Genomic DNA, 57,671 nt, shown 5'->3' on the forward strand with positions numbered 1-57,671 from the left:
GGCCAGCATGTTCTTCCACACACATTCCTGACCTACGGCTGCCAGCGGAAGGTTGATGCCGTGCAAAGCCATCCAGTCGATTTCCTTTTCCCAACGGTTCCAGTCCCAGAATGCCATGGTATAAGAGTAGGTGCAGTAGTTGAAATCGTATCTCAGTGAGAGGTTGGTTTCCTTACGGAGCGGTGTGTCTACTTTCGGCAGACTTTCCGGCAGCTGGGCAGTCATCCCGTTCCACGACAGATGGATACCTGCGTAATATTTCAGGTACCAGTTGAGTCCGGTGGCAATGTTCACGTAATTGTTTCCCCGGATGACGACCTTGTTGCCTTTCTGGTCAAGCTCGAAAAAGTCGTTTCCACCTTTTTGCAATTGTATGATAAACTTGTGGGATGCTCCCGGACAGATTCTTTCCAAAAGTCCGTCAACAGGATTACTCCATAGACTGAATGGTATGCAAAGACATGCTAAAAGGAAAAGTAGAAGTCGTTTGATTTTCATAATATTCATTTTTAAGTGTTACAAAATTCATATTTTATACGTAATATAAGGGGGAAAATAGTCAAGAAAAGGGGGAAAATAGTACAATGTGAGGGGGAGGGCCTGAAATTGACCTATGTCAAGACACTCTCTGAGGCAAATATCGTATTTTTGCAATGTTTTTAGAGAGTTAACACGTGGAACAGACAATTCAACAGACGAACATCCGGAAGGGCTTGACGAAGCTTGTGATTCCTATCTTCATTGAGACTTTATTGATTATGATGCTGGGGGCAGTAGACACCATCATGCTGAGCCAGTACTCCGACGAGAGTGTGGCAGCGGTAGGTGTGGTGAACCAGATTGTGATGTTTGCTTTCCTCATTTTCGAGGTCATCAATATCGGTACGTCGGTGCTATGTTCACAGTATCTGGGTGCCGGATTGAAGAACAAGATGGTGCAGGTGGTAGGGGTGTCTCTGTTGCTGAATCTGGTGGTGGGTATTCTGGTCAGTGCCATTCTGCATTATGGGGCTACTACCTTGCTGGGCTGGATGGGACTGCGTCCGGAACTGTTGAAGTACGGTATTGGTTACATGGAGATTGTGGGAGCCTTTGCCTTCTTTCAGGCTATTTCGCTGACCATCTCCGCTTCGCTCCGTAGTGCGAACAAGGCCATCTATCCCATGCTGGTCACCGTGCTGGTCAATGTGATGAACATCATCGGAAACTATTCCCTGATTTTCGGTAAGTTCGGTCTTCCTGCCATGGGAGCGGAAGGAGCGGCTATTTCTACCTCCATTGCCCGAGGCGTCAGCATGATTGTGTTGTTTGTCATCCTGTTCAAGAAACATATTCCTTCTTTCCCGCTGGCCCTGTTCCGTCCTTTCCCGTGGAAAGAGTTGAAAAATCTGTTGAAGGTGGGATTACCTTCGGCGGGCGAGAACATGTCGTACAGCTTCTCGCAGGTGGTGATTACTTATCTGATTAATATTCTGGGAAACGATTCGCTGGCCACCCGTACCTATACGGTGAATACCACCATGTTTGTCTACCTGTTTGCCATCGCTATGGCACAGGGTGGGGCCATCAGTATCGGACATCTGGTGGGACAGAAGAAAATTCGCGCGGCCTATCTGTTAGGAAAATACGTGATGCGCCTGTCCATTCTGGTGTCCTTGGGGCTTTCGTGCATCTGGGCCATCTTCGGCCATACCATTTTCAGCCTGCTTACCGATAACGAGCACATCATCCGCTTGGGTGTGACCATTCTGATTGTCGATGTCATTGTGGAGATTGGACGTGCCGTAAATATCTATGCCACGAATGCCCTCCGTTCGGCTGGTGATGTGAATTTCCCGTTCTATGTCGGCCTGATTGTGCAGTGGACGGTCTCTGTTGGACTCAGCTATCTGTTCGGTATTCATTTGGGCTGGGGACTGGTCGGTATGTGGTGTGCTTTCCTGCTCGACGAGAATATCCGTGCCTTTATCTTTGTGAAACGATGGAACAGCCTGAAATGGGCGAAAAAAGGTTTTGTGAAGTAAAAGCTACATGTCCGATTGAATCAGGCAGAAATAGAACAGAATGATGCAGATGATGTCGATGGTAAGTGCGATGACCGACCAGCGCAGGAACCGCTTGTTCTTTTTAACAGCTCCGTACACAATACCCAGGATGGCGGAAAGAAAGACGCCCGCCACGATTCCGAACAAGCCTTGTATGGCTATACCCAGCAATACCAGGATACCCATGGTGATAAGAATGTTGTTTTTCATGTCGATTCAGGTTGAGTGAGAAAAGAGGGAGCACGAAGCCCCCTGTAGAATTTGTTTACAAACTGGCCTTGATGGCACGAATGATGGCCGACGTGAAACCGTCGTGTTCCAGCGAGTTGATGCCTTTGATGGTGATGCCCCCCGGAGTGGTTACCTTTTCTATTTCAGTAGCCGGATGTGCGTGCTCATTGTTCAGCAGCAGTTGGGCGGCTCCCTCCAGTGTCTGTGCCAGCATGGTCTGCGCGTCGTGGGGCTTGATGCCCAGTTCCACTCCAGCCTGCATGGCAGCCTGCACGTATTTCAGTACGTAGGCAATGCCACAGGAAGTCAGTGAGGTGGCAGCCGCAAACAGCTTTTCGTCAATCAGCATGGAACGCCCCATCTCGTTGAACAAGGCAGTCATGCCTGCCACCTGTTCTTCCGAAGCATTGCGTGCGGCAATCAGGGTCATGCTGGCTCCTTCCGAGATGGCCGTGTTCGGGATGACGCGGAAAATCGGCATTTCCGGGTCCACGAAGTGGGCCAGGTCTTCAATCGTCAGTCCGGCAGCTACGGATACCAGTGCCTGGGGTTGCCTCAGTCTCAAGGGTTTCAGCACTTCTTCCACCTTCCAGGGTTTTACAGCTACGATGACGATGTCGGCATCTTCGGCCGCTTCCTTGTTGGAATGAGTTACGTGGATGGCGGGAAATTCCGCTTTCAGCGCTTCCAGTTTTCCGGCACTGGGATTGGATACCGCTATCTGTTGTGCCTGAATATAATGTCCGTTGGCCAGACCACGGGCAATGGCACCTCCCATGTTTCCGGCTCCGATGATTGCTACTTTCATATTTTTCAAGTTTGAGTTGTTTATCTGCAAAGTTATAATTAAAAATGGGAGTCTGGCTATATAATGGTATTTATTTTGGCTGTTCGCGAGGGGGAGCGTAGCCATTTCTTTGTCCAGTAGGGAAAACTTTAGTGAAAAGTATGGTCATTATCTCATGAGAAGCTTTAACTTTGTCAGACTATCCCGAAAGCGGGTGCTTGCTTTTGCGGATGCATATTGAGATTGAAAACCTGAATGAATCTATCATGAAAACAAAGAAATGGATGGTAAGTGCCTGCCTGTTGCTGATGCAGGCAGGTGCATGGGGCAAGATTACGTTGCCTGACATTGTGAGTGACAATATGGTATTGCAGCAGCAGACCGAGGCTTGTTTGTGGGGAAAGGCGAATGCCAATGCCGAAGTAACCATCCGCCCGTCGTGGAACCGGGAAGTATATAAGGTAACCGCGGATGCGGAGGGAAAATGGGTGGCTAAAATCCAGACACCGACGGCCAGTTACCAGACCTATACGATTTCCATTTCCGATGGAGAGGAAGTGAAACTGAACAATGTGCTGGTGGGAGAAGTATGGTTCTGTTCGGGACAGTCGAACATGGAGATGCCTCTCCGTGGATTTTGGAATTGTCCGATCGCAGGAGCCAATGAAACCATTGCCACTGCCTCGAAGTGGAAAGGCATTCGGGTAGCTACTGTCGAAAAGAACGGACAATTGCAACCCGTTGAAGAGTGTAAGGGAAACTGGAAGGTGAGCAATCCGGAAAATGCGCCTGCCTTCAGTGCTACGGCTTTTAATTTTGCCATGATGATGAACCAGGTGCTGGATATTCCGGTGGGCATTATCAATTGCAGCTGGGGAGGTTCCATGGTGGAAGGCTGGTTGCCCCGTGAAATCGTGGCGCAGTACCCCGATATTGATTTGAAGAAGGATATCCGTAAGGAAGACGGACATGACTGGTGGCATTACCTGAGTCCGACGTTGATGTATAACGGTATGCTCAAGCCGTTGCAGAATTATACGATTAAAGGTTTCCTGTGGTATCAGGGTGAATCGAATGTCGGAAAGCACAAGACGTATGCTGAACGCATGAAAACCATGGTAGAACTCTGGCGCAAGGAATGGGGACTGGGAGAACTTCCGTTCTATTATGTGGAGATTGCTCCGTTCAATTCTACGGAGACCACAGGTTGTGCCTTGTTGCGTGAAGCACAGTTCAAGGCACAGGCGCTCATCTCGAACAGTGGCATGATTTCGACCAACGATTTGGTGGAACCTTATGAAATGAAAAATGTGCATCCGAAAAATAAGACCGATGTGGGAAAGCGTCTGGCTTATATGGCGCTGAGCAAGACGTATCATGTGCCGGGAATTGAGGCATACGGACCGGTGTATAAGTCGATGGAAGTGAAAGACGGAGCGGTAATTCTTTCATTTGACCATGCGGAGGAAGGATTTAACCGCTTGTCGGGGATGGAAGGTTTTGAAGTGGCTGGAAGCGACAAGGTGTTTTATCCGGCCAAAGCGGAAGTTTTCAATAACCTGCAGATAAAGGTGACCTGCGACAAAGTGGCACAGCCCGTAGCCGTGCGTTATTGTTTCCGTGACTTCCAGCCGGGTAACGTAGCCAATCTGCGTGAGCTTCCTTTGTATCCGTTCCGTACGGATGATTGGGAATAATTTGAAGGGACTTAAAACAAAAATCTCCTTATTCGTGTGGTTTCGGCAGAATAAGGAGATTTTTTTGTTTCTTATTTCATGACGTGTTGCAAACGGGTCAGGAAGTCATCGGCTTCCTGCATGCTCAGACAGAGCGGAGGAAGCAGACGAAGCACGTTGGTTCCACTGACTCCGGTAAATACTTTCTGTTCGAACAGGAGTTGCTTGCGGAGTTCCTTGATGGGCTCTTCAAATTCCAGTCCAATCATCAGACCACGTCCGCGTACTTCCTTGATGCCTTTGAACTTTTTCAGTTCTTCCAGCAGGTGGGTACCCACTTTAGCCGCATTCTCTACCAGATTCTCTTCCTTCATTACATCAAGTACGGCGACGGCGGCCGCACAAGCCAAGTGGTTGCCTCCGAAGGTGGTTCCCAGCTGTCCGTACACCGGGGTGAATTTAGGACTGATTAATACGGCGGCCATCGGGAAGCCGTTGCCGATACCTTTGGCTACGGTAATCATGTCCGGGCGGATACCGTTGTACTGGTGGGCGAAGAATTTACCACTTCGTCCGTAACCGGATTGGATTTCATCGAGAATCAATACTGTGTTGGTTTCGTCGCAGGCCTGGCGCATGGCTTTCATGAAATCGGTGTCGGGTACCTGAATACCGCCTACACCCTGAATGCCTTCGATGATTACTGCACAGACATCGCCCTTGGCCAGTTCGGCTTTCAAAGCTTCGGTATCGTTCAGCGGAAGGTAGGTGACATGACCGTTGTCATTGATAGGAGCAATGATTTTCGGGTTGTTGGTCACTTCTACCGCCAATGAAGTACGTCCGTGGAACGCTTTGGCGAAAGAGACGACACGGGTACGTCCGTTATAAAAAGAGGCCAGTTTCAAGGCATTTTCGTTGGCTTCTGCTCCGGAGTTAATCAGGAAAAGCTGGTAATCGTCGTAGCCGCTGATGGCTCCCAGACGGTCGGCTACTTCCTGCTGCAGTTTGTTGATGACGGAATTGGAATAGAATCCCAATGTGGCTACTTGTTTGCTGATGGCTTCCACGTAGTGAGGATGTGCGTGGCCGATGGAGATTACGGCATGGCCTCCGTAGAGGTCAAGGTATTCCTGGCCTTTGTCGTCCCATACGTGACAGCCTTTTCCCTTGACGATATTGACATCGAAGAGAGGATATACGTCGAATAATTTCATACTCATATTAAGATTAAGAATGAATAATTAACAGACGGAATCAACGGATTCTGTTTGGGCATTCATTTTTAATTATTCATTATTCATTATTCATTGATTTAGAACGCACTTGGCTTCAGTTTCAGTCCTACGGTTTCTTCCAGGTTGAACATCAGGTTCATGTTGTGTACTGCCTGACCGCTGGCTCCTTTCAGCAAGTTATCGATGCAGGAAACGATAAGCAGCTTGTCACCGTGCTTCTCCAGATGAATCAAACATTTGTTGGTGTTGACCACCTGCTTCAGGTCGATGTTCTTGTCCACGATGTGGGTGAAAGAATCTTCCGCATAGTATTCTTCGTACATCTTCACGATTTCTTCCAGTTCCACTTTCGTTTTCACTACGATGGTGGCGAAGATGCCGCGCGGGAAATCACCTCTATAAGGGATGAAGTCGATTTCAGAATGGAAGCTGTTCTGCAACTGTTTCAGCGACTGTTTGATTTCCGGTACATGCTGATGTGCGAACGGTTTGTAGATGCTGAGGTTGTTGTTGCGCCAGCTGAAGTGGCTGGTAGCTCCCGGTTTGACACCGGCTCCGGTACTTCCCGTAATGGCGTTGACCATGATGTCGTCGTTCAGCATCAGGTGTTTGGCCAGCGGCAACAGACCCAGCTGGATGCAAGTGGCAAAACAGCCCGGATTGGCCACGTGCTTGCTTTGGCAGATAGTCCGGCGGTTCAGTTCCGGCAGACCGTATACGAAGTCGTGGTCGTCCGACTTGATGCGGTAGTCCATGGAGAGGTCGATGATTTTCAAATCCTCTGGCACATTGTGGCTTTCCATGAACTTCTTTGTATCTCCGTGTGCCGTACAGAAGAACAGCACATCGATGGTATCGAGCGGAAGTTCATCGGTGAATACCAAGTCGGTTTCCCCATACAGTCCTTCGTGCACATCGGTAATCTTGTTGCCGGCATTGCTGGAACTGTTGATGAATTTGATTTCTACATCCGGGTGGTTGATGAGCAGGCGAATCAGTTCGCCTGCTGTATATCCTGCACCTCCTATAATTCCTACTTTAATCATATATTGGCCTCGTCTTTATGGTTTGCATAATACGCACGAAGCGGAGTGGAAAGCACTTTGATGAAACCTTTGGCATCTTCAGCCGTCCATCCTTTCTGCATTTCACCATATTCTCCGAACTTGTTCTTTACCAAGTCGTCTTTAGAGTCTACGCCCACGGTAGAGAAGCAGTACGGACGAAGTTCCAGAATGGCAGTTCCGTTCACGTTACGCTGTGATTCCTGCAGCATGGCTTCGATATCGCGCATCACAGGTTCCAGGTACTGGCTTTCATGCAGGAACATGCCATACCAGTTGGCTACCTGGTCTTTCCAGTACTGCTGCCATTTGCTCAAGGTATATTTTTCCAGGAATTTGTGGGCACCGATAATCAGCATCGGAGCGGCTGCTTCGAAACCTACACGTCCCTTGATACCGATGATAGTGTCGCCTACATGCATGTCACGTCCGATACCGTAAGCTGCACCGATTTCTTCCACTTTCTGGATAGCTTTGATTTTGTCGTCGAAGATGACACCGTTGACGGCATACAGCTCTCCTTTCTTGAATTCCAGTTTCAACAGTTCGCTGCCTTTCTTGCTCACCTGTTTCAGGTAAGCACTTTCCGGCAATCCCTGTGTAGAGTCCAGAATCTCGCCGCCGCAGATGGAAGTTCCCCAAATCCCCACGTTGTAAGAATATTTCAGTTTGGTGAAGTCAGCCTCAAATCCATGTTCTTTCAGGTAGTTGATTTCATAGTCACGGCTTAATGCCATATCACGTGTCAGAGTGATGATTTCCACACCCGGAGCCATTACCAGGAAGGTCATGTCGAAACGAACCTGATCGTTTCCGGCACCTGTAGAACCGTGTGCAATGGCGTGTGCACCGATTTCGTTGGCATAGCGGGCAATAGCCAGTGCTTGGAAGATTCGTTCAGAACTTACAGAGATAGGGTAGGTTCCGTTACGGAGTACGTTACCGAATATCATGTATTTCAGACTCTTTTCGTAGTATTCCTGGGTTACATCGATGGTGACATATTTCGTGGCTCCCAGTTTGTATGCATTTTCTTCGTTTTTCTTCAGCTGCTCGGGACTGAATCCGCCGGTGTTGGCACAAGCTGCATATACTTCATATCCTTTTTCTTTTGCCAGGTACATCACGGTGAAAGATGTATCCAATCCGCCGCTGAAAGCAACGACAACTTTTTTCTTTTCTTCCATGGTCTTTATTTTTTAGGGAGAAGTCTTCCGGAGTAGTTTGGGGAGAGGCTTCGTCGTCAGTTATTTTTGTATTTTAGAAATTGTTCACTTTGTCATCTGTGTGCAGGGCCGGGTCGTAGAGCATGGCGGTGCAGATACAGAACTTACGCTTCTTGGCCATCAGGATTTCGTGGTTGATGCAGCCTTCGCATCCCTTCCAGAATGATTCATCGTCTGTCAGTTCATTGAAGGTGACCGGCACATAGCCCAGTTCCGTGTTCATTTTCATCACGGCGGCTCCTGAAGTCAGACTGAAAATCTTGGCTTTCGGCCATCGCAGGCGGGCCAGGGTGAACGAAGCGTGTTTGATACGTTTGGCCAGTCCCAGACCTCTGTATTTCGGATGGACAATCAATCCGGAGGTAGCCACATATTGTTTGTTACCCCATGATTCGATGTAAGTAAATCCGGCAAAGTCGTCTCCGCATAAAGCGATGATGGCTTTCCCCTCCTTCATCTTGGTAGCTACATATTCGTGTGTACGTTCGGCAATACCCGTACCACGGACTTTAGCGGCTTCTCTAATCGTGTCCAATATTGTGTCAACATAAACCTCGTGTGAGGCGTCGGCTACCATTACATCAATTTGTTTAGTAGGTTCCATTCTTGTTCTTATCAGTTATAGTTGGTTTATATTCGGGATGATATTTGCAAGGGCATGCTTGACTTCCGTGCGGGTACAGTTTTCGCGTACTACTAACATGATAGTGTCATCGCCGGCAATAGTGCCGATGATTTCATGGAAGTTGTGCATGTCAATGTCGTATGCCAGGCTGCTGGCGTAACCGGGGCGAGTCTTGATTACGGCGATGTTGTTGGAGAACTCGATAGAGATGAAACCATTGTGACGCAGCATTTCGCTGGCTTTCTGCGGTTCGGTCATGCGCTTGTACATCGTGTTGTTGGGGAGTACATACACATAGTTTCCGTTCATACTGGCGGCTTTGGCCACTTTCAGCTGTTTTAAGTCGCGTGACAGGGTGGCTTGTGTCAATTGGAATCCTTCTTTCGTCAACTCTTGCAAGAGTTCGTCTTGACTTCCAATCTCCTTGCTGGAGATGATCATTTTAATGGAATCAAGTCTGCTATTCTTGTTCTTCATTGTATAATTATTCTTTTACGGCTGCAAAAATACGGATATATTTTGAATATCATGCATAAATTCTTACTTTTTTAGGGCGTTTCTCTGAAAAATGCATGAATATAATGAATAAATAACCAAAATGGAATTTGTTTTGTATCTTTGTGCAGTTTTATATAAAGGAAGATGACAATGGAAACCACAATCTTGCAAAAAGAGAAGGACCCGATGGGGACTGCGATATATGATTATTTCAAGACTGGGAAAGCCGGAAAGTTGAGGGTATTCTCTTCTCAGTTTGAAGAGGATGAGATTCCGGTGAAAGAATTGTTCCGCACGTATGCCCACATGCCTGTGCTGGAGCAGACGGCCTTGGAACTGGCGGAAGGAAAGATTCTGGATGTAGGTGCAGGTAGCGGATGTCATTCGCTGGCTTTGCAGGAAATGGGAAAGAAGTCGGTGGCTATCGACATTTCACCGCTTTCGGTGGAAGTGATGCAGGCCCGCGGAGTGGATGCACGGCTGGTGAATTTGTTCGACCCGCATTTTGTAGAGCGTTTTGATACCATCCTGATGCTGATGAACGGTTCGGGCATCATTGGTCGGGTGGAAAATTTCGGGACTTTCTTCCAACGGATAAAGCTGCTGCTGAATCCCGGAGGCTCCATCCTGATGGATTCCAGTGACCTGAGATACCTGTTTGAGGAAGAGGACGGGAGTTTCGTGGTGGATTTGGCGGCCGATTATTATGGACAGCTGGACTTCCGGATGCAATACAAACAAATAAAAGGGGAAGCATTCGACTGGCTGTATGTGGATTTCAATACGTTGAGTCTGTATGCCTCCCAATATGGCTTCAAGGCCGAACTTGTGAAGGAAGGCAGTCATTATGACTATTTGGCCAAACTCACCTTGTAGCTCTTTGTTTCTTCTTCAACCATAAATAATACCCGCTGAGTGGAAGTACGCCTCCGATAAAAGCTGCCAGGAAATAGAGTATCTTTGTATAGATACCTCCCCAGCTTCCGGTGTGGAAGGCATAGAACCAGCCTTTCAGTTTCTGTGCGCGAGGCACTTCCGCATAGGTTGTGGTTTCTGTAATCTCTCCGCTTTTCGGATTGAATTTCAGGGTATCCGTACGGCGTAATTGCTGTCCCTGGATAACTTGTATCTTTTTTTCTTCTATACGGAGCGAAGTGTAGCCGGTGTATTTTGCCTGTACTTCCTGGATTGCTTTGTCCCAAGCCGTATAATCGGTTTGTTTCTTTCCTCCTTTCTTGGCACGTGCATCGTTTTCCTTTTGTGGGAGAGAAGTCCCGTGAGTTTGGGCCTGCTTCGAAGTGTTTCCTCCAAAAAGCCCGTAAGCAAACGAGCGATACCAGCCAAACGACCAGGTGAGCCCGGTAAGTGCCATGATCAGCAGGAAGAGGGTAGAATAAAAGCCCAAAGCTACATGGCTGTCATACCAGAAACGGCACCATCCTTTGCGGCATGAAACCTTCAGCCGGTTATTTAACGCTTTTCGAGTTCGGGGCCACCAGATAACAAGGCCACTGACAAGAATCACGACCATCAGCAGGGTGGAGATGCCGACTATCATTTTCCCTACAGAGGAAGCTCCTTTCTGCGGTGGAGGGTTCAGCAGCCAGCGATGCAGTTTCCGCATGGTTTGAAAAAAATCGTTTCCTTCTATCCATCCGTTCACCTCTCCCGTGTACGGATTCACACTCAGACTTTTTCTGCCTGAGTTTTTGAAAGTCACCGTAGCTGCCTCATCGGCTTTTCCCGAATATTGCAGTGAGGTTAGCTTGAGTGAATCGGCGGTCTGCTCCTTTATGCGTGCAATCAGTTGTGAAGGTGGAAGAGCGGCAGCGTTCCCTTCCGGAACGCTTACCTTATATAAATGAGGCTTACATGCCTGAGTGATTTCCTTTTCGAATACCAGTGCAGCTCCCGAGAAACAAATAATGGAAAGAATAATTCCCACTGGAATAGAAAGCCAGAGGTGTATTTTCCCGAATAATTTTCTCATTTCTAAATGTTATTGTTGAGTTAATGCAATTTTACCTACTGTTGTAATTTCATCGGCTTCCACTTCCAGTCCTTTTACAGCTTCTCCTGTTTGAGGATTGATTTTATAGAATGTGGGAGTAGCACCTTCTTCGGTAGTTAGTACCGGAATATAAAAATACTGATTTTCCAGATAAGGAGAATTTCCGAAAGAAGAAATCAGGTTCATGTCAGGCAATCCTGTAATAGGAATCAGCTTCTTTTCGCTGGCTTTGAATATCACTAGCTCATTTTTAGGTGCATTGGTTCCCAGTGTGGCTACCTCTTCAATGCTGCATCCGTAATTATTGAGCAGGAAATAATCGCCACCTACGTGCCAGCAGCGGAACAACGGATGGCCGCTCGCACCGCTCATCGTTTCCAGGTTGCAATAATACTCATCGAAGGCAGTACTTCCGGCTGGGATGCGCACGACGCCTGAAGGAAGTGTACCTTGTACCTTTGCCTTTAAGTTGGCATCAGCTGCAGGCTGGGTAGCCGTACGTCCATATCCTCCTGAAAATACATACAAGTTACCGTCATCGTCGCTCCAAATGGTCTGATAGTACTGAGAACGCATGCGTCCGCAGGCAAAACCAATCTTGTCTGTTGTCGCAATAACCGGTTCTTCATCAAAGTTGCTGCCGCTGTAAATGGCAATATAAGCATTATCCGGATATTGGGTAGAAGGAATCTGTCCGGCAGTATATTTACCGCTTCCTGAGCCGCCGGTACCGGTTGCTACATAGTCTTGACTCAACACTTTGTCGGGCCAGGTGTTCACTCCATAGTGACTCATACCCATGGGAATAATAGAGGTGTAGAGCTTTCCGTTGGCTTCCACAAATCCGGCCATAGTTACCTTTTCACCATTTCCTAAAAAGTTCTCGGCCAAAATATCCTGTTGGTTGGTACTGGTAGTACCATCTTTCGCATTCAAGTAGTTAAATAAAAAACCTTGTGCCGCATTACCCTGACTGTCGGTCTGTTTGGTGTTGCCGGTCGATACGGTAATCACGTTGTCGCCCCAGGTGCCGTAAGTCGTGAAGCGGTTGAAGGTATAGCTGTATTTCTTCTGGGGTACGTTGTTCGCATCCAGGTAATAGCAGCCTCCGGTGCCTTGCGAACCGTCGTTGTATTTGATGCCGAAAAAGTAATTCTGGTCATAGAAAATCCAGTAGGAAATCTGTTCTTGAAACTCTTTTCCGTTGTTGAGCACCGAGATTTTTCCTTCATCCAGGCTTTCTGCCGTGAGCAGATAAGAGGTTCCTCCGGCAGTGACCGGAATGACATAATTCCCTTTGAAGTTGTTGTGGTTGTTGAAGGTGGGGTCATTGTTTTCTTTTTGACACCCTGCGAACAGGCCTCCCATGCAGAACATGCCTAGGCCCAGCATCCAGTTTTTTGTGGTCATATACTTGTATTTTTATTGTGATAGATGATAAATTAATTCCCAAAATATATCCGGAATTTGCCATAGAAGGCTCGTCCGGCTTTTTGCAGGCTGAAGTTGTCGTACAGCTTTTCATCTGTGAGGTTCCGGCATTCCAGTGAGAGATTATAGCGTCCGTTGCGGATGCTGTAGCTCAGAGACAGGTTGTGTGAAACCTGTTCCGGTACCCGGATTTTCGTAGAAGGATCACCGAACTTTTCCCAGTACAGGGGGAACTCATGCTGGTAGAAGCAATCCCATCCTAATGTCAGGGTATTTCCCTTGGCAAACAGGTCGTGCCAGTAGAAATTGGCATCGAGGTTGGCATAACGGTAGGGCAGGTTCGGAATGCGCTGCCCGTAGGTCAGAGCATTCTGTCCGCTGCTGGCCGCCCGTTTCTTTTCCTTGTCGCGGATGTCCAGGTTGTTGAAAGTGCCGCCCATGCTGAACCAGTTACTGTAGCTGTAGCGAAGGGAGATATTGAATCCCTTGGTTTCTACCCGGCCATGGTTGGTATAGCTACCGTAGCTGGTACCTCCTACGGTAGAAAGGTCACGCTTGATGTAATCCTGTGTGTGGCGGTAAATCAGTCCTCCTTCTGCATACAGTCCGTGTTTACCCCATTGCTTGCTGTAGCTGGCATTGAGGTTCACATTGTCACTGCGTTCCGGTTTCAGGTCGGCCTTTCCCGCTTCCAGGTCGCCGTCACCAAACAATTCCTGGGTGCTGGGCATGCGCAGTGCCTTCTCGTACGAGAGCTTCAGCTGGATATCTTTCCCCAGGAAATACGTGCCTGCCGCTCCATATCCGAAGGAACGGACACTTTGTGACACCCGGGTGTTGTTTCCTACGCTGTTGTCGCTTATCTGTACCGTACCCTCACTGTAGGAACTGTAATGTTTTCCGAAGGCCGACAGGTTCCATTTTTCCGAAGGCATCAGGCGGTAGGAGAGACCGGCAATGTTTTTCCGGTTTTTGGTAGGGTCGTCAAAGTCCTCCAGCACCGAGTTCTTTTCGATGAGGCTCCGTCCTGTACGGCGGAAGGTGCTGAACACGTTGTTGAACGTAAAAGAATGTATCTTGCCCAGTCGGTACACTGCCGTAAAGGTGGCATTCCAGTTGGTGTTGATTTGCTCACTGAACTGGTGGTTCTGTTCGCCGGCGGTCGAACGGGGGATGCGGTCGCCCAACCAGTTGTATTTGTACATTGCCGTATCCACGTTGGTGGTCAGGTTATGGTTGTAGTTGGCCGTCACCGTCACATCCAGTCCTTTGGTGAAAAGGTTGCTTTTGCGGTATTCCACTGAAGGTACGACCGAAAAGCCGTGACGGTGTTTCTGTCCGAACACGATTTCCTGGTACACGCCGTTTTGTATCTCTTTGTAGAAATGCGAATAGGCCACGTTGAACATCAATCGGTCGGCCCAGCTCTTGCCTGTCACGCCGATTTTTCCGATGACCGCTTCGTTGTGGAATGTATCATTGAATCGTTTTACACGCTGTATATTACTTTCATCGCTGACAGACGTATTGTTTTCGTGGTTGAACTCTTCCACCCAGTTATTGATATAGTAATTATTGTCTGAGTAATTCTGATACGCATTGATTTCGTATGTCAGTCCGTTTCTGAAACTCTGCCCGAAGTTTACATACGATTTATGTGTGTTGAACGAGCCATATGAGTACGACGCATCCAGAAACCAGTTGCGCTTCTGTTTGTTGGTTACAATGTTGATAACTCCACCTAATGCATCGGTACCGAACCCTACGGGTACCACACCTTTATATACCTCAATGCGCTCGGCAAAGTTGACCGGGATGTTATTCAGGTCGAAAGCTGTTCCTGCCCCTTCTTGTGGCACCCCGTCGATAAATACTTTTACATGCTTGCCGCTGAAGCCGTCGAGCATCAGCTGCATGTCCGAGCCCACACCTCCAGACTCGCGCAGTTTCATTCCCGGAAGCTTCTGCAACGCTTCACTCAAGTTTTTGGTAGAGTTCTGCAATTCACGCGTATCTACAGCTACGGCATTAAAGGCCGAGCGCTTGATACGTCCGACTCCGTTGGAAACGACTACGACTTCATCCAGCTCGGTGACTGACGGCTTCAAGATTACATTTTGTTTGCTACGTCCGTCTGCCAGGATTTCCACTTCTTTTTCTACAGTTTCAAACCCGATGGCGGAAACGGTCAGTGTGTATTTCCCGGCGGGTGCTTTCAGATGATACAAGCCTTTTTCGTTGGTTGTACAGCCATATTGCGTACCTTTTAGGTACACCGTGGCGAAGTCAATGACACTCTTGTCCGAAGAAAGAACTTTTCCAGATAGTAGTGAACGGCCTTGTGCAGAAAGAGATAAGACACAAGCACCCAATAATATAAAAAGTACACCCCACTTCAAATTTTCGCTTCCCCGCGAAAAAGATAAATTTCTCATTTACTGTAACTCGTATTTTTTGTTCAGGACTAATTTTCTGTGTGCAAAATTAAGGCGATTGTCCGGGTGGGGCAATCGCCAAATATGGGTAATTTAGACTATGTATAAATACCTATTTGTAGGTGTTGTGTAGTTTGTCCTATGAAATGTAACGGGTTACGGTTAGAGAATTTGGACTGTTACAGGATATGGAAGTGCTTCAATGCCTGCATGATACCTTCCTCATCCACTGAGGTGGTGATATAATCGGCCGCAGCTTGTATGTGAGGAGCCGCGTTTCCCATGGCAATTCCCATACCTACATGTTTCAGCATCGGAATGTCGTTGCCGCCATCGCCGAAAGCCATGGTATCTTTCAGGTCAATGCCGTAATAAGCCAATATCTGGTCGATACCGTGACTTTTACTGTTTCCCCGTGCAATGATGTCGGCAAAGAGCGGATGCCAGCGCATGGGTTCACAGTGAGTCAGCACCTTTCCAAATATTTCTTCGTCTTTCTCTTCGGGGAAATATCCCATGATTTGCAGGATTTCCTTGTCTCTGGCTGTTTCAATGGGGAGGATTTCCGGAATGCCGATGTGGATGAGTCGGGCAATCTCACGGACCGCCTCATTTTCGTGGGTCAGGAACCAGGTATTGTCGTGTACAAAAACGAACGGCATTTCCGGATGATTATGCTGGTACTGAATGAGTCGTTCAATGTCTTCCTGCGGCACACAGCCCTTGTAGATGTCCTCATGATTTGCCGTGAAGCAATGTGCTCCGTTCAGTGTGACATAACCGTCGAAATCCAGGTCACCCACGGCATCCATCATCAATGTCTTTGGACGGCCGGTGGCAATGAATACCTTAATACCTTTTTCTCTCAAAAGTCGCAGGGCTTCGCGGGTAGACTCCGGCACGGTGTGAGTCTGGAAAGAAACTAATGTTCCATCAATATCAAAGAATATCGCTTTTACCATTTTTCGTGTATTAAAAGTCCGTGCAAAGATAAGGAATAAACGACAGAGGAGGTACACAAGTCGTTCTATAATCGCGGATGGATGCCTATTTTCTTTTTCCAAATCTCCGGTGCGATAATGCATAAGGGGATGGCTGTTTTCTACGTTTTCCGTGGCGGAACCCTATGTTTCCTGCCCGTAAACCCTACGTTTCTGCTTTGGAAAACCTACGTTTCCCAGTGCGGAAACGTAAAGAAATCAGAGAAAGATTGGCATTTACGGGCTTGCGTTTTTCCCAATCGGTGGGCAGGCGGAAGACAGCCTTTCACTCGAATATCCTTTTAGGATGATAAATTGTGTTGTTTATCCGATGTATTTATTACATTTGCTGCGGAAAATAATTAAAATAATATATGTTTGAAAGCAATGGCGGAAAATATGCTGTTGCGAAGATAGAAGACAAATCATGGAAAACAGAAGTTATCAATATAAACGGATTGCCGTAAAGATAGGCAGTAATGTGCTGACCCGTCGGGACGGGACATTGGATGTGACCCATATGTCGGCTTTGGTCGACCAGGTGGCCGAACTGCATAAGGTCGGAGTGGAAGTGGTATTGGTGTCATCCGGAGCGGTGGCTTCCGGAAGAAGCGAACTGAAACCCTTGAAAAAGCTGGACAGTGTGGACCAGCGGCAACTCTTTTCTGCCGTGGGACAGGCCAAACTGATTAACCGGTATTACGAACTGTTCCGCGAACACGGCATTACCGTGGGGCAGGTGCTGACCACCAAGGAGAGTTTTTCTACCCGCCGCCACTACCTGAACCAGCGCAACTGCATGCGGGTGATGCTGGAAAACGGGGTGATTCCCATTGTGAACGAGAATGACACGATTTCCGTCACCGAACTGATGTTTACCGACAACGACGAGCTTTCGGGCATGATTGCCTCGATGATGGACATGCAGGCACTGATTATTCTCAGTAACATCGACGGCATCTACAACGGCTCTCCTTCGCAGCCGGGTACTTCGGTCATTCGTACCGTGGAGCGGGGGAAAGACCTTTCCGACTACATCCAGACCGAGAAATCCGGTTTCGGCAGAGGAGGCATGCTCACCAAGAGTACCATTGCTCGCAAGGTGGCCGATGAAGGCATTACGGTAATTATAGCCAACGGAAAGAAAGAGAATATCCTGCTCGATTTGTTGTGCCGTCCTGAAACGACGGTGTGTACGCGTTTCCTCCCCGCTCCGGCAGAGGTGTCGAGCGTCAAGAAATGGATTGCCCACAGTGAAGGTTTTGCTAAAGGTGAGTTGCACCTGAACCGGCAGGCGGTGGAGGCCGTCAGGGGCAGCAAGGCGACCAGTATCCTTCCGGTAGGGGTGACGCGGGTGGCCGGTGATTTTGAGAAAGACGACATCGTGCGTATTATGGACGAACAGGGACAGCAAATCGGGGTAGGCCGTGTGTCGGCCGATTCTGCCGAGGCTGTATTGCTGGTCGGCCGTCACGGACAGAAGCCGCTGGTACACTATGATTACCTTTATCTGGAGTGAGGTTGAATCGTCCTCATTCCATGGAAACGGTCTTGTGCTCGGCGATAGACTGGATGGATAACGGAGTGACCGAAGTCCAGAGTGCCAGGTCGCGCAGGTCGGCCGGGTAAGCGAGTTCCTGTTTCAGGTCCGCTTCCAGTGCCTTGAGCATGATGTAGTCCATGCCCTCGTGGTGTGTGTCCAGACGGAGCGCTTCTTCTCCCCAGCGTTTCCAGTACGTATGTGCATATTGTTGCAGGTAAGGTGTATCCGGCTCCCAGGTTTCGTGTGGACTCCTGCCTTCCAGGTAGATGCGTCGCAGTTCCCCCTGCCAGATACCCTTGGTGCCTTGTACCTCCAGGTCGAGGCTTCGTGGACGCGGCAAGGTCGTGTCGTGGGTGAGCGAGATGAGTACGCCGGAAGCCGTTTCCAGCTGTGTCAAGACGATGTCTCCTTGAGCAACTGCCAACTGTTCGTCTCCTCCCAGTTCCCGGATACGCTGGTGCAGTCCGGCTGCTTTAGAAGAAAAGGAAGTCAGGCAAACCAGCCGGTCTTTGCGGGGAATGCCAGCGATGAGGCAGAGTGGAGCCAGCCCGTGGGTAGGATAGAGGTCCCCGTTTTCTTGCAGGTAAAACTTGCTTCGCCAGATGCTCTCTGTCTTTTTCCGGTTGCCCATATTTCCCTTGTCGTCCAGCAGGAGGTTGCGCAGGTCGTGACGGTAGCCGCCGCGCAGGTGTACGATTTCCCCCAATGCCCCTTCCCGGACCAGGTTATACATGGCCAGTACCTCTTGCCGGAAAAGCGTGTTCTCCAGTGGAAACACCTTCTTTCCACAGGCATCGGCAGCCTCCAGTAGAGGCTGGTATTCGTGCAGGTAGAGTCCTCCTTTGATTTCAAGCGCCACATGGCAACCGGCTTTCAGGCAATACAAGGCATGCGTCACATGCAGTTGCCAGGGTGAGGCGATGAACACCAGTTGCGGGGCATGCGTGGCAATCATCCGTTGATAATCGTCGCCTCCCCGGTGGTAGCAAGGCACGCCATACACCTCTTCCCGTGCTTCCGGGTCGGCAATGGCGGTAATCTGGAAATAAGGAATGTGACGGCAGAGAGCCAGCAGTTGCTTGCCGCGGTATCCCATGCCGATATAAGCGATTTTGAGCGTTTCCATTGATTGAAAGGTTTTAAGTAGGGTGAATACGGGTCAGTGTCTGGATTCCAGAAACTGGATGAGCAGTTCGCGAGGCAGGGAGTAGGTGTTTCCGTGCGCTTGCACGTACTTCAGCAGGGCCACTCCTTCTTGTTGCAGGCGGGCTTTGGGTACGATGTCTTTCGTGTCTTCCGCCATTTTCAGCATCATCATGGCAGCCAGTTCTATTTTTTCGATTCCGTCTTTGTCTTCGTGGTATTGGTCAAGCAGCTCTTTACATTCCATTTGTGCCAATTGTTCGGGTGTCACTCCCAGTATTTGCCGGGCCGTGCTTTCATATTCTTCCCAGTCCGTTTGGCTGATGCGTTTCCGGCGGAGCAGCAGGTTCGCGATGGCGGCGAAGATTTCCTGAATCATGCGTATGATATAATCTTGTCGAATCATGGTTTTTAGGTTTTCGTTTGCAAAGTTCGAAATATTTTTCTTGCTTTTTCATAATCTTTCGTAATTTTGAGCGAAGAACTAAAAAATCGAACTATGGACGAGCAAATAAGACAAATAGGGGAACGCATCCGTGGGTTGCGCGATGCCTTGGAACTGAGTGTGGAAGAAATGGCCGACCGCTGCGGACTGCGGGTAGAACAGTATCGTGAGATTGAGTCGGGAGAGTTTGACATTGCCGTCAGCACTTTGCAGCAGATTGCGCGGAAATTTGACATTCCGTTGGATGTGCTGATGTTTGGGGAAGAGCCCAAGATGAATTCTTATTTTCTGACCCGCTGGGGAACCGGCATCTCGGTAGAACGTACGAAGGCCTACAAATATCAGGCACTGGCTTCCGGTTTCCGGAACCGTAAGGCCGATCCTTTCCTGGTAACCGTGGAGCCGAAGCCGGAAGATACACCTATTTATTATAATACCCACTACGGTCAGGAATTCAACATGGTGTTGGAAGGCCGGATGCTGCTCAGCATCAATGGGAGAGACCTGATTCTAGAACAGGGCGACAGCCTTTATTTTGATTCTTCCCTTCCGCACGGCATGAAGGCCCTCGACGGAAAGGCTGTGAAATTCCTGGCAATTGTAATGTAGAAATTAAGATTGAAGAAATATATGTTAGAAAGATTTGTTGAACAGACGCATTTTACCTCGCAGGAGGATTTTATCGCGCATTTTAAGGTAAAGGTGCCGGAGAACTTTAACTTCGGCTATGATGTGGTGGATGCTTGGGCGGCAGAACGTCCGGAAAAGAACGCGTTGCTTTGGACCAACGACAAGGGCGAGCACATTCAGTTTACGTATGCGGATTTGAAGAAATATACCGATATGACGGCTTCTTATTTTCAAAGTCTGGGTATCGGGCATGGCGACAAGGTGATGCTGATTCTGAAACGCCGATATGAGTTCTGGTTTTCCATCATTGCCTTGCACAAGATTGGGGCCATCACCATTCCGGCCACGCATTTGCTGACCAAGAAAGACATTGTGTACCGTTGCCAGGCGGCGGGCATCAAGGTGATTGTGGCTGCCGGCGAACCGGTCATCACGAAACATATCCTGGATGCCATGCCGGAATCGCCGACGGTGGAACGGCTGGTGAGCGTGGGGCCTGAATATCCGGAAGGTTTTGAAGACTTCCATAAAGGGATGGAAGCGGCTCCTCCTTTCGTGCGTCCGGCTCATGTGAATACCAACGACGACATTTCCCTGATGTACTTCACCTCGGGTACGACCGGTGAACCGAAGATGGTGGCCCATGATTTCACGTATCCGTTGGGACACATTGCCACGGGATGTTTCTGGCATAACCTCCATGAAGACAGCCTGCATTTCACCATTGCCGATACGGGATGGGGAAAGGCCGTATGGGGAAAACTCTACGGACAGATGATTGCGGGGGCCAATATCTTTGTGTACGATCATGAGAAGTTTACGCCGGCCGATATTCTGCAGAAGATTCACGACTATCACATCACTTCACTTTGTGCGCCTCCTACCATCTACCGTTTTCTGATTCGGGAAGACTTGTCGAAGTACGACTTGTCGTCGCTGGAATATTGTACCACAGCGGGTGAGGCTCTGAACTATTCGGTGTATGAAACTTTCAAGCGTATCACGGGTATCCGGCTGATGGAAGGTTTCGGTCAGACGGAAACGGCTTTGACCCTGGCCACTTTCCCATGGATGGAACCCAAACCGGGCAGTATGGGTGTGCCCAATCCGCAGTATGACATTGATTTGCTGAAACCGGACGGTCGTTCGGCGGAAGATGGAGAACAAGGGCAGATTGTGGTGCGTACCGACAAGGGCAAACCGTTGGGACTGTTCAAGGAATACTATCGCGACCCGGCCTTGACGCACGAGGCATGGCATGACGGGGTGTATTATACCGGTGATGTGGCCTGGCGTGACGAGGACGGTTACTACTGGTTTGTGGGCCGTGCCGACGATGTCATCAAGAGCTCCGGCTACCGTATCGGCCCGTTCGAGGTGGAAAGTGCCCTGATGACCCATCCAGCGGTGGTGGAATGTGCCATTACCGGTGTGCCCGATGAAATTCGCGGACAGGTAGTGAAAGCAACCATTGTATTGGCAAAGGATTACAAGCAGAAAGCCGGGCCGGAACTGGTGAAGGAATTGCAAGACCACGTGAAACGGGTGACGGCGCCTTACAAGTATCCGCGTGTCATCGAATTTGTGGATGAATTGCCGAAGACCATCAGCGGTAAAATCCGCCGGGTGGAAATTCGAGAAAAAGACAATGCGTAAATGATAAAAAATACTATCTTTGCATCATTACGTAAAAATTTGAATTAATTTATCGGGATGAAAGGTAGTTTTTTTATTAATTGGTTGTCTGCATTATGCATTTTTGCAGTTTCTGGGCCTTTGGGAGCTCAGGTGGTAAAGCATGAACGGCTACTTTCCTTTGAGGAGGGAGTGCCACAGGAACTTTCTGGAAGCAACTCGAAGTTGTCAATCACTGAGGAGCATTACAAGGATGGCACGCATTCCCTGCGATGGACGTATGAGCCGGGAGCAGTGCTTTCCTTGAAGAAGGATTTGAAGTTTGAACCGAAAGATCCTACGGGAAAGGATACCTATTTGTCTGCTTTTATTGTATGGGTGTATAATGAAAAAGCCATTGATAAAAAAATTACCTTTCAGTTTCTGAAAGATGGGAAGGTGTGTACGTCTTTCCCGTTTGGCATCAACTTTACCGGATGGCGTGCAGCATGGGTGTGCTATGAGCGCGACATGGAAGGGACACCGGAAGAAGGGATGAACGAACTGCGCGTGGTGGCGCCGGATGTGAAAGGAGAACTGTTCATTGACCATTTGATTCCGGCCAGCAAGGTGGATGCCCGTCAGCAGGCGGCTGATGTGCAGGTACCTTTTGTGCACAAAGGTACTACGAATCACTGGCTGGTGATTTATCCGCATTCGTTGTGGAAATCCGACCTGCCTTTGGTACCGGTGTCTGAGAAAGAACTTCAGGACATGCACTTGATGGAGAAGCGCTACCGGGACATGATTTATACGCCGGGCAAACTTTCCCAAAAACAGATTGACAATATCCGTCGTAAATACGAGGCTTATCACATTGTATATAAGAATGGAAAGGTGAGTGGACTTCCTATCTTTATGGTGCGTCAGTCGGAAGCTTACGAGCGAATGATTCCACACTGGGACAAGGATATGTTTACTAAACTGGGCATGGAGATGAAGGCCTATTTTGACCTGATGAAAGCCATTGCCGTGGCGTATCATAACGCACAGGATGCGGAGGTAAAGCAGGAAATGCGTCAGAAATTCATGGCCATGTACGCCCACATTACCGACCAGGGAGTAGCCTACGGGAGCTGCTGGGGTAATATTCATCATTACGGATACAGCGTGCGCAACTTGTATATCTCTTATTTCCTGATGAAAGACGTGTTGCGGGAAGAAAACCGTCTGGCAGAAGCGGAAGCGACCATGCGCTGGTATGCCATCACGAACGAGGTATATGCCAAACCGACCGGAAACGGTATTGACATGGATTCATTTAATACCCAGACTTCCGGACGGATTGCCAGTATCCTGATGATGGAAGATACGCCGGAAAAGTTGCGCTACCTGCGTTCTTTTTCCCGCTGGATTGATTATGGATGTCGGCCGGCACCGGGATTGGCAGGGGCGTTCAAGAGTGACGGGGCTGCTTTCCATCACCGGAACAATTATCCGGCCTACGCGGTAGGAGGACTGGACGGAGCGACCAATATGATTTACCTGATGAGCGGAACGACCTTTGCGGTATCGGAACTGGCGCATCAGACGGTAAAGAATGTGTTGCTGGCCATGCGTTTCTATTGCAACCAGCAACAGTTTCCTTTGTCCATGTCGGGACGTCATCCCAACGGAAAAGGGAAACTGATTCCGGTGCAATATGCCATGATGGCGATTTCGGGTACTCCGGACGGAAAAGAAAAATACGATGCAGAGATGGCGGCAGCTTACCTTCGACTGGTGAGAGAGCCTGTAAAACCCGGAGTGAATGAACCGGATTATTTGCCGCAGGCACCGGCCGGACTGGAACGAAAACTGGAAAAGAAATTGCTGAAGGCAGGCTTTGCGCCGGAAAAAGACCCGCAAGGAAATTTGGCGTTGGGATACGGCTGTGTGTCTGTACAGCGTCGGAGCAACTGGGCGGCAGTCGTACGTGGTTTTTCTCGTTATTTTTGGGATGCCGAGCATTACCTGGATGCGAATTTCTACGGACGTTATCTGGGTTATGGCAGCATGCAGGTGCTGACGGCCCGACCGGGAGAAAGAGTGACCTTTACGACCAGTGGGTGGCAGGAAAACGGCTTCGATTGGAACCGGATTCCGGGTGTTACTTCCATTCATCTGCCGTTTGACCAGTTGCGTGCCCGGGTATTGAACGTGGATGCTTTCTCAGGCATGGAAGAAATGCTGTATTCAGATGAAGCATTTGCGGGAGGACTTTCGCAAGAGCACGAGAATGGCAATTTTGGCATGAAGTTGCATGAACATGACAAGTACAACGGCTCACACCGTGCGTGGATATCCTATCATTTCTTTGGAAATACGATTGTGGCCTTGGGTTCAGACATAGAAAACCTCAATCAGGAGTATCCAACTGAAACTACGGTGTTCCAGTTGGCTGCCATTACGCCAGAAGAAAAGGCTTACTGGAATAAATGGACCGACAACGGTCATACGTATCTGGCTCCGAATGGAATCGGTTATTATGTACCTGGAAAGGCTTCGTTTGAAAAGCATTTCCCGCAAGTTACAGTGGGAGAACGCAGTGTGAAACCAACGTCGGGCGATTGGGTTTCGCTGGTATTCAATCATGGAAAAGCCCCGAAAGGAACTTCGTATGAATATGCCGTATTGCCTCAGACGGATGAGGCGGCCTTGACGCAGTTTGCCAAGCACCCTACTTATCGAGTGCTTCAGAAAGACCGGAACGCGCATATCGTAACTTCCAAAGCCGAGCATCTGACTTCTTATGTTTTGTTTGAAACGCCTCAGAAGAGTTTGCCGGGAGATTTTATCGAGAAAGCAGACACTTCCTGTCTGGCCATGGTGAAACAGGTGGATAAGAAGAAACTGGTGTTGACGGTGGCTCAGCCGGATATGGCTTTTTATCGTGGCCCCAGCGATGAGGCTTTTGACGAGAATGGCAAGCGAATAGAACGCAGCATTTATTCTCGTCCTTGGATTGACAACGAGAGTCAGGAAATCCCGGTCACCCTCACTTTGAAAGGAAAATGGAACGTGACTCCTCATCCGGCTGTGGAAGTGCTGAAGGCTGATAAGAAACAGACCGTGTTACGGTTTACGTGCCGGGAAGGAAAAAGCTACGATGTACAGTTGAGTAAATAGAATGTGGATGTAAGCAAAGAATAAAACCAAACAAGCAAGCCGGAGTGCATAAAGAGCGCCCCGGCTTGCTTGTGTATCGTGGTTATGCAATCAATTTTTTCTAAATACGGGTATCGGCTCCCCACATCATTTTCTCGCGCAGGGTGTTGAAGAAAGAGTGATGGCAGCGTTTCACAATGCGGATGAAATGTTCACCCCGTCGGATGGTCAGTTGGCTACCTTCGCGGAAGGTTTCACTGCGGCCGTCGATGGCAATCAGAAAATTGTGACTGCGGCTTTCCACTTCCAGGGTGATTTCCCAGTCATCCCGAATCACGATGGGGCGTACGTTGAGGCTGTGCGGGGCTACGGCGGTCAGGCTGATGGTTCCGCTTTGAGGAACCAGAATCGGGCCACCCACACTGAGGGAGTATCCCGTGGATCCCGTTGGAGTGGCAATGATCAGTCCATCGGCCTGATACACATTCAGTAATTCCCCGTTGACGTATGCGCGAATGGAAATCATGGAAGAACTGTCAAGTTTCAGGATGGCAATTTCATTCAGTCCGTAGGGATACCCTTTCAGTACCTGGCCGTTGCTGGTCAGTTTCAAGACCCTTCGCGGTTCGGCCAAGTACATTCCTTGGTGGATTTCTTCGAAGGTCTCTTCCATCTGGTCGGGGGTAATATCGGCCAAAAATCCCAAGCGGCCGGTGTTGATACCCAATATGGGAATTTCTTTGTTCCCTACTAAGCTGGCAGTTTTCAGAAACGTACCGTCTCCTCCGATGCTGAGCGCCATGTCGGCAGTAAAGTCATCGTGCCCGTTGAAGATTTCCAAACCGGTTAAATCCGCGCTCGTATGCAGACGCAGAAACTCGTAGAATTCACGGTGAATGCAAATGTGTGCTTCCTTCCGGCGAAGGATTTCCAGCAAATGGGTCACGTGAGCTGATTTATGTTCCTGATACGTATTTCCAAAGAGGGCGAATTTCATCTTCCGCTGCATATAGGGTGGTTTTTTATCAATCTTTTTAAGAATAAACATGGCAAGTTTCTCGTAAAACCTGCTAACTTTGCACGTTGTTGACGCAAAGATATAAAAAATCGTGCAATATGACTAAATTAAGTGTGAATATAAATAAGGTGGCTACGCTTCGAAATGCACGAGGCGGAAACAACCCTGATGTAGAGAAAGTAGCACTGGACTGCGAGCAGTTTGGGGCGGAAGGTATTACGGTTCATCCACGTCCGGATGAACGGCATATCCGTTATGCCGATGTGTATGCCTTGCGCCCGGTGTTGAAAACCGAATTTAATATCGAAGGATATCCCTCGAAGGAGTTCGTCGATTTGGTGTTGAGGGTGAAACCCACTCAGGTTACTTTGGTCCCGGATGCGCCAGACCAGATTACTTCTAATTGTGGATGGGATACCAAAACGCATCAGTCTTTCCTTACCGAGCTGATGGATACATTCGGAGAAGCGGGTATACGTACTTCTATCTTTGTGGGAACGGATCTGGAAATGATTGAATATGCGGCTAAGACAGGTGCAGACCGAGTTGAGTTGTATACGGAACCTTATGCCTCTCTTTATCCTCAAAATCCGGAAGCAGCGGTTGCTCCTTTTGTAGCGGCTGCCGACCGTGTGCACAAGTTGGGTATGGGGTTGAATGCAGGACACGATTTGAGCCTGGTGAATCTGAAATATTTTCACGAACATATACCTTGGTTGGATGAAGTCTCTATCGGTCATGCCTTGATATGCGATGCACTGTATTTAGGATTGAAGAAAACCATTGAAGAATATAAAAATTGCCTTCGTTAAATTATGATGACATTAACTTTACTGGCTGCCGCTCAGGCTGTAGCCGACACAATGGCCGGAGCAAATCCGGTACTGACTCCGGTTTCTTCCGGTGAGCCACAGATGAATCTTTGGGACATGGCCTGCAAGGGAGGCTGGATTATGATTGTACTGGCTGTGATGTCGGTAATTGCTTTCTATATTTTCTTTGAACGGGCAGTAGCCATCCGTAAGGCGGGAAAGGATGATCCTTTGTTTATGGACCGCATCCGCGACTACATCAAGTCGGGCGAAATCAAGTCGGCCATCAACTATTGCCGCATTACGAACACTCCTTCGGCCCGCATGATTGAGAAGGGAATTACCCGTATGGGCCGTCCGGTAGCCGATGTGCAGGCCGCCATTGAAAATACTGGAAACATTGAAGTGGCCAAGCTGGAAAACGGCTTGTCTATCATGGCTACCATTTCGAGCGGGGCACCGATGTTGGGATTCCTCGGAACGGTGACTGGTATGGTGCGTGCCTTTTGGAACATGGCCAATGCGGGCAACAACATCGACATCACTTTGTTGTCGAGCGGTATTTACGAAGCCATGATTACGACGGTGGGCGGATTGGTGGTCGGCATTGCCACGATGTTTGCCTACAACCATCTGGTGTACCGTGTGGACAAGGTGGTGAGTCAGATGGAAGCACGCACACTGGCTTTCATGGACTTGTTGAATGAACCGACTGAAAAATAAACGCGTATGGCATTAAAGAGAAGACAGAAAATATCACCCAGCTTCAGCATGTCGTCTATGACCGACCTGATTTTCCTGCTGCTGATATTTTTTATGATTACTTCTACCATGGTATCGCCGAATGCCATCAAGGTGCTTCTGCCTCAAGGTTCGGAGCAGACTTCGGCCAAACCTATGGCGCGGGTGATCATTGACAAAGACCTGAACTATTATGGTGCTTTCGGCAACGAGGATGAAATGCCGCTGGCCATCGATGAGGTGGCTGCGTTTCTTCAGGAATGTGCCCGGAAAGAACCGGAAATGTATGTAGCCCTGTATGCCGACGAGTCCATTCCGTATCGTGAAATCGTTCGGGTGCTGAATATTGCGAACGAGAATCATTTTAAGATGGTCTTGGCAACTCGCCGTCCGGATAAAAACTAAAAAGCAGAGTGACGTTGAAAAAAAATAAGGTAATCGGAATTGTATGTACGGTGGTTTTGCACCTGCTGGTGTTGCTGCTGCTGTTTTTCCTGAAGCTGACCGTGCCGGCAGAGCAGGAAGAGGGCGGTGTGCCCGTGATGCTGGGCAACACGGAACTGGCAGAAGGGGAAGCCGACCCTTATACCTTGACTGAGGTGGACATGATGCCGTCGGAAGAACCATCCTCTTCTCAAGAGGCTGCTGAGGCACCCGCCGTGGAGCAACCGATGATTACGCAGCAGGATGAACCTTCCTTGCAGGTGAAAAAGGAAACCCCGAAAAAAGAAACACCCAAGAAGGAGCAGCCGAAGAAAACGCCAGTGAAGACCGAAACGCAGACTGTGAACAAGCCTAAGGAGAAGACCGAGGCAGAGAAACGGGCCGAAGCAGAAAAGGCTGCGGCACAGGCGGCTGCCAACAAGATAGCCGGTGCTTTTGGAAAGGGTTCCCAGATGGGAAGTAAAGGCAATGCCTCCGGTGCCGGTTTGCAGGGAAGTCCTACCGGAAATTCCTCCACTGGAAAGACGAGTGGGGTAGGCGGTTATGGTACTTTCGATTTGAACGGTCGTTCGCTGGGCAGCGGAAACCTTCCGGTGCCGGTGTACAACGTACAGGATGAGGGTCGCGTGGTGGTGACTATCGTGGTAAATCCCGCAGGACAGGTCATCAGTACCAGTATCAATAAGCGAACGAACACGGTAAATCCGGCATTGCGGAGAGCAGCGGAAGAAGCGGCCCGAAAAGCCCGCTTCAATGCGGTGGATGGGGTGAACAACCAGAGTGGTACCATCACCTATTATTTTAAATTGAGATAATTTTTAATTCTAAACAGATAGATTTATGAAAGCAGTTTGTATCTTTTTGGCTGAAGGTTTCGAGGAAATGGAAGCCATGTTCCCGTTGGATATCATGCGTAGAGGCGGATTGAATGTGAAAACCGTGTCTGTAACCGGCAATAAGACCGTGACCAGCTCTCATCAGGTACCTATTGTAGCCGATATGTTGTTTGAAGACCTGAAAGAGGAAGAAGTGGAAATGATTGTACTTCCCGGAGGACTGCCAGGTGCCACTAACTTGGATGCACATGATGGACTGGACAAGCTGATCATGAGTTTTGCTGCTGCCGGAAAACCGCTGGCTGCCATCTGTGCCGCACCGATGGTTTATGGCAAGCGTGGTTTGCTGAAAGGCAAGAAAGCAACCTGCTATCCGGGCTTCGACAAGTTCCTGGAAGGAGCGGAATATACAGGCAACATGGTCGAAATCGTGGACAATTTCATTTTGGGTAAAGGTCCGGGTGCCGCACCTGCCTTTGGCTTTGCCATTCTGGAAAAATATGCCGGTGCAGAAAAGACCCTTGAAGTGAAAAAAGGAATGTTGCTGGCATAATGAAGAAATATGTCATTGTGGTAGCGGGAGGAAAAGGCCTGCGTATGGGGGGAGAGATTCCCAAGCAGTTCATACCGGTAAAAGGGAAACCGGTACTGATGCGTACGCTGGAGGCTTTTCATGCCTGTGACCCGCAGATTGAACTGATAGTGGTGCTTCCGGTGGAACAGCGTTCCTACTGGGAGCACCTTTGTGCTGAGTATGGCTTTGCCTTGTCTCATCGGATTGCGGCAGGGGGAGAAACCCGTTTTCATTCCGTGAAAAACGGACTGGCTCTGGTGGAGGAAGACGGAATAGTCGGAGTACATGACGGGGTTCGTCCTTTCGTCTCTTCTCAAGTGATTGCGGACTGTTATGCGAAGGCCCCCACTCTGCAGGCCGTAGTGCCTGTGACGGATGTGGTGGAAACCGTACGTCATCTGTTGCCCGAAGGAGGCAGTGAGACCGTATCGCGCAATGAATACAAGTTGGTGCAGACACCGCAGGTCTTTACGGTGGAACTGTTGAAACGGGCATACGCACAGGAATACAAGCCTTTCTTTACCGACGATGCTTCGGTGGTGGAAGCATTAGGACAGCCGGTACACCTGGTACTTGGCAATCGGGAAAATATCAAACTCACCACTCCTTTTGACCTGAAAGTAGCTGAATCTCTTATCGACGACTGATGTTTGACTTATCCACACGCGACGTGAAATATTTACCGGGGGTAGGACCGCAGCGAGCTGCCCTGCTGAATAAGGAATTGAATATCTATTCCTTACGTGACCTGTTGTATTATTTCCCCTATAAGTATGTGGACCGCAGCCGTTTGTATTATATTCACGAGATTGACGGCAACATGCCTTATATTCAGTTGCGCGGAAGGATTCTAAGTTTTGAACTGTTCGGTGAAGGTCGCCAGCGTCGGTTGGTAGGACATTTTACTGACGGTACAGGCGTGGTGGACTTGGTGTGGTTTCAGGGATTGAAGTACATCACTGGAAAGTACAAGGCCAACGAGGAGTACATCGTGTTCGGAAAGCCGACGGTGTTCAACGGGCGTATCAACGTGGCGCATCCCGACATCGACCCGGCGCAGGAACTCACTCTTTCCACCATGGGGCTTCAGCCCTACTACAATACCACGGAAAAGATGAAGCGTACCAGCCTGAATTCGCATGCGCTGGAAAAGCTGATGAAGAATCTGTTTCAGGCCTTGCAGAAGGAAATCTTTGAGGAGACCCTGAGTCCGTCCTTGATTGCGGCTCACCAGCTGATGCCTTTGACCGATGCATTATATAACATTCATTTTCCGCAGAATCCAGAACTTCTCCGCAAGGCACAGTATCGGCTGAAATTCGAGGAACTGTTCTATGTGCAGCTTAACATCCTCCGTTACACCAAGGAACGCCGCAATAAGTTCCGGGGATTGGTGTTCGAGCATGTAGGCGAGATTTTCAATGCTTTTTATGCCCATCACCTGCCTTTTCAGTTGACGGAGGCTCAGAAACGTGTCATCAAGGAAATGCGTCGCGACATGGGCAGCGGGCGGCAGATGAACCGGCTGTTGCAGGGAGACGTGGGAAGTGGAAAGACTTTGGTGGCCTTGATGACCATGCTGATTGCCTTGGACAACGGATTCCAGGCCTGCATGATGGCTCCTACCGAAATTCTGGCTACCCAGCATTATGAAACTATCCGCCACTTTTTGGAAGGGATGCCGGTGCGGGTAGAATTGCTGACCGGCAACGTGAAAGGCAAGCGCAGGGAAACGATTCTCCGCGACTTATTAACAGGGGATGTGCATATCTTGATTGGGACGCATGCCGTGATTGAGGATACGGTTAACTTTTCTTCGTTGGGACTGGTGGTTATTGACGAACAGCATCGTTTTGGAGTAGCCCAGCGAGCCAAGCTGTGGGGCAAGAATACCCGTCCTCCCCATGTGCTGGTCATGACGGCCACTCCAATTCCTCGTACGCTGGCCATGACTTTGTATGGCGACCTTGATGTGTCGGTCATCGACGAATTGCCTCCCGGCAGAAAACCCATCCAGACCATCCATCAGTTTGACAACCGCCGGAAAAGCATGTATGAGTTCATGCGCAAACAGATTCAAGAGGGACGTCAGGTGTATATTGTGTATCCGTTGATTCAGGAAAGTGAGAAGATGGACATCAAGAACCTGGAAGAAGGCTATTTGCACATTTGCGAGGAATTTCCCGAATACGAGGTCAGCAAGGTACACGGCAAAATGAAACCGGCCGAGAAAGAGGAGGAAATGCAACGCTTCCTGGCCAATGAAACCCAGATTATGGTGGCCACTACCGTGATTGAAGTAGGGGTGAATGTGCCCAATGCGTCGGTAATGGTCATCGAAAATGCCGAACGTTTCGGACTTTCCCAGCTGCACCAGCTCCGTGGACGAGTAGGCCGGGGGGCTGACCAGTCGTATTGCATTCTGGTGACTGGATACAAGCTGACAGAAGAAACCCGCAAGCGTATCGAGATTATGGTGCAGACCAACGACGGCTTTGAGATTGCCGAGGCTGATTTGAAACTGCGTGGTCCCGGTGATTTGGAAGGTACCCAGCAGAGTGGGGTGGCCTTTGACTTGAAGATTGCCGATATCGCCAAAGACGGGCAGTTGCTGCAATACGTCCGTGGCATTGCCGAACGCCTCTTGGATGACGATCCTGAGGGCATAAAACCGGAGAACCGGATTGTTTGGCAGCAATTGAAAGAACTCCGGAAGAAGAATGTGAACTGGTCGGTGATATCTTGATGACAGAGGGACTGCTTTTTCTGTATGTAAATCTTAGAATATGAATGCATGGAAAGGCGAATGCCGGAACTTTTGAAATATAAATGCTAGTATCTTGTTCCAAATGATTGATGCTGGAGGTGGAATGTGACTTCGTTTTCTGAAGTTCATAAGAAGTTTTGTCGTTATTATTTGTGTTTGTGAGGAAATTTTACGAGGTTTGTAACATATACACCTTTGTTCCCCACACAACAGGATAAAACAAGAAATACTATGCATATGAAAACAAAACTTTATCTTTTTTGTATTGCATTGCTTGCTCCGTTGATTGCTTATGGAGGTTGTCGAATTGAACGGAAAACAATGCCTTGCAAACTTTTGAAAACCATTTCTGAACGAGAGTATTCCATCTGTTTGCCAGCCAGTTATTCCGAAACGGATAATCGGACCTATCCGGTATTGTATTTATTGCACGGGGGAGGAACGCATCATACAGAATGGGAAGAAAATGGACGGTTACAGACAGTGGTCGACTCTTTGGTGGCTCAAGGATGTATGGAAGAAATGATTATAATCTGTCCGGAGGCTAATAAGAACAATATGATTTGGTTTAATGCTCCCCACTGGAAATATGAAGATTATTTTTTTCAGGAGTTAATGCCTTATATGGAACAGCATTATAAAATTAAAGCAGAAAAACGTTATCGGGGAGTCGCTGGATTCTCCATGGGAGGTGGAGCATCTGTAGTTTATGGTATTCATCATCCTGAACTTTTTACTATGGTTTTCGATATGAGTGGTTATTTGCGCAGACAACCGATGGAGTTCCTGAAAAACGACCCCAGTGCGGAATGGCGTCAGCAACTGGTAGAAAATTGCAATCCAATTCCGGTCATTCTGAAGGCTACAAAGGAGCAAGTTGAAAATTGGAAGACCGTACGGTGGTTTGTGGATTGTGGAGATAAAGATTTTACCTTGGAAGCTAATATGGATTTAGTAAAAGCATTTCGCCAGCAAGGGATTGATTATGAGATGCGTGTGAGGGCGGGAGCACACGATTGGGGATATTGGCATACTTCATTGAAGATGGCTTTGGTCTATTTCTCATGGAGTATCTGTAAATAATTATTACATTCAAGTAAAAGCTGATTTATATAAAGTGTATTTTTATTCTGCTAGTGCTCTTGATTTTGTTGATATTTCATAAAGTAGGGATATTCAGTAAATGTCCCCCAAAAATAAAATGGCATATGAAGTGATTATGCTCTATCATCTTCATATGCCATTATTATTGTCATTTTTTCGTGTATTCTCACATAATTCTATCCGACAGGACACTCCTGAAGAAGCCAAATGACCTCTTCTTATTCTGTCAGTAAAATCATATCATGCCGCTTTAACTGTCCTGTTCCTGATTCTGTCAATCATCAGTACGGCATTTGCCGTATGTATTCCGAAGAAAATCCACAGGATTTCCGTCTTCCTGTTCCGTGCCCTTATCCTCGAGAGCGAGTAATGCTGCTTCTGTGTGCCGAAGCTGCCTTCAAGCCGGGTGGCCCTCTCCCTTGAAAGTTCGCTTCTGAGAACCTTCCTCAAGGGTTCATCCTTGGCCGCCCTTCCCTTGCGTACGAAGGAAGTGGAAATTCCGTATTTCGTACAGAACTTCCTGTTGGCGTTATTGGCATAGATGGAATCGGCTGCCACGCATCTTACCCTCACGTTCATGAGCTTCTGCTGCATGCGGATGCAGTCCTTCAGGCGTATGCCCTCGTTGAAAGCCTTGAACGAGAGGTGTTCGATGAACGATATGCCGTCTATCTGTATGTTGTTGACCTTCGCACCGAACTCGACGGATTTCGTTTCCTTACCTCTTACGATGGGACGTACATAATGACGGTCAATGCTGACGATACGGTCACTGACTTTCCGTCCTTCAAACATTTCCTTTTCCTGTACAAGAACCTTTCTGATGATGGAAAGCCGTTTCCGGTAATCCTGAGTATATCGGAGTGATCCCCCATGCTTCCTGTGAATTCCATCCCGCTGCATGAGAAGTTTTTCAAGGAGTCTGATCATACGGCGCTTGAGCATCCTTGTGCGTGAAGCCTTCCTCTTTCTTTTCTTGCAGTAGGACAGATAGGATTCCGCCACATTCCTGTATTTGTTACGCGGACGCCTTATGCCAAGCTCCCCGCAATGCCTGCAGATATGCCTGTAGAGCCATGAGAGGCTTTCCCGGAGGAGTTTCATGTCTGTGGGGAAACGCATGTGGCTTTCGTAGCATGTGGCATCGGTCATGCACACGTGAAGGTTCTCAAGATAAGGCTTCCAGTGTGAGGCCAGCACTTCCTGGAGGGATTCAATGTCAAGACGGGATGCCATCTCATTGCGGATGGCACTGACTATCTTGTAGTTGGTTATGGGAAAGGACGGGTCTATCATGATTCCGCAGAACATCTGGTAGTGTATGTTGCCGTTCAGATGTGCCACCAGCTGTCTGTCGGAGAATCCGGTGTAGGCTTTAAGGATCATGAGGGCAATCTTTGCCGCAGGGCTGAAGATGTTCCTGCGTCCCAGCCGCTGTTCCGACAGGCCCAAGGCTTTTGCCATACGCTCAAACGGAAATACCGAGTGAAGCCTGCCAAGCTCCCTCTCGTTAAAACTCTTGCGGTATTTTTCCAGAATATCAAATTCTGTAAAGTCCAAAGTAGGCTGAATTTCTGAAATATTTTGTATTTTTGCCATATCTTGGTTGGAGTATTTCCCCCGTTTTGGCCGTCAAACCTTATTTTCGGGGGGAATACCTAAAGATACAAAAAAAACAGCTAATTCGCAACACTTTGTGTATGAATTAGTTGGCTGATTTTATACTATTTACTGAATGTCCCTATAAAGTTTCAAGAACAAGGAAAATATAAGTCTTGGGGTTCCTGATTTATTCCAAGAACCCTGTGTCTAGGTGGATTCAGTGCAGATATGAACTTAAAGGCGTTGTGAAGGCGAGCTATGAAGCAGGTTCTTCACAATGGCCTTGCGTATCTTCTTTCTTCTTCCGATATTCCGTAGGTGTCATTTTATATTCTTCCTTGAAGTAGTGTGTGAAGATCTTAGGTGTGTTGAAGCCCACTCTATAAGCTACTTCGGCAACTGTCATCTGTGTCTTTTCCAGGAGTTTCAGGCTTTTCTTGAGCCGGATGATACGGATGAACTCGCTGGGTGAATTTCCGGTAATTGACATGAGTTTATTGTACAAGTTGCTACGGCTCATCCCGATGATACTGCTGAGTTCTTCCACTGAGAACTGAGGACTTTCGATATGCTCTTCTACTGTCTTTATCACTTTCTGAATAAAGGATTCATCCAAGGAACTGGAGGTAATGTCGCTGACCGAGATGTCTGAAATGGAGAATCTTCTGTGACAATCTTGTTTCCAATGAAGTATTTTATTGATACGGAGCTTCAGGATATCTAAATTGAAAGGTTTGGCAATATAATCGTCCGCTCCCTCAGTGAGCCCGGCTGTAATATGCTCTATGTCGTCTTTCGCACTTAGCATAATGACCGGGATATGCGAGATTTTGATATCGTTCTTGATGGTGCGGCATAACTCCAGACCATCCATATTAGGCATCATCACATCTGTAATAACCATATCGACGGACTCTTTTTTAAGGATTGACAATGCATGAAGACCATCTACAGCTGCGAAAACCTGATATTCTTTCTTCAGAGAGTCGGACAGGAAGAGGCGTAGGTCTTGGTTGTCTTCCACTATCAGCAGAGTGGTCTGTGTGAGATTTTTTTCATCTTCTGTGGCCTGTGCTGAAATAGCCTCTACGTTTTCTACCTGAGTTTCAGACCTGTTTTCAATCTCATCGGATACCGGGAGGGTAGGAATGGAGAAGATAAATTCTGCTCCTGTGGGAATATTGTCTTCTATGTGAATACTTCCATGGTGCAAAACCAAAAGTTCTTTTACGATATGTAGGCCTATTCCACTGCCATAAGACATGTCTCGGTTAGGAAGCTGGTAGAATGCATCGAAAACTTTGGCCTTCTCACTGTCTGGGATACCCTTTCCATTGTCGGCAATGCTGGTAAACACCTTTTCATCCTCCATCCATACCTTGACGGTTATTTGGCCTGGATTTCCTGTATATTTTACAGCATTGGACAGCAGGTTCATGAAAATCTTGTGCATTTTCTCCTTATCGAACTGCATTGCCAAAGAATCAATCCCTTTTTCAAAAGTGATAGAAATCTTATGGGTATCGGCATAGATGGAAAAATGTTTGAGGATATCCTCTATGAACTGGATATAATTGCCGTTTTCCAGCCGCAGTTTCATTTCTTGTGCACCAATTTTCCGGAAATCCAGTATTTGATTTACCAAATGAAGAAGTGCCAGGGCATTTTTGTGCACTATATTCAGACTGGGTGTGAAGTCTTCATTTTTGTACTTTTTAAGGACTTCTTCAAGAGGAGCGATAATCAGAGAAAGCGGGGTACGGAAATCATGACTTAGGTTTGTAAAGAAATTCAGTCTCATTTCATCGATTTCATGTTGTTTTTGGGCCTCGAACTCCATTTCTTTGTATTTCATTTTGCGTTTGTGTTTTTGGTCTTTTCGGTACCATATATATGAAAGTATAGCTATAGCTAAAAGAATATAAGATGTTTTTGCATAAATGCTTAACCATACAGGCGGTTCAATTTCTATGTAGAGTGTAGTAGGTTCACTCCATAATCCTTCGGAATTAGTTGCTTTCACCTGTAGTTCGTATTTACCGGGAGCCATGTTGTTGAAGGTTACGTAGTTACTTTCAAGTGGAATCCATTGGGTATTGACATCTTTCAGTTGATAGGAGAACAATATGTTATGGGTTCGTACGTATTCCATGGTAGAAAAACTTATTCTGAGGTTATTTTGATTATATTTAAGGACAATCTGACGAGTAAGTTCGATGTTCCGACTCAGAATTTTATGATGGTTGTACAGAGAATCTACTGTGATGGTATTACCTAGCACTTTTAATTCTGTAAATATCACTTTTGAGATGGGCTTGTCGTATTTCAGGTTAGGGTTGATGTCATAGTATCCTCCGTTTCCTCCTACTATAATGTGTCCGTTTTGTGATTTGTAGATGGAATTATGTACGAAGTCGGATGTTTGTAATCCATCGTTTTTTGAGTATGGAAGGCAGTGGAAAATGTATCCACGTCCATTGTTGTCAACTCTTATTTCAATCTGAGTGACTCCATCGGTCGTTACTACCCAGATATTTCGATTATTGTCTTCTGTAATTCCTTGTACGAAGTTTCCCTCCAGTCTGTTTGTCTTGTTTAAATAATAAATACTATCCTTGCGCATGTCGAATATGGTGAGTCCTTTTCGTCCTCCTATCCACAGCAAGTTTCTGCTGTCTACATATACACTGTTTTGGATGGTATCTTGTATGGATTGTGTATGTTTTCGGTTGTAGCGTATGCTTTTTATCTCCTGATTATCGGTGTCCATAACGTAGGTGCCTTTACAAGTTGCAATGTATAAGGATTTCTTTTGGTCGAAGAAGACATTCATGACATGTACGTCTGCAAGTTGTGAGTTTTGAGGGGTAAATGTGTGAAAATATCCGGTATGAGGATTAAAAACATGCAACCCGCATTTCAGGTTTCCTAAATATAGGTTCCCTTTATGGTCTTCTGTGATACTCCATATACTGTTGTTGACGGGATTTTTGGGAAATTGGGCAGAAAAGGGCTGTTGATGAAAACTGTTATCCTGATAATAACCGAATCCATCAAGGTAGGTACCGACCCAGATTTTATTGTGGGTATCAATGTGCATGCAGGTGATTTTATTGCTGAAAGAATTATGTAATTCTTTCTTGAATATCTTGACTTCTCCTTGGGGATCTATTCGATAGATACCGTCTCCGTCGGTACCAATCCATAAATTATGTTCGTGATCTTCTATTTGGCAGGAGATATCATCGGCAGAAGGTAGTGAAGTTTTGGTAAAAGAGAAAAAGTGAGGATTGTAGTAAGATACTCCGTTGCGCATTGTACCTACCCACATAGTATTTTCTTCATCCTGATAAAAACACCACACTTTGTTGCTACCTAACGAATAAGGAGACTGGTTCTGAGAAATATGCGTATACTGATGTGTTTGTTTGTCATAAATGCTGATGCCATCATATTCCAAGCCAATCCATACCTGATGAAAATTATCTTCACAAATACTGATGACTTTATTTTTCAGTAGCAGTGAAGTCTTTCCGATAGTGCTTAGTTTCCAACTATTGTCAGAATCATGAGTGAACAACCAGAGTCCTTCCGTATTTGAACTGTATACCCAAATATCAAGGTCACTGTCGACAAAAAGTTTGTAGTTTAAATGATTTTCGGTGCCTAGCTCTTTATTTAAAAAGAGGGTTGCGTATGTATGCTTGTTGAAAAGATCTGTGATGTGGAGGTGATTGTTTTTATCCACGTAGAAGAAACGGTCTTTTTGGGCACAGAAAAAGGTGATGTTTTCCGGTAAGTTGTTTATAGTATAAGTATGCCGATGTTGGGGTACATACACTTTCATGATTTTTCCATTGTAAGACCAGATATTCTTTTGTCCGTCAATTAAAATTTTTTGTGGGCTTGTATTGTCATGCAATTGATAATGCTGCAGTAAAGGTTGTGCATCGACAAATTGGTCCTTTTCTCTGTTATATACGAAATAATATCCATAGCGTTTTATCCAAATATGGTTTTCTTTATCCATCTGTATTTGTTCTACAGATGTAGCCAAGTTCAATCCATTTTCTGTGTTTAGGTATTGCTTGACATTGTATCCGTCAAAACGGTTGATGGCACTTTCTGTTACACACCCAAAGAATCCTTCATGATCTTTCAACATGTCTATGACTTCGTTGTCGGCAAGTCCATCGTGTACCGTAAGATGGCGGAACAAATAGCTGTCTTGGGCAAGTGTTATTTGGGCAAAGAGACAAAATAAGAATAGAATCAGTGCTTTCATGTATGAATGTATCTTTTTACGTGTATTCAATAAGGTCAGGTATCTTACGTGTAAAACCGCTTAAAAGTCAAATCCGGTTTTCACAAAAATAGTGAAATCTTCTCTCGGTCATTTATTTTTTGCAAAGATAATATTCATTTAAATTGTGCAAGTTCTTTCAGGGGGGGGTGAATGTTTAAAAATAGGGTATGAAATGTTGATTCTACAATCGGAGATATACTGTAATACATATCAGCCCCTGCAGTGAAGTATTCCCGTTTAACTTTGCAATTGAAAAAATCTTTGTTTTCTGTGTTCTTGGCGGTAGCCATTCGTTGAATGATGGATAGCAGCTGCTGGAACAAATAAGTTTTACTAAAATCATATATTATGAAAACAGTAAGTAAAAAAGTATTATTCTGTGGGGCATTTTCCTTCTGTGTGTTGGGAGGTATGCCACATGTATCAGCTGAGGTCCCTGGTTGTTTATGGGCAATGCAGCAGACAGCAAAAATTACAGGCGTTGTCTCGGATGCGGAAGGTCCTATTATTGGAGCTTCCGTAGTAGAAAAAGGAACAAGTAACGGAACGATTACCGACCTGGATGGTCGTTTTTCCTTGGATGTAAAACCTGGGACAATTCTCGTCATCAGTTATGTAGGATATGCCTCCCAGGAAGTAAAAGCTACCACCGGAGCGATGAAGATTACTTTGAAGGAAGACAATCAGATGTTGGATGAAGTGGTTGTAACAGCTTTGGGAATCAAACGGGAGAGAAAGGCTTTGGGATATGGAGTAGCCGAAGTAAAAGGTGAATCTCTTACTAAAGCAAAAGAAACCAATGTGATTAACTCAATGGCAGGACGTGTTCCAGGATTGGTTGTCAGCCAAACTGCCAGTGGTCCTTCTGGATCTACCCGTGTCATTTTGCGTGGTAGTACAGAAATGACAGGAAACAATCAGCCGTTGTATGTGATTGATGGTGTACCTTTGGATAATACAAATTACGGTAGTGCCGGTACGTATGGTGGATATGATTTGGGAGATGGAATATCCAGCATTAATCCGGATGACATTGAGAATATTTCAGTATTGAAAGGGCCTGCCGCTTCAGCATTGTATGGTAGCCGTGCCAGCCATGGTGTGATTCTTATTACCACCAAGAAAGCCGATGGAAAGGAGAAATTCAGTGTGGAGTACAATGGAACTTTGACAGTTGATACACAGTTGTCAAAATGGAATGATATTCAGCAGGTGTATGGTATGGGTAGTAATGGGACGTACAGCATTGATGCGGTTTCTAATACCAATACCAGTTGGGGAGCAAAAGCCGATGGTAAAAATATGTTGACCTATTTTGATGGGGTATCACGTCCGTATTTGATTATTCCTGACAATACTTCCGGCTTTTTCCGTACCGGTTTGACGGCTACTAATACCGCCATTATTACTTCCAATGCCGGTAAGACAGGAGTCCGTTTCTCTTATACAGACATGCGAAACAAGGATATCGTTCCAAAAACGAATATGAGCCGTAACAATTTTTCATTGCGTGCCAATACATCTTTGGCAAAAGTAGACCTGGATTTCAGCGTGAATTATACACGTGAGGATGTGAAGAATCGTCCGGCTATGGGAGACAGTAAGGCTAATATCGGAAAGAATCTGATGACATTAGCTACGACGTATAATCAAGAATGGCTGAAGACCTATCAGGATGAGAATGGAGATTATAGTAACTGGAACGGAATGGACCCGTATAATGTGAATCCATATTGGGGCGTATATAAGAACCAGAATACCTCCAAGAAAGATCAGTTCCGCTTGAATGGAAAAGCAATCTGGAACATTACGCCTCATTTGAAATTGCAGGGAACATTGGGCTCAGAAATGAACTGGTTTACCTTTGAAGACTATCAGGCACCGACGACTCCTGGATTCGAAGCAGGCCGTTTGCAGAACAGTGTTTTTGAAAACCGTATGTATAACTTTGAATTGCTGGCATTGTATAATAATACATGGGGAGATTTTGATTTTAGTGGAACGTTGGGTGGAAATATGTTTAAAGTAGATAATCTGACTACCGTAACCACCGCACAAGACATGCAGATTCGGGATGTAATTGCCTTGCTCAGTTTCAATGAAATTAGTGTAGAGCAGAACACCTATCGCAAACAGATTAATTCAGTTTATGGAGCTGTCAATCTGGGATGGAAACACATGGTATATTTTGATGCTACGTTGCGTGCTGATCAATCTTCAACTCTTCCGTTGAATAATAATTCTTATTTGTATCCATCGTTCTCAGGCAGTTTTATCTTCTCGGAAATTATCAATAAGAAAAATGTATTGCCGTATGGAAAAATTCGTATGTCGTGGGCACAAGTAGGTAGTGATACCAATCCGTATCAGCTGGGACTTCTTTATACGAAATCGAAATATACCTATCCCGGTTATACAATAGGATACATCAATAATAATACTGTTCCTAATAAAAATTTGAAGCCTACTAGAACAAATTCCTTTGAAGTTGGTTTGGAAACAAAGTTCTTGAATAATCGCATAGGTTTGGATTTTACATACTATTCTCAAGTTAGTAAGGACCAGATTATGGGAATGGCCAGTTCTTGGAGTTCTGGATATAACTATCGTTTGATTAATGCGGGTGAGATTGAAAATAAGGGTGTTGAAATTGCTTTGAATACCCGTTTGATTCAAACCAAAGACTTTTCATGGGATTTGAACCTGAACTTCTCCAAGAATAACAATAAGGTGAAGGAACTGGTTGACGGTATGGATATGTTTGAATTGGAAAAAGCTTCGTGGCTTGATGTACAAGTGGCAGCCAAGGTGGGTGAAAACTACGGTTCCATTATTGGTCCTGATTTTCAGCGTAACGAAAATGGAGATATCTTGATTGATTCTTCTACAGGTTTACCTATGTACGACAAGAGTGCACATGTGCTGGGTAATGCTTCTTGGGATTGGACTGGAGGTCTTGTCACAACGTTGGCTTATAAAAATTTGTCATTATCTGCTGTCTTTGATGTGAAAGTGGGAGCAGATCTTTATTCTATGTCTGCTCGTTCGGCCTATGAGTCTGGAAAGAGCTTGGCTACGTTGGAAGGTCGTGAAGAATGGTATCGTTCCGAAGAACAACGTAAGGCTGCTGGTTTGCCCAAGGGATCACCCGATTGGAAACCTACAGGTGGTTTCATTGCTCCGGGTGTAATTGACAATGGGGATGGAACTTATCGTCCTAATGATATCTATATTAATCCCGAGGATTATTGGATGAGTGTATGTAGAAATGCTCCTTCCATGTTTATTTATGATAATTCGTATGTAAAATGTCGTGAGTTGACTTTGACTTACCAGTTCCCGAAGAAGCTTCTTAAGAATGTGGTGGACAACCTGACCATTTCGTTTGTGGCACGCAACCCGTTCATCGTGTATAAAAACATTCCTAATATAGACCCGGATTCGAACTATAACAATACAACGGGTATGGGATTGGAATATGGTTCGTTACCTTCACGTAAAAGCTATGGATTCAATGTGAATATTAAATTCTGATTGGAATTGAATGGTTACTTTAAATAAAATAGATATGAAATACAATAAATCAATTTTGGCGATGCTGTTGGCTGCATGTTCTTTTTCTTTTAATGCTTGCAGCGATAGTTATCTGGAGGATATGAACACAGACCCGTCTAAAGCTGATGTGATTGATCCCAATGCACAGCTTACTACTGCAGAATTGCAGACATACGGACGGCTGGATATGGTAGATATTTTCAGAAATTACTTGTATGCATTTAATCAGCAGTTCATGGGGTGCTGGAATACAACTTTTCATGGTGGCCGTCATTTTATCGACAACAATGTTATGGGATATGGATGGACTTTAGGCTACACGGGGGCAGTAGCGAATCTGGTAGATGCTGAATATCGTACGAAGGATGACCCGGAAAAGGTGAATATCAATGCGGCTTTGAATATTTTTTATGTGTATACGATGTCCGTCATGACCGATTTGTATGGGGATGTACCTTATAGTGAAGCAGGAAAAGGTTATTTGGAAAGCATCTTTACTCCTCGTTATGATGAGCAGAAAGATATATACGACAGTTTCTTTACAGTGTTGAGTAAGGCTGTTGCACAGTTTGACCCGACGAAGGACGAGATAACCAGTGATGTCATTTATGATGGTGACATTCAGAAGTGGAAAAAATTTGCCAATTCTCTTCGATTGCGCTTTGCCATGAGAATCTCCAATGTAGATCCGGAAAGAGCTCAACGGGAATTTGAGAGTGCATTGCAGGCTGACGGAGGTGTATTTGAAAGTGCGAGTGACGATGCTTTGATTAAGTATATGGAGATTTCATATAGCTTTGGTTCGGAGTCATATTCTGATTATCGAGGTAATGCATTGTCTAAATTGCTCTATGGAAACGATCCGGCTAACAATCCGACTTATTTGTGCTCTACTTTCTTTAACCAGTTGTATGACACCGGTGACCCACGTACGTTCAGAATTGCCCGTTGTTATTATGACGGACTGATGAGTACGACTAGTCCTGATAATCGGGTGGATTTGACCGACGAGATGATTGAAAAAGGTATTGCTTTTCAACCTTGTGTACCAGGTGCATTCTCTTGGGAACCTTGGCCTACAGGATATGACAGTGATATTTTAAAGGAAATGGCTAAAAACAATCCGAGTATTACCTATACTGTGGCACGTGAGGTAGAGCCGAAGTTGGCAACAACTTTTCTGAAGAGTGACAATCCGGGAGTTGTGATGACTTATTCCGAAGTCATGTTTTTGATGGCAGAAGCTGTATTAAAAGGATGGAATGTAGGATCAATGTCCGTAGAGGAATATTATAAGCGTGGAGTTAGGGAAGCCATGAGTTTCCTTTCTGCTCATTACGATTGTGAACCGATTACCGATGAAGAGTTTAATGAATATTATAGCAATAATCCAATTGGTTATACCAATGAGCAGCGAATGAAATCAATCAATACCCAGGCTTGGATTCTGCATTTCCTGAATCCGTCTGAATGTTGGGCCAACCTCAGACGTTCCGGTTATCCGGTCTTGAAATCGCCTGCTGAATATGGATTTGAGCAATACTTGACAGATGGAAAGGAAATTCCAGTGCGTTTCTGTTATCCTATCCTGGAGTCTTCTTACAATAAGCAGAATTATGACGAAGCCTTGCAGCGGATGGGTGGTAAAGACAGCTGGTATAGCCATGTATGGTGGGATACTGAAGATTAAGATAACATTTAAATAAGAAAGATATGAAAAAGATATATTTAATGCTTATGGCTTTTTTGGCCATGGGATTGTTGGGCATTTCATGCAAAGAGGAAGAACCTTTCTCAACCATCACGGAGGATGATTATCCTCAGATTCTGGACCCTGTATTTCCGGATTGGGTAAATGGGGAGCCTGCTGTTATTTCACAGATAAGTCATGGTGCCAACTTTACGATGAAGTTGACTGTGACACCTTCTGATTATACGGATGTGACTTGGCTGATTGATGGAGTGGAAGTACAGAAAGGTACCGAAATAGATATTCCGTTGGAGGCAGGTACCTATTCCCTGAAAGTTGTTGCAACTACAACGAAAGGACAGTCTACTTCCAGAGAAGGAAAGATTGTGGTAAGTCCGCTTCAGGGAGAACCTTGGACGGAAGAAGTGAATCTGGAACGTATTGTGGCGCAAGGCTCACGGGCACGGCTATATGGCGTGAATCTGATTGTAGTAAAGAATGTGGTTATTGGAGAAACACAAGCTCCGGTGGTAGGAGTTGGTAGTGATGAAAATGGAAACTATATTGAATACGATGTGCCGGAAAACGTGGCAAGTGGAACTTATCGTATTAGTCTGATGGATATAGAAGGAAATCGTTACGGAGGCAATATGCTGACGGTATCTGATACTCCTGTGATAACAGACGGATTTAAGCGCACCAATGCGGGAAATGAATGGGTAATGACAGGTATCAATCTGGATAAAATAGCTTCTCTTAATGTAAATGGGGAGTCTGTATCCGATTTTGTACGTCAGAGTAACACTGAGATTGCAATTGTTTGTCCTTCTCTTTCTGATGGAGAATATACGCTGAAAGGGGTGGATGTGAACGGAGAAAATATTCGGTTCTATTCGGAAAAAGAATTATGTACGGAGGTTTCATTTGCTGTTACAAGAGCTATGGTACTTTGGGAAGGTCATCATTATGTGTCATGGGATTATGAAGATGGAAATCCGAATAAGACATTCAATCTGATTCCTCTTGATAGATTCAATTCCATTGTAGCAGGAAGTAAGATGAGTATTTATTATTCAGTAGCTCCTGAAGCAGAATATCATCAGATACGTACGACAACTGGTTATTGGAATGATTTGCCGGGTACCTCTGTAATTGAATTCCAGGAAGATGGTGTGGTGGAAATAGTGCTTACTCAGGAAATCTTGTCGAAGATTCTGGCTGAGGATGGATTCCTCTGTGTAGGACATGGGTATTATGTGGATAAAGTGACTTTGGAATAATTAAGTGCTTGAAGAAATATATGTGTCAAATGTTTTAAATTGTAATAGAGAATGTTGTATATGAAACATATTGCATTGTTTTTACTGTTTTTGGTAGGCTGGATGTGCGTTTCTTGTTCTGAGGAAAAGGAACAGGTCGTTATGCCAGCCCTTGTGGAGACCTCTCCTGCCGACGGGGCGGAGGAAGTGGATTTTAATCTAGCTGAAATCACATTGACTTTTAATGAAGCAATGCAAACCGAAACGTCCGATTTCAGTCAGATTTTGCTGAAACCGGATGGTGAATTGAAAAATGTCAGATTTGATGGAGAAAAGGTGATTCTTGAGGTGGCTGGTCTTGCTCCTGGCACTCGTTACACATTACAGATTCCTCAAGGTGTGTTGGTGGATGAGTTTAAGAATAGCGTGGAGGTGAAGATCAGTTTTACGACTCAATCCTCATCTACAGATTACGAACCTGACATGACTGGGGTAGAGCACGATGCGTTTGCTTTATTCAAGAACATCAAGGTGGGATGGAACTTGGGAAATTCCTTGGAAAGTTATAATGAAGGATTGTCTGATCACATGGATGCGGAAACTTCATGGGGAAATCCCAAGGTAACAAAAGAAATGATTGATGCCGTGAAAAAAGCTGGATTCAATGCCGTGCGCATTCCGGTCAGATGGTATCCGCATGTCACAGACCAAAGTACGATGAGTGAAGTTCGTTTTGACTGGCTGAACCGGGTGAAGGAAGTGGTAGACTATTGTATAGACAATGACATGTATGTAATTCTGAACACACATCATGAAGATTGGCTGGAAAGTCACCCTTTGAGAGCTGAGGCGGAACAAGTGCTGAATAAAGAAAGAAACTTGTGGCGTTCTATTGCAATGTATTTCCGTGATTATGATGAACATCTGATTTTCTCCGGTACCAATGAGGTGGAAATCAATTGGCAAGCGCCGACTGTGGAAAATTTGGAAGTGCAGAACAGTTTTAACCAATGTTTTGTAGATGCCGTACGTACTACTGGAGGAAAGAATTATTACCGCAATCTAATTATTCAAACTTATGCAACGAATCCGGATTATGCATTCGATGGATTGAACTTTCCTACGGATGTTGTGGAAAACAGAATAGCCATAGAGTTTCATTTCTATCGCCCGGCTGGTTATTCTTATATGGATTTTGCGGACTATACAGAGTCTGTATATTTCTGGGGAAAAGATTTTATTCAGTATAATACGGGTGTGTCAAATGAACAGGAGGATTATGTAGATGGACTGTTTGGTAAGATTAAGCAGTCCTGGGTGGATAAAGGATATCCTGTAGTAATGGGTGAATATGGTGCTGTGACTACTGTGAACAGTTCAATTGGACATGAAACGGAACAGATTGCTTCTCGTGCATATTATATGGAGTATGTGACACGGGCAGCCAGAGCAAATGGAATTGTGCCTGTTGTTTGGGATAACGGAAGTTTCAATACTGTTCCTGATTTTACAAATGAATATTTTGGGTTGTTTGACAGGAATAATGGAATGGCTACCGATGAGGTTTCCAAAGCCATGTTGGAAGGTATTATGAAAGGTTGTGATACGGAATATCCATTTTAGATAGAAGAACTGTATGAGAAAACTGATATTTTTTATTCTGTGGACCGTTTCATTTGTAGGAGGTTATGCCTCTTCGCAAAAGGTTTTTGAGATTAAACGAGGTATCAACCTGAGCCATTGGCTGTCGCAGCGGATTGAGAACGGCCTTTCCATACAGAAGGGAATGAACGAGACGGATTTTAACCGGATTGCCCGGGCTGGATTCGACCATGTACGCTTGCCGATTGATGAAGAAGTGTTGTGGCATGAAAACGGTGAAAAGGACAAAGAGGCGTTTTCTTATCTGCATAAAGGTATCCAGTGGGCACTGCAGAACGATTTGAAGGTGATTGTAGACCTGCATATTGTGCGTTCGCATTATTTCAATGCCGGTCATGACGGCAAGAAGAACCTTTTGTGGGAAAGTGCGGAAGCCCAGGACCATTTTCTTCAGCTTTGGCAGGAACTGGTACAGGAACTGAAAGAATATCCTACTTCCGAGGTGGCTTATGAGATTATGAATGAGCCTACCGCTCCCAATCATGAGGACTGGAACAAGCTGGTAGAGAAAGCGTATCAGGTGATTCGAAAGGAGGAAAAGGAAAGAGTCTTGGTCATCGGTTCCAATATGTGGCAGGGGGTGTACACTTTCCCGTTTCTGAAAGTGCCCAAGGGCGATGGGAATATCTTGTTGAGCTGCCATTTCTATGAGCCGTTCTTGTTGAGCCATTATCGGGCCAGTTGGACGGAATTTGGCAACTACCAGGGTCCCGTGTATTATCCGGGAGAATTGGTTACCAAGCAAGAGTTTGAGGCGTTGTCTGAAGCTGACCAGAAATTAACGAAACGTTTCCGTGGAATGGTCTGGGACAAGGCGATGCTGGCTGCTTACCTGTCAAAGGCAAAGCAGGTGGCTGATGAAAAAGGCTTGAATCTGTATTGCGGTGAATTCGGTGTGTATGAGAAAGCGCCCAAGGCCGATGCTTTGAGATGGTTCAAGGATGTGATTTCCGTATTTGACAGTCTGCATATCGCCTGGTCTATATGGGATTACAAAGATAGCTTTGGTGCGTTCACTCCGCAGGGACTTCCTAAGAAAGAATTGATGCATACCTTGATGTCGGGTAGCGGCAAGAAGATTGAAGTGGGAGGTATGCCTCTCTATCTGGATGTTCGGAAACCGTTGGAACTTCGTGTGAAAGATGCTTTGAGTCGAATGACGTTGGAAGAGAAAACTCGTTTGAGCTACGCCGACGGACGATTCAGTACACCGGGATGTGCCCGTTTGGGCATTCCGGGGCTGATGTACTCTGACGGCCCTCATGGAGTACGTGCAGAAATTTGTTGGAACAGCTGGGATTATGCCGGTTGGACCAACGACAGCTGTACTGCTTTTCCGGCGCTGACTTGTCTGGCTTCTACCTGGAATCCTTCTTTGTCGAAGAAATATGGATTGGCTATCGGAGAAGAAGCTCGTTTTCGTCATAAAAATGTGTTGTTGGGTCCGGGTGTGAATATTTACCGGACTCCGCTGAACGGACGCAACTTTGAATACATGGGCGAAGATCCTTTTCTGGCCGCCCGTATGTGTGTGCCTTATATCCAGGGAGTACAGGAGAACGGAGTGGCCGCCTGTGTGAAACATTATGCTTTGAACAATCAGGAGCACTGGCGGAATCACATTGATGTGCAGGTCAGTGACCGGGCCTTGTATGAGATTTACCTTCCGGCCTTTAAGGCAGCAGTGGAAGAAGGGAAAGTCTGGAGCATCATGGGGGCCTACAACAAGGTGAGAGGTACACATGCTGCACATAACAAGTTGTTGAACAACGATATCCTGAAGGGAGAATGGAAGTTCGACGGCTGTGTGGTAACCGACTGGGGAGCTGCTCACGACACGTATGAGGCTGCGATGAACGGACTGGACCTTGAACTGGGGACCTTTACCAATGGATTGACTTCCAATTCCGATCAGGGATATGACAACTATTATTTAGGTAGTGCCTATCTTCGGATGGTCAAGGAAGGTAAGGTACCCATGAGTGTAGTCGATGACAAGGCTTCCCGGGTGTTGCGACTGATTTTCCGTACAGCCATGAACGCAGACGGTCAATTTGGCGCCATGTCCAATGATTCCCATTATGAGACCGCCTACCAGGTGGCTACGGAGGGGGTAGTATTATTGAAGAATCAGTCCGTATTTAAAGGAGAATCTTTATTACCTTTGAAGCAGGGAAAGTATAAACACATTCTGGTGGTGGGTGACAACGCCGTTCGGAACCTGATGGCAGGAGGCGGTTCTTCAGAATTGAAACCGAAGATGGTGATTACTCCGCTGGAGGCCTTGGTGAAAGAGTTGGGTAGTGATTGTGTGACTTTCTCTCAAGGATACATGGCCGGCCGGCCGATGTTCGACCGCGCAGATGTGATTCCTCAGTCGGTTGCCGATTCGCTTTACAATGCCGCCATTGAAGAAGCTCGTAAAGCCGATTTGGTCATCTTTATGGGAGGTCTAAACAAGAACTACCAGCAGGATTGTGAAGGAGAAGACCGTCGCGCCTACGAATTGCCTTATGGACAAGATCGTTTGATTGAAGGGCTGTTGAAAGCCAACAAGAAGCTCGTAGTGGTATTGACCAGCGGAAATGCAGTAGCCATGCCTTGGTTGAAGGAGGTACCCTCATTGGTACAGTCTTGGTATCTGGGCTCTATTGGTGGTAAGGCACTTGCCGATGTGCTGTTGGGCGAGGTGACTCCGAGTGGAAAGCTGCCGTTCTCTTATCCGGCCAAGCTGGAAGATTGTCCGGCACATTATTATGGAGAACTCAGTTATCCGGGCGACAGCATCCGTCAGGAATACAAGGAAGACATCCTGGTGGGCTATCGCTGGTATGATACGAAACATATCCAGCCGCTGTTTCCGTTTGGGTATGGCTTGAGTTATACGCAGTTTGAATATGGTAAACCGGTCATTTCTGCCCGTGAGATGAAAGGTGATGACGTATTAGAAATCCGATGCAACGTGAAGAACGTGGGAAGTGTGGCTGGAAAGGAAATCGTACAGCTGTATATCGGGGATGAAAAATGTCGTGTACTGCGTCCGGTGAAAGAGTTGAAAGATTTCTATAAAGTCGCTCTTCAGCCCGGTGAGGAAAGAGAGGTTGTATTTACCGTGGACAAAGAGGATTTGATGTTCTTCGATGACCAGCTCCATGATTGGGTGGCTGAACCGGGTAAGTTTAAAGCGTACATCGGAAGTTCTTCCAAAGATATCAAGGGAGTGGTAGAGTTTGAACTGAAATAAGACGAGACCTTTTGAAAAACAAGAAACTAAAACTTTAGATGCCATGAATTTACTAAGAAATGTGATTTTAGCCTCAGTGATTGGCACTGGGATGTGTATGGCAGACAACGTACACAGCATAAAGCCGGCCATTCCGGTAGATAAAACCATTGAAGCCAATATTCAGAAATGGCTGGATAAAATGACTTTGGAAGAAAAAATCGGTCAGATGTGTGAGATTACGGTGGATGTCATCACTGATTTTGAGGCCACCCAGAAAAATGGCTTTACACTCAGCGAGGCGCAGCTGGATACGGTGATTGGCAAATATAAAGTCGGGTCTATTCTGAATGTACCTTTGAGCGTAGCACAGAAGAAGGAGACTTGGGCGAAGATGATTAAACGCATACAGGAAGTTTCCATGAAAGAAATCGGTATACCGTGCATCTATGGCGTAGACCAGATTCATGGTACGACCTACACGCTGGAGGGTACCTTGTTTCCGCAGGGAATCAATATGGGGGCTTCTTTCAACCGGGAATTGACCCGGAAAGGTGCGGAGATTTCGGCGTATGAAACCAAGGCCGGCTGTATTCCTTGGACGTATGCACCGGTGGTGGATTTGGGGCGCGATCCACGTTGGCCCAGAATGTGGGAGAATTACGGAGAAGACTGTTATGTGAATGCCGAGATGGGAAAGGCTGCCGTAGAAGGGTTTCAGGGTACGGACCCGAACCACATCGGAGAGTATCAGGTGGCTGCCTGCCTGAAGCATTACATGGGTTATGGAGTACCGGTATCCGGAAAAGACCGTACGCCGTCTTCCATTTCTCGCAGTGACATGCGGGAAAAGCATTTTGCTCCTTTCCTAGCGGCCATTCGTCAAGGGGCCTTGAGTGTGATGGTCAATTCGGGGGTGGACAATGGTATGCCTTTCCACGCCAACCGTGAGTTGCTGACCGAGTGGTTGAAAGAAGGATTGAACTGGGATGGGATGATTGTAACCGACTGGGCCGACATCAATAATCTCTGCACCCGCGACCACATTGCGGCTACCAAGAAAGAGGCTATCAAGATTGCCATCAATGCCGGGATTGACATGTCGATGGTGCCTTATGAGGTGAGCTTCTGTACGTATTTGAAAGAACTGGTGGAAGAAGGGGAAGTACCGATGAGCCGAATCAATGATGCGGTGGCGCGTGTGCTGCGTTTAAAGTATCGGTTGGGTTTGTTTGACCATCCTTACTGGGACATCAAGAAATTCGATAAGTTTGGTTCTGCGGAATTTGCCAAGGTAGCGCTTCAGGCGGCAGAAGAATCGGAAGTCTTGTTGAAGAACGAACAGAATGTATTGCCTGTGAAAGTGGGTAAGAAGATTCTGCTGACAGGTCCTAATGCCAACTCCATGCGTTGCCTGAATGGAGGCTGGTCGTATAGTTGGCAGGGTAACAAAGCTGATGAGTGTGCTGGTGCCTATAATACCATTTATGAGGCTTTGTGCCACAAGTATGGGAAAGCGAATGTGGTGTACGAACCGGGAGTGACTTATGCAAGCTCTGACCCGAAGGCCGTGACGAACCAGAACGACAACTGGTGGGCAGAGAATGAACCGGAGATTGAGAAAGCCGTAGCGGCTGCCGCCAATGTGGATGTCATCGTGGCTTGCATCGGCGAGAATTCGTATTGCGAAACACCGGGAAACCTGACGGATTTGACGCTTTCTGCCAACCAGCGAAATCTGGTGAAAGCACTTGCCAAGACGGGTAAACCGATTGTGCTGGTTCTGAATCAGGGACGTCCGCGTATCATTAATGACATCGAACCTTTGGCTCAGGGAGTGATCAATGTGATGCTGCCGAGCAACTATGGAGCCGATGCATTGGCCAACCTGATGGCGGGAGATGCCAACTTCAGTGCAAAGATGCCTTTCACTTATCCGAAGTATATCAATGCCATCGCTACTTATGACTATAAGCCTTGTGAAAACATGGGACAGATGGGAGGAAACTATAATTATGATTCCGTGATGGATGTACAATGGCCGTTTGGATTCGGATTAAGCTATACGACGTTTACATACAGTAACCTGAAGGTGGACAAGACTTCCTTTACGGCAGACGACGAGCTGACTGTTTCTGTGGATGTCACGAACTCTGGCAAGGTGGCTGGGAAAGAAGCGGTATTGTTATATTCCAAGGACTTGGTGGCGAGCAGTACTCCCGATAACCTCCGCTTGCGCAATTTTGAGAAAGTATCGCTGAATCCGGGCGAAACCAAGACCTTGACGATGAAAATAAAAGGCAGTGACTTGGCTTTTGTGGGTTATGACGGAAAATGGCGTCTTGAAAAAGGCGATTTTAAAATAAAATGTGGTAACTTGTGGGCAGATATTCATTGTGCTGAAACAAAGCTATGGGAAACTGCTAATAAATAAATCTATGAGGTATGGTGTTTGGCTATTGGGCTTGGCTTTTCTGGGCTGTGCCCGTCCCGATTTTCGGGATTCGTCTTTGCCTTCCGACCAGCGTGCCGACCTGCTTTTGCAGGAGCTGACGTTGGAAGAAAAGGTCTCTTTGATGATGGACACATCGAAGCCAGTAGAACGGCTGGGTATAAAACCGTATAACTGGTGGAATGAAGCGCTGCATGGGGTGGCCCGTGCCGGACTGGCTACGGTCTTTCCGCAGCCGATAGGCATGGCAGCATCTTTTGACGATTCTTTGGTGTATAAGGTATTTACGGCGGTGTCGGATGAGGCGCGGGCGAAAAATACTTATTACGTGCAACATGACAGTTACAAGAGATACCAGGGACTGACAATGTGGACGCCGACGGTAAACATTTACCGTGACCCGCGTTGGGGAAGAGGGATTGAAACCTACGGCGAAGACCCTTTTCTGACAAGTAAGATGGGGGTAATGGTGGTCAAAGGTTTGCAGGGAGAAACCGACGGGAAGTACGACAAGCTGTATGCCTGTGCCAAACACTTTGCGGTACACTCGGGTCCGGAGTGGAACCGCCACTCTTTTGACGTGGAAGACTTGCCCCTTCGGGATTTGTATGAGACTTATTTGCCGGCTTTCAAGGCCCTGGTACAAGATGCCGGGGTAAAGGAGGTGATGTGTGCGTACAACCGTTTTGAAGGGGAGCCTTGTTGTGGCAGCAACCGGCTGCTGACGCAGATTCTGCGGGAAGAGTGGGGATTCGACGGCATCATTTTGAGTGACTGCTGGGCCATCAATGATTTTTTTGATGAGAAAGGACATCGCACGCACAAGGACGCACCTTCGGCTGCTTCAGCGGCCGTACTGAGTGGTACGGACCTGGAATGTGGCTCTACGTATGAATCGCTGGTAGAAGCCGCCCGGAAAAAACAGATTGACGAGAAGGTCATCGACAAGTCGGTCAAGCGGTTGCTGAAGGCCCGTTTCGACTTGGGTGAGATGGATGATCCGGATAAAGTGTCATGGACCAAGATTCCTTTCTCGGTCGTAGCTTCTGCAGCGCACGATTCACTGGCGCTGCGGATGGCGCGGGAATCCATGACGTTGTTGCTGAACAAGCACCGGGTGCTTCCGTTGAAGCGCGGTGGACTGACTGTGGCGGTCATGGGACCGAATGCCAAAGACTCGGTCATGATGTGGGGAAATTACAACGGAGTACCTTCTCATACGGTGACCATTCTGGAGGGGATTCGGTCGGCACTTGGAAAAGATGATAAACTGATTTATGAACAGGGTTGTCCGTGGGTCGGCGATGAATTGCTGGAAAGTGTGTTCAGTGAGTGCCAGTCGGAAGGGCGGCCGGGTTTCACGGCGCGTTATTGGAACAATGTGAACCACGAAGGTAAGGTAGATGTAAAGACGAGGGTGATGACACCGTTCAATTTCTGTACGTCGGGAGCTACGGTGTTTGCACCGGGTGTGAACCTGACGGATTTTTCGGCTACGTATAATGCCACGTATGTGCCCAAGGCATCAGGAGAGATTGTGCTGGATGTGTATAGTTATGGCAAGGGCAGATTGCTGGTCAACCGGAAGGAGGTGATGAAGTATCATAATGTGCACGGAGGCAACAAGCAGTCTTGTACGCTGCAGGTAGAAGCCGGAAAGAAATACGACATCGAACTTCAGTTTGAATACCTGCAAAGTGATGCGCAGTTGAACTTCGACCTGGGCTTTAAGCGGAAAGTGGATGTAGCCCGGTCGGTTCAGGCCGTCCAGAATGCCGATGTGGTAGTCTTTGTGGGAGGTATTTCCCCGAGTCTGGAAGGCGAAGAGATGGGCGTGGATTTGCCGGGCTTCCGGAAGGGAGACCGTACTAGCATCGAATTGCCGGAAGTGCAGCGGGAATTGCTGGCAGCCTTGCACCGGGCCGGAAAGAAGGTGGTGTTGGTGAACTGTTCCGGCTCGCCCATCGGACTGGTGCCGGAAACGGAGACGTGTGAGGCCATCTTGCAGGCATGGTATCCGGGGCAGCAGGGCGGTAAGGCCGTGGCCGAAGTGTTGTTTGGAGATTACAATCCAGCCGGACGCTTGCCGGTCACTTTCTACCGGAATACGGAGCAGTTGCCCGATTTTGAGGATTACAATATGAAGGGACGTACCTATCGTTTCATGACGGAAAAACCGCTTTTCCCCTTTGGGTATGGGTTGAGCTATACTACCTTTAAGTATGGCACGGCTACTTTCAATGCACAGACGATAGGCAGTGACGACAATCTGACGGTGACTGTACCGGTTTCGAATGTCGGTAGTCGCGACGGGGAAGAAGTAGTACAGGTTTATCTGAATAAGGTGGGCGACGAAGGAGGTCCGGTGAAGACCTTGCGAGCCTTCAAACGGGTGTTTGTTCCGGCTGGAAAGACTGCAAATGTGCGTATTACCTTGTCAAAGAAAGACCTGGAGTGGTGGAATGAAACGACTCACAGCATCCAGTTCTGCCCGGGTGAATATCAGGTATGGATTGGAAGCAGTTCCGATGAAAAGGACCTGAGCAAGTATGCGATTACGTTGAAGTGAGGAATTCCCGATAAATACAATGCAGGGCGGTGTCCGGTTTGCCAGACGCCGCCTTCTTTTTTGCAGAACGAAAGGCTCAGAGAATCAGTTCATAATCCACGATTCCCAGCCATTTGCCGAATTTGCGGCCCACTTCCCGGAAGCTGGACACCTTTTCAAAGCCCAGTTTCTCGTGCAGGGCATAGCTGGCCTCGTTGCCTTCGGTGATGCAGGCAATCAAGGCATGCAGTCCGCAGCGACGGCATTCTTCTATCAGGTGTTGCATCAATTCGGTACCCAGTCCCTTTCCCGTAGAGGAAGGTGCCAGGTAAATGGTGGTCTCCACACTCTGGTTGTAAGCCGCCTTCTCTTTCCATCCATGTACGTAGCAGTAACCGGCAATCTGTCCTTCCACCTCGTACACGAAATAGGGGTATTGGCTACTGATGGTCTGGATGCGGGTCCACATCTCTTCTTCGCTCACCGGTTCCAGTTCAAAGGTGATGGTGGTGTGTGTGATGTAATGGTTGTAGATGGCGGTAATGGCCGGAGCATCTTCTTTGCATACTTTCCGAATCATAATTTAAAGAATCAATCCTAGTGTAAGTAATAATCCAAAAATGAGCATGTTGCGTGAAGTCTCTCCCAAGATGCCGTTCAGGGCTTTCCCGCGGTAGATACGGGCCATGTGCTGGGTGGTCAGGATGTGCGGAATGAGGTACAGCTGCGGAAGCAGTACGGCATAGATTTTTCCGATACGCAGGAAATAGAAGCAGCACCAGCAGGCCGCCAGTCCCAGCAGGAAATACAGAATCAGTCCGGCTTTGGCACCCAACCGCACTACCAGCGTTTTCTTCCCGCTCACTGCATCCTGTTCCCTGTCGCGGAAATTATTAATCATCAGCAGGGTGTCGATGAGAAGCCCACAGGCCAGTGAGGTGAGAGTGACCGCCGTGTTCCAGTCGTGTGCCATGACATAGTAGGTACATCCCACGGGCACGAAGCCGAAGAAGACGAGCACCATCAGGTCGCCCCATCCGTGGTAAGCCAGCGGATACGGTCCGGCGGTATAGAGGAAGGCAAAAATCATGCAGGCAATGCCGACCGGAATCATTTCCAGTCCCCCGTAGTAAAGCAGGCAAAGTCCGGTGATTCCTGCCAGCAGGGTGGTACAGACTATGCCGGCCTTCATGGCCTGCGGACTGATCCATCCTTGGGCACAGGCACGTTCCGGTCCGAGACGGTCTTCGCGGTCGCTGCCTTTCAGAAAGTCGAACAGGTCGTTGATGAAGTTGGCGTCAATCTGCATCAGGAAGGCAAACAGAAAGCACAGCAAGGCCGGTACCAGCTGGAAGTGGCCGTAAATAAAGGCCAAGGCACAGCCAAGCATGACGGGGATGGCGGCTCCGGTCAAGGTCTTCGGACGGGCGGCCAGCAGCCACGCTTTAATAGAATTGGTTTTGACGTATGTCATGAAATCTGGATTTTTAGTTTTTCGTCCGGCAAAGTTAGGCATTTTTTTACGACCTTTGTCACGACCGGAAAGTTATATGTAGTTCAAAATGATGAAACGACTGAATTTGCTGGCAGGTAGCTTGCTGCTGATGAGCTTTCTGCTTTCCTCTTGTGCCACGGCGTCCTTTTCCAAGTATAAGGGAGTGGGACGTGTGAAACGGTATGATTTTTACAGTGCCCAGTTGCCCGACTCCTTCGACGGTTTCCGGGTAGCCTTTGCCTCCGACTTTCATTTCGAGAGCCGGTTTACCGCCCGTCGGTTGCCTGGTATGTGCCGGGCCCTCCGTTCGCTGGATGCGGACGTGCTGCTGTTGGGCGGCGATTACCGTGGACGCAACGGAGGAGATGTGACACAGCTTTTCCAGGCCTTGAAGACCGTGGAGACACCCTGTGGCACGTATGCCGTGATGGGCAACCACGAGCGCGGAGCGGCCGATTCGCTGGCACGGAAGGCCATGCGGGAGACAGGCGTGCGTTTGTTGGAGCACCGGGTGGATACCTTGTGGCGGGGAAAGGAATATATCTTGCTGTGCGGCATCCGTAATCCGTTCGATTTGAAGCAGAACGGGGTGTCGCCTACCTTGGCCTTGCGGGAAGAAGATTTTGTGTTGATGCTGGTGCACACCCCCGATTACGTGGAAGATGTGGATGTATCGCACACCGACCTGGCCCTGGCGGGACATACCCACGGAGGGCAGGTCAGCCTGTTCCGCCGGTGGACGCCGGCACATTTCTCCAAATACGGCAATCGTTTCCTGACGGGATTGAAACACAACCGTGCGGGCATTCCGGTG

42 protein-coding genes and 1 pseudogene (2 of these 43 cut by a window edge) are annotated in these 57,671 nt (G+C 47.2%); 24 read left to right on the top strand and 19 right to left on the bottom strand.

The genetic code is table 11. The features are described 5' to 3' along the window. Positions 1-498, bottom strand: partial view of an alpha-N-acetylglucosaminidase gene (locus tag OCV81_RS00410; RefSeq protein WP_148327697.1) — the beginning only. The gene continues 1,668 nt to the left of window position 1, outside the view; only the first 498 of its 2,166 coding nucleotides appear in the window; it begins with the start codon at positions 496-498; the stop codon falls past the left edge of the window. A gap of 176 nt (positions 499-674) precedes the next feature. On the opposite strand from OCV81_RS00410, the gene OCV81_RS00415 reads away from it, so the two are divergent. Beyond that, positions 675-2,024 carry an MATE family efflux transporter gene (locus tag OCV81_RS00415; RefSeq protein ID WP_148327698.1) on the top strand — a complete coding sequence of 450 codons (1,350 nt, stop codon included), beginning with the start codon at positions 675-677 and terminating at the stop codon, positions 2,022-2,024. Between the two features lie 3 nt (positions 2,025-2,027). Here OCV81_RS00415 and OCV81_RS00420 read toward each other — a convergent pair whose 3' ends face one another. After that, positions 2,028-2,255, bottom strand: coding sequence for a hypothetical protein (locus OCV81_RS00420; protein ID WP_148327699.1), 228 nt, complete (start codon positions 2,253-2,255; stop codon positions 2,028-2,030). Between the two features lie 55 nt (positions 2,256-2,310). Continuing rightward, positions 2,311-3,189: a pyrroline-5-carboxylate reductase gene (gene proC, locus OCV81_RS00425; protein WP_262639833.1), complete on the bottom strand. Its 879-nt coding sequence runs from the start codon at positions 3,187-3,189 to the stop codon at positions 2,311-2,313. Between the two features lie 140 nt (positions 3,190-3,329). Here proC and OCV81_RS00430 point away from each other — a divergent pair, with 140 nt between their 5' ends. Next, positions 3,330-4,760, top strand: a complete 1,431-nt coding sequence (locus tag OCV81_RS00430) for a sialate O-acetylesterase (RefSeq protein ID WP_148327701.1) — start codon at positions 3,330-3,332, stop codon at positions 4,758-4,760. A gap of 71 nt (positions 4,761-4,831) precedes the next feature. Here OCV81_RS00430 and OCV81_RS00435 read toward each other — a convergent pair whose 3' ends face one another. The 5 genes from OCV81_RS00435 to argR all read right to left on the bottom strand — a co-directional run bounded on the left by OCV81_RS00435 (position 4,832) and on the right by argR (position 9,369). Next, positions 4,832-5,956 (bottom strand): aspartate aminotransferase family protein, encoded by a 1,125-nt coding sequence (locus tag OCV81_RS00435; RefSeq protein ID WP_148327702.1) that lies wholly within the window; start codon positions 5,954-5,956, stop codon positions 4,832-4,834. A 98-nt stretch (positions 5,957-6,054) separates the two neighbouring features. After that, complete coding sequence (gene argC / locus OCV81_RS00440) at positions 6,055-7,023, bottom strand: N-acetyl-gamma-glutamyl-phosphate reductase (protein ID WP_022353489.1); 969 nt, start codon at positions 7,021-7,023, stop codon at positions 6,055-6,057. Further along, the gene (locus OCV81_RS00445; RefSeq protein ID WP_148327703.1) at positions 7,020-8,228 is read right to left on the bottom strand and encodes an argininosuccinate synthase; all 1,209 of its coding nucleotides are present in this window, start codon (positions 8,226-8,228) and stop codon (positions 7,020-7,022) included. Before OCV81_RS00445 ends, argC begins: the two co-directional genes overlap by 4 nt. A 73-nt stretch (positions 8,229-8,301) precedes the next feature. Further along, complete coding sequence (locus OCV81_RS00450) at positions 8,302-8,871, bottom strand: GNAT family N-acetyltransferase (RefSeq protein WP_072541565.1); 570 nt, start codon at positions 8,869-8,871, stop codon at positions 8,302-8,304. A 15-nt stretch (positions 8,872-8,886) separates the two neighbouring features. Beyond that, positions 8,887-9,369 (bottom strand): arginine repressor, encoded by a 483-nt coding sequence (argR, locus tag OCV81_RS00455; RefSeq protein ID WP_148327704.1) that lies wholly within the window; start codon positions 9,367-9,369, stop codon positions 8,887-8,889. A 171-nt stretch (positions 9,370-9,540) separates the two neighbouring features. On the opposite strand from argR, the gene OCV81_RS00460 reads away from it, so the two are divergent. After that, positions 9,541-10,266: a class I SAM-dependent methyltransferase gene (locus OCV81_RS00460; protein ID WP_148327705.1), complete on the top strand. Its 726-nt coding sequence runs from the start codon at positions 9,541-9,543 to the stop codon at positions 10,264-10,266. Here the strand turns inward: OCV81_RS00460 and OCV81_RS00465 are convergent. From OCV81_RS00465 to OCV81_RS00480, 4 genes are all read right to left on the bottom strand, one after another. Further along, complete coding sequence (locus OCV81_RS00465) at positions 10,256-11,380, bottom strand: PepSY-associated TM helix domain-containing protein (RefSeq protein ID WP_148327706.1); 1,125 nt, start codon at positions 11,378-11,380, stop codon at positions 10,256-10,258. The genes OCV81_RS00460 and OCV81_RS00465 overlap by 11 nt on opposite strands. Before the next feature lie 9 nt (positions 11,381-11,389). Then, positions 11,390-12,811: a DUF4374 domain-containing protein gene (locus OCV81_RS00470; RefSeq protein WP_148327707.1), complete on the bottom strand. Its 1,422-nt coding sequence runs from the start codon at positions 12,809-12,811 to the stop codon at positions 11,390-11,392. A gap of 32 nt (positions 12,812-12,843) precedes the next feature. After that, complete coding sequence (locus OCV81_RS00475; RefSeq protein WP_262639837.1) at positions 12,844-15,267, bottom strand: TonB-dependent receptor; 2,424 nt, start codon at positions 15,265-15,267, stop codon at positions 12,844-12,846. 179 nt (positions 15,268-15,446) lie between these two features. Then, positions 15,447-16,229, bottom strand: a complete 783-nt coding sequence (locus OCV81_RS00480; RefSeq protein WP_148327708.1) for a Cof-type HAD-IIB family hydrolase — start codon at positions 16,227-16,229, stop codon at positions 15,447-15,449. Between the two features lie 445 nt (positions 16,230-16,674). Here OCV81_RS00480 and proB point away from each other — a divergent pair, with 445 nt between their 5' ends. Beyond that, positions 16,675-17,766 carry a glutamate 5-kinase gene (gene proB, locus OCV81_RS00485; RefSeq protein ID WP_148327709.1) on the top strand — a complete coding sequence of 364 codons (1,092 nt, stop codon included), beginning with the start codon at positions 16,675-16,677 and terminating at the stop codon, positions 17,764-17,766. Between the two features lie 13 nt (positions 17,767-17,779). On the opposite strand, the gene OCV81_RS00490 is transcribed toward proB, so the two are convergent. Further along, positions 17,780-18,916, bottom strand: a complete 1,137-nt coding sequence (locus OCV81_RS00490) for a Gfo/Idh/MocA family protein (RefSeq protein ID WP_148327710.1) — start codon at positions 18,914-18,916, stop codon at positions 17,780-17,782. A gap of 33 nt (positions 18,917-18,949) precedes the next feature. Next, complete coding sequence (locus tag OCV81_RS00495) at positions 18,950-19,339, bottom strand: hypothetical protein (protein ID WP_148327711.1); 390 nt, start codon at positions 19,337-19,339, stop codon at positions 18,950-18,952. A 93-nt stretch (positions 19,340-19,432) separates the two neighbouring features. On the opposite strand from OCV81_RS00495, the gene OCV81_RS00500 reads away from it, so the two are divergent. From OCV81_RS00500 to OCV81_RS00510, 3 genes are read left to right on the top strand one after another with little or no spacing between them, the layout of a single operon-like run. Continuing rightward, a complete protein-coding gene (locus OCV81_RS00500) occupies positions 19,433-19,987 on the top strand; it encodes a helix-turn-helix domain-containing protein (protein WP_148327712.1) in 555 nt (184 codons plus the stop codon). Between the two features lie 21 nt (positions 19,988-20,008). Then, positions 20,009-21,664, top strand: a complete 1,656-nt coding sequence (locus OCV81_RS00505) for an AMP-binding protein (RefSeq protein WP_022353475.1) — start codon at positions 20,009-20,011, stop codon at positions 21,662-21,664. Positions 21,665-21,721: 57 nt separating this feature from the next. After that, positions 21,722-24,790 (top strand): chondroitinase family polysaccharide lyase, encoded by a 3,069-nt coding sequence (locus OCV81_RS00510; protein ID WP_148327713.1) that lies wholly within the window; start codon positions 21,722-21,724, stop codon positions 24,788-24,790. A 100-nt stretch (positions 24,791-24,890) separates the two neighbouring features. On the opposite strand, the gene OCV81_RS00515 is transcribed toward OCV81_RS00510, so the two are convergent. Beyond that, a complete protein-coding gene (locus OCV81_RS00515; RefSeq protein ID WP_148327714.1) occupies positions 24,891-25,778 on the bottom strand; it encodes an NAD kinase in 888 nt (295 codons plus the stop codon). Positions 25,779-25,885: 107 nt separating this feature from the next. Here OCV81_RS00515 and OCV81_RS00520 point away from each other — a divergent pair, with 107 nt between their 5' ends. From OCV81_RS00520 to OCV81_RS00555, 8 genes are all read left to right on the top strand, one after another. Then, positions 25,886-26,599 carry a pyridoxine 5'-phosphate synthase gene (locus OCV81_RS00520; RefSeq protein WP_148327715.1) on the top strand — a complete coding sequence of 238 codons (714 nt, stop codon included), beginning with the start codon at positions 25,886-25,888 and terminating at the stop codon, positions 26,597-26,599. 3 nt (positions 26,600-26,602) lie between these two features. Then, positions 26,603-27,322: a MotA/TolQ/ExbB proton channel family protein gene (locus tag OCV81_RS00525; protein WP_072541575.1), complete on the top strand. Its 720-nt coding sequence runs from the start codon at positions 26,603-26,605 to the stop codon at positions 27,320-27,322. A gap of 6 nt (positions 27,323-27,328) precedes the next feature. Continuing rightward, positions 27,329-27,745 carry an ExbD/TolR family protein gene (locus OCV81_RS00530; protein WP_072541576.1) on the top strand — a complete coding sequence of 139 codons (417 nt, stop codon included), beginning with the start codon at positions 27,329-27,331 and terminating at the stop codon, positions 27,743-27,745. Between the two features lie 14 nt (positions 27,746-27,759). After that, complete coding sequence (locus OCV81_RS00535) at positions 27,760-28,599, top strand: TonB family protein (protein WP_148327716.1); 840 nt, start codon at positions 27,760-27,762, stop codon at positions 28,597-28,599. Positions 28,600-28,624: 25 nt separating this feature from the next. Beyond that, positions 28,625-29,173 carry a DJ-1 family glyoxalase III gene (locus OCV81_RS00540; RefSeq protein ID WP_148327717.1) on the top strand — a complete coding sequence of 183 codons (549 nt, stop codon included), beginning with the start codon at positions 28,625-28,627 and terminating at the stop codon, positions 29,171-29,173. After that, the gene (locus tag OCV81_RS00545; RefSeq protein ID WP_148327718.1) at positions 29,173-29,841 is read left to right on the top strand and encodes a 2-C-methyl-D-erythritol 4-phosphate cytidylyltransferase; all 669 of its coding nucleotides are present in this window, start codon (positions 29,173-29,175) and stop codon (positions 29,839-29,841) included. The genes OCV81_RS00540 and OCV81_RS00545 overlap by 1 nt, the downstream gene beginning before the upstream one ends. Then, positions 29,841-31,940 carry an ATP-dependent DNA helicase RecG gene (recG, locus tag OCV81_RS00550; RefSeq protein ID WP_148327719.1) on the top strand — a complete coding sequence of 700 codons (2,100 nt, stop codon included), beginning with the start codon at positions 29,841-29,843 and terminating at the stop codon, positions 31,938-31,940. Before OCV81_RS00545 ends, recG begins: the two co-directional genes overlap by 1 nt. Before the next feature lie 252 nt (positions 31,941-32,192). Then, complete coding sequence (locus tag OCV81_RS00555; protein ID WP_262639843.1) at positions 32,193-33,044, top strand: alpha/beta hydrolase; 852 nt, start codon at positions 32,193-32,195, stop codon at positions 33,042-33,044. A gap of 261 nt (positions 33,045-33,305) precedes the next feature. On the opposite strand, the gene OCV81_RS00560 is transcribed toward OCV81_RS00555, so the two are convergent. After that, the gene (locus OCV81_RS00560; RefSeq protein ID WP_148327720.1) at positions 33,306-34,664 is read right to left on the bottom strand and encodes a transposase; all 1,359 of its coding nucleotides are present in this window, start codon (positions 34,662-34,664) and stop codon (positions 33,306-33,308) included. Positions 34,665-34,923: 259 nt separating this feature from the next. Then, the gene (locus OCV81_RS00565; protein ID WP_148327721.1) at positions 34,924-38,952 is read right to left on the bottom strand and encodes a hybrid sensor histidine kinase/response regulator transcription factor; all 4,029 of its coding nucleotides are present in this window, start codon (positions 38,950-38,952) and stop codon (positions 34,924-34,926) included. A gap of 432 nt (positions 38,953-39,384) precedes the next feature. Here OCV81_RS00565 and OCV81_RS00570 point away from each other — a divergent pair, with 432 nt between their 5' ends. The 8 genes and pseudogenes from OCV81_RS00570 (at position 39,385) to xyl3A (ending at position 55,383) form a co-directional block, all read left to right on the top strand. After that, positions 39,385-42,507 carry a SusC/RagA family TonB-linked outer membrane protein gene (locus OCV81_RS00570; protein WP_262639864.1) on the top strand — a complete coding sequence of 1,041 codons (3,123 nt, stop codon included), beginning with the start codon at positions 39,385-39,387 and terminating at the stop codon, positions 42,505-42,507. Positions 42,508-42,541: 34 nt separating this feature from the next. Continuing rightward, complete coding sequence (locus OCV81_RS00575) at positions 42,542-44,218, top strand: SusD/RagB family nutrient-binding outer membrane lipoprotein (protein WP_148327722.1); 1,677 nt, start codon at positions 42,542-42,544, stop codon at positions 44,216-44,218. Positions 44,219-44,241: 23 nt separating this feature from the next. Continuing rightward, on the top strand, positions 44,242-45,498 hold the full coding sequence (locus OCV81_RS00580) for a hypothetical protein (RefSeq protein ID WP_022352842.1): 1,257 nt from the start codon (positions 44,242-44,244) through the stop codon (positions 45,496-45,498). Positions 45,499-45,558: 60 nt separating this feature from the next. Continuing rightward, positions 45,559-47,100 carry a cellulase family glycosylhydrolase gene (locus OCV81_RS00585; RefSeq protein WP_262639846.1) on the top strand — a complete coding sequence of 514 codons (1,542 nt, stop codon included), beginning with the start codon at positions 45,559-45,561 and terminating at the stop codon, positions 47,098-47,100. A gap of 163 nt (positions 47,101-47,263) precedes the next feature. Continuing rightward, positions 47,264-48,127: pseudogene (locus tag OCV81_RS00590) on the top strand (glycoside hydrolase family 5 protein); the annotation flags it as partial. Between the two features lie 57 nt (positions 48,128-48,184). Next, the gene (locus OCV81_RS00595; protein WP_262639866.1) at positions 48,185-50,383 is read left to right on the top strand and encodes a glycoside hydrolase family 3 C-terminal domain-containing protein; all 2,199 of its coding nucleotides are present in this window, start codon (positions 48,185-48,187) and stop codon (positions 50,381-50,383) included. A 91-nt stretch (positions 50,384-50,474) separates the two neighbouring features. Further along, entirely contained in the window at positions 50,475-52,796 is a 2,322-nt protein-coding gene (locus OCV81_RS00600) for a beta-glucosidase family protein (protein WP_394802505.1), read from the top strand. A 4-nt stretch (positions 52,797-52,800) separates the two neighbouring features. Then, positions 52,801-55,383, top strand: a complete 2,583-nt coding sequence (gene xyl3A / locus OCV81_RS00605) for a xylan 1,4-beta-xylosidase (RefSeq protein ID WP_148327726.1) — start codon at positions 52,801-52,803, stop codon at positions 55,381-55,383. A 76-nt stretch (positions 55,384-55,459) separates the two neighbouring features. Here the strand turns inward: xyl3A and OCV81_RS00610 are convergent, their stop codons facing one another. Both OCV81_RS00610 and menA read right to left on the bottom strand, forming a co-directional pair. Next, positions 55,460-55,942: a GNAT family N-acetyltransferase gene (locus OCV81_RS00610; protein WP_148327727.1), complete on the bottom strand. Its 483-nt coding sequence runs from the start codon at positions 55,940-55,942 to the stop codon at positions 55,460-55,462. Positions 55,943-55,945: 3 nt separating this feature from the next. Next, the gene (gene menA, locus OCV81_RS00615) at positions 55,946-56,836 is read right to left on the bottom strand and encodes a 1,4-dihydroxy-2-naphthoate octaprenyltransferase (RefSeq protein ID WP_072541587.1); all 891 of its coding nucleotides are present in this window, start codon (positions 56,834-56,836) and stop codon (positions 55,946-55,948) included. Positions 56,837-56,927: 91 nt separating this feature from the next. Between menA and OCV81_RS00620 the strand changes: the two genes are divergently transcribed. Next, on the top strand, positions 56,928-57,671 hold the 5' portion of the coding sequence (locus OCV81_RS00620) for a metallophosphoesterase (RefSeq protein ID WP_148327728.1). Its footprint extends 93 nt past the window's final position; 744 of the gene's 837 nt are visible here — the first part of the coding sequence; its start codon is at positions 56,928-56,930; the stop codon falls past the right edge of the window.

This window comes from Phocaeicola fibrisolvens (genome assembly GCF_025567125.1).
GTDB lineage: Bacteria > Bacteroidota > Bacteroidia > Bacteroidales > Bacteroidaceae > Phocaeicola > Phocaeicola fibrisolvens.

Excerpts from the sequence above, each read along its gene's own strand:
- OCV81_RS00420 (WP_148327699.1), bottom strand. The coding sequence starts at position 2,255 with ATGAAAAACAACATTCTTATCACCATGGGTATCCTGGTATTGCTGGGT.
- proC (WP_262639833.1), bottom strand. The coding sequence starts at position 3,189 with ATGGCTACGCTCCCCCTCGCGAACAGCCAAAATAAATACCATTATATA.
- OCV81_RS00430 (WP_148327701.1), top strand. The coding sequence starts at position 3,330 with ATGAAAACAAAGAAATGGATGGTAAGTGCCTGCCTGTTGCTGATGCAG.
- OCV81_RS00435 (WP_148327702.1), bottom strand. The coding sequence starts at position 5,956 with ATGAAATTATTCGACGTATATCCTCTCTTCGATGTCAATATCGTCAAG.
- argC (WP_022353489.1), bottom strand. The coding sequence starts at position 7,023 with ATGATTAAAGTAGGAATTATAGGAGGTGCAGGATATACAGCAGGCGAA.
- OCV81_RS00445 (WP_148327703.1), bottom strand. The coding sequence starts at position 8,228 with ATGGAAGAAAAGAAAAAAGTTGTCGTTGCTTTCAGCGGCGGATTGGAT.
- OCV81_RS00450 (WP_072541565.1), bottom strand. The coding sequence starts at position 8,871 with ATGGAACCTACTAAACAAATTGATGTAATGGTAGCCGACGCCTCACAC.
- argR (WP_148327704.1), bottom strand. The coding sequence starts at position 9,369 with ATGAAGAACAAGAATAGCAGACTTGATTCCATTAAAATGATCATCTCC.
- OCV81_RS00460 (WP_148327705.1), top strand. The coding sequence starts at position 9,541 with ATGGAAACCACAATCTTGCAAAAAGAGAAGGACCCGATGGGGACTGCG.
- OCV81_RS00465 (WP_148327706.1), bottom strand. The coding sequence starts at position 11,380 with ATGAGAAAATTATTCGGGAAAATACACCTCTGGCTTTCTATTCCAGTG.
- OCV81_RS00470 (WP_148327707.1), bottom strand. The coding sequence starts at position 12,811 with ATGACCACAAAAAACTGGATGCTGGGCCTAGGCATGTTCTGCATGGGA.
- OCV81_RS00475 (WP_262639837.1), bottom strand. The coding sequence starts at position 15,267 with ATGAGAAATTTATCTTTTTCGCGGGGAAGCGAAAATTTGAAGTGGGGT.
- OCV81_RS00480 (WP_148327708.1), bottom strand. The coding sequence starts at position 16,229 with ATGGTAAAAGCGATATTCTTTGATATTGATGGAACATTAGTTTCTTTC.
- proB (WP_148327709.1), top strand. The coding sequence starts at position 16,675 with ATGGAAAACAGAAGTTATCAATATAAACGGATTGCCGTAAAGATAGGC.
- OCV81_RS00490 (WP_148327710.1), bottom strand. The coding sequence starts at position 18,916 with ATGGAAACGCTCAAAATCGCTTATATCGGCATGGGATACCGCGGCAAG.
- OCV81_RS00495 (WP_148327711.1), bottom strand. The coding sequence starts at position 19,339 with ATGATTCGACAAGATTATATCATACGCATGATTCAGGAAATCTTCGCC.
- OCV81_RS00500 (WP_148327712.1), top strand. The coding sequence starts at position 19,433 with ATGGACGAGCAAATAAGACAAATAGGGGAACGCATCCGTGGGTTGCGC.
- OCV81_RS00505 (WP_022353475.1), top strand. The coding sequence starts at position 20,009 with ATGTTAGAAAGATTTGTTGAACAGACGCATTTTACCTCGCAGGAGGAT.
- OCV81_RS00510 (WP_148327713.1), top strand. The coding sequence starts at position 21,722 with ATGAAAGGTAGTTTTTTTATTAATTGGTTGTCTGCATTATGCATTTTT.
- OCV81_RS00515 (WP_148327714.1), bottom strand. The coding sequence starts at position 25,778 with ATGCAGCGGAAGATGAAATTCGCCCTCTTTGGAAATACGTATCAGGAA.
- OCV81_RS00520 (WP_148327715.1), top strand. The coding sequence starts at position 25,886 with ATGACTAAATTAAGTGTGAATATAAATAAGGTGGCTACGCTTCGAAAT.
- OCV81_RS00525 (WP_072541575.1), top strand. The coding sequence starts at position 26,603 with ATGATGACATTAACTTTACTGGCTGCCGCTCAGGCTGTAGCCGACACA.
- OCV81_RS00530 (WP_072541576.1), top strand. The coding sequence starts at position 27,329 with ATGGCATTAAAGAGAAGACAGAAAATATCACCCAGCTTCAGCATGTCG.
- OCV81_RS00540 (WP_148327717.1), top strand. The coding sequence starts at position 28,625 with ATGAAAGCAGTTTGTATCTTTTTGGCTGAAGGTTTCGAGGAAATGGAA.
- OCV81_RS00545 (WP_148327718.1), top strand. The coding sequence starts at position 29,173 with ATGAAGAAATATGTCATTGTGGTAGCGGGAGGAAAAGGCCTGCGTATG.
- recG (WP_148327719.1), top strand. The coding sequence starts at position 29,841 with ATGTTTGACTTATCCACACGCGACGTGAAATATTTACCGGGGGTAGGA.
- OCV81_RS00555 (WP_262639843.1), top strand. The coding sequence starts at position 32,193 with ATGCATATGAAAACAAAACTTTATCTTTTTTGTATTGCATTGCTTGCT.
- OCV81_RS00560 (WP_148327720.1), bottom strand. The coding sequence starts at position 34,664 with ATGGCAAAAATACAAAATATTTCAGAAATTCAGCCTACTTTGGACTTT.
- OCV81_RS00565 (WP_148327721.1), bottom strand. The coding sequence starts at position 38,952 with ATGAAAGCACTGATTCTATTCTTATTTTGTCTCTTTGCCCAAATAACA.
- OCV81_RS00570 (WP_262639864.1), top strand. The coding sequence starts at position 39,385 with ATGCCACATGTATCAGCTGAGGTCCCTGGTTGTTTATGGGCAATGCAG.
- OCV81_RS00575 (WP_148327722.1), top strand. The coding sequence starts at position 42,542 with ATGAAATACAATAAATCAATTTTGGCGATGCTGTTGGCTGCATGTTCT.
- OCV81_RS00580 (WP_022352842.1), top strand. The coding sequence starts at position 44,242 with ATGAAAAAGATATATTTAATGCTTATGGCTTTTTTGGCCATGGGATTG.
- OCV81_RS00585 (WP_262639846.1), top strand. The coding sequence starts at position 45,559 with ATGAAACATATTGCATTGTTTTTACTGTTTTTGGTAGGCTGGATGTGC.
- OCV81_RS00595 (WP_262639866.1), top strand. The coding sequence starts at position 48,185 with ATGCATACCTTGATGTCGGGTAGCGGCAAGAAGATTGAAGTGGGAGGT.
- OCV81_RS00600 (WP_394802505.1), top strand. The coding sequence starts at position 50,475 with ATGTGTATGGCAGACAACGTACACAGCATAAAGCCGGCCATTCCGGTA.
- xyl3A (WP_148327726.1), top strand. The coding sequence starts at position 52,801 with ATGAGGTATGGTGTTTGGCTATTGGGCTTGGCTTTTCTGGGCTGTGCC.
- OCV81_RS00610 (WP_148327727.1), bottom strand. The coding sequence starts at position 55,942 with ATGATTCGGAAAGTATGCAAAGAAGATGCTCCGGCCATTACCGCCATC.
- menA (WP_072541587.1), bottom strand. The coding sequence starts at position 56,836 with ATGACATACGTCAAAACCAATTCTATTAAAGCGTGGCTGCTGGCCGCC.